A 57143-nucleotide genomic window follows, 5' to 3' on the forward strand; every position below is an offset into this window, starting at 1 on the left:
CGCGTCCGGCACGTGCCGCGGCCATCCGAGGCCCAACGCGATCGGTACGAGCATGCTCGGCGGCCCGCATTGGGCGACGGTGGAGCCGTCGACGAACTCGACCATCGAGTGGATCATCTGTTGCGGGTGCACGACGACGTCGATCCGATCCAGCGGGATGTCGAAGAGCAGGTGCGCCTCGATGACCTCCAGCCCCTTGTTGACCAGCGTCGCGGAGTTGGTCGTCACCATCCGGCCCATCGAGAAGTTCGGATGGGCCAGCGCCTGCTGCGGGGTGACATCGTGCAGCTCCTCGCGCGGTCGGCCGCGGAACGGGCCGCCGCTCGCCGTGACCAGCAGGCGGCGTACCTCGTCGTGGTCGCCGGCCTTGAGGCACTGGGCGATGGCGCTGTGCTCGCTGTCGACCGGCACGATCTGCCCTGGCGCAGCGAGCGCCGTCACGATCGGACCGCCGACGATCAGGGATTCCTTGTTGGCGAGGGCGAGTGTCGACCCGGCCCGCAGCGCCGCCAGGGTGGGGCGCAGCCCGATGGATCCGGTGATGCCGTTGAGGACGACGTCGGCGCCGCACGACGCGGCCTCCGTCGCCGCGTCCGGTCCGACGACGACCCGTGGCGCGTACGACGGTCTGCCCGCCGCACTCGCCGCGTCATCGATCGCACGGCGCAGATCCGCCTCGGTGCCGTCCGCGACGGCGACCAGCTCGACGCCGAGCTCGACCGCCTGCCGCGCGACCGTCGCGAGATCGCGCCCGCCCGCCGCGATCGCGACGACCTCGAACGACCCGCGGCGTTCGCGCACGATCTGGACGGCCTGGGTGCCGATCGACCCGGTCGAGCCGAGCAGGGCGATCGTGCGGGGACGGACGTCGTTGCTCACCGCGCCATTGTGCCGGGCGCCAGATCGGCGCGCTCAGCTCGCCTTCGCGATGCCCAGGTGCGCCGCGATCGCCCGAGCTAGTCCGAGATGGGCTCGGGACTCGCGATCCGGCGCAGGGCTCACCACGTAGGTGCCGGTGTCACCCCAGATGACGGACACGGTCGTCGTCTCCAGTCCGGGCGCGCGCTCGGTGACGTCGGCCCTGGCTATTGCGTGGCCCCAGGGAGCAGGCTCGGCCTGCAACCACTCACCGTCGACCACATGAATCCGTAGGGGAACCGCGTCGTCCGCGGGTGACAGGTCGGGTGCGAGCGCCGCGAGCATCAGTCGTTCCGCGCTGCCCGTGGGCAGCACGTCGAAGTCGTGCACCCCGTCGTTCGAGATGTCCTCGCAGACCGTGGTGGGGCCTGCGTCGTACACGTGGCGCAGCGTGCGAATGCCCTCGGCGCACACCTCGATCCGGTACGAACGCTCGGGATTCGCGCGCGCCTGCAGCAGGTGAACGAGCTCGTCGGGCATCAGCAGACCTTCGCCGGCCTCGACCGCGACGCCATGTGCGCACAGGGCCCGGTAGGCGACGTCGACGGCCACCGAGCGTTGGATGGCCTGCAGCCGATCCAGGTACGGCGTGTCCACCTCGTCAGAGGCACCGAACAGCTCCAACTCCTCATCGGTGAGCCGGAAGAGCGGTGCCGTCATGGGGTCACGACCGGGCGGCGCACGACCAGGAGTCGTCGCACCGGGCCGGTGCGCATGTGGCCGGGGTCCCAGAGGTCGTTTCGCGGCCCGGCACCGATCGGCCGCACCGGGCCCGTGCGCATGCGTCCGGGGTCGACGACACCCAGGTCGGGCACGCGCACGGGGCCGGTGCGCATCCGCCGCCCCGACGACTGAGGCGCGCGCTGCGGATCGACACCGTCCAGAGCGTGCGCGAATCGCGCCTGATGGCAACGGATGCGCGACCACATATCCTCGATCCGCGCCTCCAGACAAGACGCGACACCGACGGTCACAGTGCCGTCGAGAGAGGCACGTCGCGCTTCGAGGCGAGCGAGATCCGTCAACTCCCGGTCCAGGTGCTGTGCCGTCGCGATCGCCACCCGGGCCACCTCGCGAAGGCCGGTTGCGGTGGCCCGCAGCCCTCGGGCGTAGTCATCGACCGCGCCCATGTGCACCAACGCGGCACTCCCCGCCCACCGACCGTCGAGGCGGGCACTGGACCCGCAGGCCACCGAGGCGTCGTGCTCCAGGTCGTCCGCCGCCCGCAGCATCTGGCGTGCCGCGGCCCGGATCGCGACCGGGTCGGGTCGGCGGGTCATCGACCCGGCCGCATGCCGCGCTCGACGCGGGTCTCCTGTGCGGCGTACGCCGCCGCGGCGCGCCGCAGTGCGCGGATCAGCCCCGCGCGCTGCTCGTCCAGCCCGGCGAATACAGCTGTCGACCGCTGAATGAATCTCGCGGCAGCAGAGGGCGACTCAGCTCCCGACACCGCCTCAGCCAGAGCGAGGACAGTCCGCGCGGCGCCGTACTCCGCCGGGTGCGGGATCGCGCCGAGCGCCCGGGCGTCGTGCTCCAGGGCCTCCGGCGACACCCGCAGCCGACCCCGTCGGTCCATCGCCGTCTCCTTCCACCGCGTGCGACTGGTTGCACGTTACGAGGAGCCCGCCGGCTGCCGCAGGAGTTGTCCACAGGCCCGGCGGCTGGTCAGGCGGCCGCGCCGGACGCTGACGGCGTTCACCACCATTGACGGCGTTCGAACACCGTCAACGAACGCGAACACCGTCAGGACCGGAGGCCCACGGGATGCCCAGCGCGACCGCTAGAGCGCCAGGCCGACGTACTTGGTCTCGAGGTACTCCTCGATCCCCTCGAAGCCACCCTCACGGCCGTAACCGCTGGCCTTGACCCCGCCGAACGGCGCGGCCGGGTTGGAGATGATGCCCTGGTTGACGCCGACCATGCCGTACTCCAGACCCTCGCTCACCCGGATCGCCCGAGAGAGGTCGCGGGTGTAGAAGTACGACGCCAAGCCGTACTCGGTGGAGTTGGCGCGGTCGATCGCGTCCTGCTCGTCGGTGAACGTCTGGATGGCCGCAACCGGTCCGAAGATCTCCTCGCGGACGAGGTCGGCGTCGGCCGGTACGCCGGTCAGCACGGTCGGTGGGTAGAAGAACCCCTCGCCGTCGCCGGGCTCGCCGCCGCAGACGACCTTCGACCCGCGCTGCGCCGCGTCGCGCACCAGGGCCGCGACCTTGTCGACCGCCTTGGCGTTGATCAGCGGACCGACGGTGACCCCGTCGTCCATACCGTCGCCGACGACCATCGCACCCATCCGCTGCGCGAGCTTCTCGCCGAACTCCTGCGCGACGTCCTCGTGCACCAGGAACCGGTTGGCCGCCGTGCAGGCCTCACCGATGTTGCGCATCTTGGCGAGCATCGCCCCGTCCACGGCCGCGTCGACGTCGGCGTCCTGGAAGACGATGAACGGCGCGTTGCCGCCCAGCTCCATCGACAGCCGCAGCAGCTGGTCGGCGGACTGCTCGACCAGCTTGCGACCGACCGCCGTGGAGCCGGTGAAGGTCAGCTTGCGCGTACGCGGGTCACGGATGAGCGGCTCCATGACTCCGCCGGAGTCCGTGGTGGTGACGACGTTGAGTACCCCCGCGGGCAGCCCCACCTCCTCCAGCAGCTGCGCGAGCGCCAGCATCGTGAGCGGCGTCTCGGCGGCGGGCTTGACCACCATCGTGCAACCGGCCGCGATGGCCGGGCCGATCTTGCGGGTGCCCATCGCGAGCGGGAAGTTCCACGGCGTGATCATGAGCGTGGGACCGACGGGCGCCTTCATCGTCACCAGCCGGGTGGCGCCGTTCGGCGCCGTCGACCAGCGCCCGGAGATGCGCACGGCCTCCTCGGAGAACCAACGGAAGAACTCCGCGCCGTAGGTCACCTCGCCTCTGGACTCGGCCAGCGGCTTGCCCATCTCCAGCGTCATCAGCTCGGCGAAGTGGTCGGCGCGCTCGGTGATGAGCTCGAACGCCGACCGAAGGATCTCCCCGCGGTCGCGCGGCGGCGTACGCGCCCAGTCCGCCTGTGCCGCCGCGGCAGCCGCGAGCGCCGCGTCACCGTCGGCGGGTGACGCGTCCGCGACGGTGGCCAGCGTCTTGCCGGTCGCGGGGTTGTCGACTGTGAGGGTCTTGCCACCCTCGGCGTCGCGCCACATTCCTCCGATGAACAACTGCGTCCTGACCTGCTCGACCGCTCCGGTCATGTCATCTCCTCGTCGAACCTGTGCGTGATGAGCTGCTGATCAACAACGGTCAGCTGTTGATGTTCGCCATCACGTGCTTGATGCGCGTGTAGTCCTCGAACCCGTAGCGGCTGAGGTCCTTGCCGTACCCACTGTGCTTGAAGCCGCCGTGCGGCATCTCGGCGACCAGCGGGATGTGGGTGTTGATCCAGACGCAGCCGAAGTCCAGCGCCTTGCTGACCCGCAGCGCGCGACCGAGGTCACGCGTCCACACCGACGACGCGAGGCCGTACTCCACGCCGTTCGCCGCGCGGATCGCGGCCTGCTCGTCCTCGATGCGCTGCACCGAGATGACCGGGCCGAAGATCTCGTGCTGGCTCATCTCGTCCTCCTGGGTGAGCCCGGAGACGACGGTGGGCTCCAGGAAGTACCCGTCGCCGAGGCCGCTCATCCGGTGCCCGCCGGCCGCGATGTTCGCGTGGTCGGGCAGCCGGTCCAGCATCCCGGTGACGTGCGCCAACTGGTTGGCGTTGTTGACCGGGCCGAGAAGCGCGTCCTCGTCGTCCGGCAGGCCCACCTTCGCGTCGTTCTTCGCGTACGCCGCGAGCGCAGCGACGAAGTCGTCGTGGATCTTCGGGGAGACCAGCACCCGCGTCGCGGCGGTGCAGTCCTGGCCGGCGTTGAAGTAGCCGGCGGTGGCGATGCCCTCGACGGCGGCCTCGATGTCGGCGTCGTCGAAGACGATGACCGGCGCCTTGCCGCCCAGCTCGAGGTGCACCCGCTTGAGGTCGCGCGAGGCGGCCTCGGCGACCTGCATGCCGGCCCGCACCGACCCGGTGATGGCCACGAGCTGCGGCGTCGGGTGCTCCACGACCTTCGCACCGGTCTCGCGGTCACCGGTGATGACGTTGAACGTGCCCGCGGGCAGGAACGGCGCCGCCAGCTCGGCGAGCAGCAGAGTCGTCTCCGGGGTGGTGTCGCTGGGCTTCAGGACGATCGCGTTGCCGGCGGCGAGCGCCGGAGCGATCTTCCACATCGCCATCATCATCGGGTAGTTCCAGGGCGTCACCTGGCCGACCACGCCGATCGGCTCGCGGCGGATCCACGAGGTGTGCCCGGCGAGGTACTCCCCCGCCGACACGCCCTCCAGCACCCGAGCCGCACCGGCGAAGAAGCGCAGTTGATCCACCATCGGCGGCACCTCCTCCGATGCCGTCAGCGCGAAAGGCTTGCCGGTGTTCTGCGCCTCCAACTTCACGAAGTCGTCGGCCCGCGCCTCGATCGCGTCGGCGAACTTCAGCAGGGCCTGCTGACGTTCGCTCGGGGTCACCTGACCCCACTCGGAGAACCCCTTCTCGGCCGCCGCGTACGCCGCGTCGACGTCCGCCTGCACGGAGATCGGCGCCTGGGCGACGACCTGCGCGGTCACGGGGCTGATCAGGTCGAGGGTCTCCTCGCCCCGTCCGTCGACGTACTCGCCGCCGATGAAGTTGCGCAGTTGGCGCGGGGAATCGGTCATGGTGCTGCTCTCCTTGTGGCTGCGAATCATGGGCGTCGAAAGGTTCGTACTAGCACTCGATCACGTTCACCGCGAGGCCGCCGCGGGCGGTCTCCTTGTACTTCACGGACATGTCGCGGCCGGTCTCGCGCATGGTCTTGATCGCCTTATCCAGGCTGACCGTGTGGATTCCGGTGCCGTTGCGGGACAGGCGTGCCGCGTTGATCGCCTTCACGCTGGCGATCGCGTTGCGCTCGATGCAGGGGATCTGCACCAGCCCGCCGACCGGGTCGCAGGTGAGTCCGAGGTTGTGCTCGATGCCGATCTCGGCAGCGTTCTCCACCTGGGACGGCGAGCCGCCCATGACCTCGCACAGCGCGCCCGAGGCCATCGCGCAGGCCGAGCCGACCTCGCCCTGGCAGCCCACCTCGGCTCCGGAGATCGAGGCGCCCTCCTTGAAGAGGATGCCGATCGCGGCGGCGGTCAGCAGGAACCGGACCACGCCGTCGTCGTCCGCGCCGTCGACGTACGTCGTGTAGTAATGCAGCACCGCGGGGATGATCCCGGCCGCGCCGTTCGTCGGCGCGGTGACCACCCGGCCACCCGAGGCGTTCTCCTCGTTGACCGCCAGGGCCCACAGGTTGACCCAGTCCATGACCCGCAGCGGGTCGTCGCGCAGCTCACCGACCGTGAGCGCGGCGTACAGGTCGGGCGCGCGCCGGGGCACCTTCAGACCGCCCGGCAGGCAGCCACCGTGCCGTAGCCCGGCCTGGACGCACTCGCGCATGACCTCCCACAGGTGCAGCAGTCCGGCGCGTATCTCGCTCTCCGTGCGCCAGCTGAGTTCGTTGCGCAGCATCACGTCGCTGACGCTCATCCGCTCCAGCTCGCAGATCGCCAGCAGCTGTCCGCCGGTGGTGAAGGGGAACTCGACCCGGGTGTCGTCCAGCACCACCCGGTCGGCCCCGGTCGCCGCGCCGTCGACCACGAAGCCGCCGCCGACCGAGTAGTAGGTGCGCTCGAGCAGCAGAAGGTCGCCGTCGTACGCCTCGAAGGTCATCCCGTTGGGGTGGGCCGGCAACGACTTGCGCCGGTGCATCACCACGTCGTCGTCGGCATCGAAAGCGATCGGGCGCTCACCGCCGAGCGACAGCTCCCCCGCCGTGCGCACGGCCGCGACCTGGCCGTCGGCCGCGTCGGTGTCGACCGTCTCGGGCACTGCGCCCATCAGCCCGAGGATCACGGCCTTGTCCGAGCCGTGCCCGTGACCGGTCGCGCCGAGCGAGCCGAACAGCTGCGCGCGCACCCGGGTGACCCGGTCGAAGACGTCGCTGCGGCGCAGGCCCGCGACGAACGTGCCGGCAGCCCTCATCGGACCGACCGTGTGGGAGGAGGACGGGCCGATGCCGACGGAGTAGAGATCGAACGCACTCAGAGCCATCCCGCGCCACCTCCTGCATGTCGTGTCGAGCGGGATCCCGTCCGACCTCGCCCCGACCTTCGCAAAGTACCGCCCAGTACGCTATCTGGCAACGAAATCAGGGTCATAACCCTTGCTTACCTCCGAATTTCGTGCAAACCTACCGTCGTGAGCGATGCTATTCGTACATCGCCGATGATGCTCGACGACACGTCCAAGGCCATCATCGCGCGACTCCAGCAGGACGGTCGGGCGGCCTACTCCTCGATCGCCCGCGAGATCGGCCTGTCCGAGGCCGCCGTGCGCGGACGCGTGCAGCGGTTGCTGGACGCGGAGGTGCTGCAGATCGTCGCCGTCACCGATCCCGCCCAGGTGGGGTTCCGACGCCAGGCGATGATCGGGCTGCGCGTCACCGGCGACCTGGGCGACGTCGCCCAGCGCCTGGGCGAACTCCCGGAGATCGCGTACGTCGTGATGACCGCCGGCCGCTTCGATCTGCTGGTCGAGGTCGTCTGCGAGGACGACGAACACCTGCTGCGCCTCCTCACCGACACGATCCGCACCATGCCGGGCGTCACCGACACCGAGACGCTCGTCTACCTCAAATTGCACAAACAACGCTACGACTGGGGCACGAGATGACCACAACTGCGCAAGAGACCACCGCTCACGCCGCGTCCAGCACGGGCGCGGGCACCACGCCCGCCGGTACGCCGCGCTACGAGGCGGCCCGCGACCACCTCTGGGGGCACTTCACCCGCCAGTCGGTCTACGAGCCGACGTCCTCCGGTGGCCAGGGCGCCAACGTGCCCGTCATCGTCAAGGGCGACGGCGCGTACATCTGGGACGCCGAGGGCCGCAAGTACCTCGACGGGCTCGCCGGACTCTTCACCGTGCAGGTGGGCCACGGTCGCGAGGAGCTCGCGCAGGCCGCTGCGAAGCAGGCCAAGGAGCTGGCGTTCTTCCCGATCTGGTCCTACGCGCACCCCTCGGCGATCGACCTGGCCGAGCGGCTCGCGGCGTACGCTCCCGGCGACCTGAACCGGGTCTTCTTCACCACTGGCGGCGGCGAGGCCGTGGAGTCGGCGTGGAAGCTCGCCAAGCACTACTTCAAGCTGCAGGGCAAGCCCGGCAAGCACAAGGTCATCAGCCGCGCGATCGCCTACCACGGCACCCCGCAGGGCGCGCTGTCGATCACCGGCATCCCGGAGCTGAAGGAGATGTTCGAGCCGCTGGTACCCGGCGCGTTCCGGGTGCCGAACACCAACATCTACCGCGCGCACGACGACCTGCGCGACGACCCGAAGAAGTTCGGCCGGTGGGCTGCCGACCGGATCGGCGAGGCCATCGAGTTCGAGGGTCCCGACACCGTCGCGGCCGTCTTCCTCGAGCCGGTGCAGAACGCCGGCGGCTGCTTCCCGCCCCCGCCCGGGTACTTCGAGCGCGTCCGCGAGATCTGCGACGAGTACGACGTGCTGCTGGTCTCGGACGAGACGATCTGCGCGTTCGGCCGGATCGGCGAGATCTTCGCCTGCCGCGACTTCGACTACCAGCCCGACATCATCACCTGCGCCAAGGGCATGACGTCCGGTTACTCCCCCATCGGCGCGATGATCGCCAGCGAGAAGCTGTTCGAGCCCTACAAGCACGGCACGACGGCGTTCCCGCACGGCTACACCTTCGGTGGCCACCCGGTCTCGGCCGCGGTGGCGATGGCCAACCTCGACATCTTCGAGCGGGAGGGCCTGACCGACCACGTGCACCAGAACGCGCCGAAGTTCCGCGCGACGCTGGAGAAGCTGAAGGACCTGCCCATCGTCGGCGACGTGCGCGGTGAGGGCTTCTTCTACGGCATCGAGCTGGTGAAGGACAAGACGACCCGGGAGACGTTCAACGAGGACGAGTCCGAGCGGATGCTGCGCGGATTCCTCTCCAAGGCGCTCTTCGACGCCGGCCTCTACTGCCGCGCGGACGACCGCGGCGACCCCGTCGTACAGCTCTCGCCGCCACTGATCATCGGACCCACCGAGTTCGACGCGATCGAGGGCATGCTGCGCGACGTGCTGACCCGGGCCTGGGACATGCTCTAGATCTGACGCACGCCCGATCAGGGTCGTCGCGCGCTCCATGGGGCGCGCGACGACCCTCTTCGTTGTGCGGTGCTTGTCGGTGCGTGCCCCTAACGTTCTGGCATGTCCCGCGCGGTCACGCATCAGCAGGTCGCCCGGATGCGGCTGGCCGCGCAGTGCCTCGTCGGTCGCTCGCTGGCGACGCCCGAAGACGTCGTACGGCATCTGACGTGCACCCAGTCCCAGGACTGGCGCGCCTGCCGCGTCGCCCTCGCGGCGCGCACCACCGCGCGGTCAGTGCAGGCCGTCGACGCGGCGTACGACGCCGGACGCATCGTGCGCTCCTGGCCCGTCCGCGGCACGCTGCACACCGTCCTCGCCGCCGATCTGCGCTGGATGCTGGCGCTCACGGCCGATCGGATCCGCGCGCAGTACGCCACGCGTCTCGCCGGACTGGGCGTCGACGCTCCGCAACTGGTGGCCGTGCGCGAGCTGACGCGCGAGCTCCTGCGCGGCGGTGCGGCGCTGACCCGACGTGAGCTGCTGGATATGTGGACCGCCGCCGGCGTCGACGTCTCCGGCCAGCGGGGCGCTCACCTGGTGGTCGACCTGTTGGTCGACACGATCATCTGCCTGGGACCGATCCGCGACGGGGTCCAGCAGTTCGTGCTGTGCGACGAGTGGCTGCCCGCTGCACAGCCGCCACCCGATCCTGTCGCGACCTGGGCCAGGCGGCATCTGGTGTCGCACGGTCCGGCGGCTCGCGCGGACTTCCTGTGGTGGACCAAGCTGCTGGTGCGGGAGGTCGCGCCGGTGTGGGAGCAGATCGTCGACGGTCTCGACGAACTCACGCTGGACGGGGTCACCCTCTACGCGACGCCCGAGGTCGTCGAGGCCGGCATGTCCCGCGCGACCCTCACGCCGATCCTCACCGCGGCGTTCGACGAGATCCTGCTGGGGTACGCCGACCGCTCCGCGACCCTGCCACCCGCGTTCGCCGACCACATCGTGCCGGGAGGCAACGGGGTGTTCCGCCCCGTCGTGCTCGACGGCGGCCGCGCCGTGGGCACCTGGTCGGCGCCGAAGGATCCACGGGAGCCGCCGCGGGTCGAGCTGTTCGAGCACCCGCCGAGCAGACGGCTGTCGGCCGCCCGCCTCATGGTGCCTGCCCGCTGACGAGTCACCGGGTGGAGCTCGGCGGCGGGATCGATAGCCTTCGGTCCATGCCAACTCCCCGTGACCAACGCGAGCTCGACATCGTCCTCTTCGGCGCCACCGGCTTCGTGGGCAAGCTCACCGCCGAGCACCTGGCGGCGTACGCCCCGGCAGGTGTGCGTATCGGCCTCGCTGGGCGCAACACCGCCAAGCTCGAGGACGTCCGCACGTCCCTGGGCCCCTCGGCCTCGGACTGGCCTCTGATCAGCGCGGATTCGAGCGATGACGCCTCGCTGGCGGCGCTCGCGGAGCGGACTCGCGTGGTCATCACCACCGTCGGCCCTTACGCGAGGTACGGCCTGCCTCTGGTGAAAGCCTGCGCCGAGGCCGGCACGGACTACGTCGACCTGACCGGCGAGGTGCTCTTCGTCCGCGAGTCGATCGACCTTTACCACGCCGCCGCTGTCGCGTCCGGGGCGCGCATCGTGCACTCGTGCGGATTCGACTCGGTGCCCTCCGACCTCGCCGTGCTGACCCTGGCCGAGCGAGTCGCGGCGGACGCCGCGGGTGAGCTCACCGACACCACGCTCTTCGTCACGATGAAGGGCGGGGCCAGTGGCGGGACGCTGGACTCGATGAAGGGTCAGATCGACGAGGTGCGCTCCGACAAGGCCAAGCGTGCGGTCGCCGTCGACAAGTTCGCGCTCTCCCCCGACCGTTCGGCGGAGCCGCAGGGCGAATGGCGCGACAGCGTGTCCGTGCGCTACGCCCCCGAGGTGAAGGCGTGGACCGGGCCCTTCGTGATGTCGACCTTCAACACTCGGATCGTGCGGCGCAGCAACGCCCTTCGCGGTCACGACTACGGCAGCGCGTTCCGTTACCGCGAGGTGCAGAAGACCGGCGCGGGTCTCGCGGGACGCGCCACGGCATACGCGCTGGCCGGTGGACTCGCGGCCGCCTTCGGTGCGCTGAGCCTGTCGCCGTTGCGGCCGCTGGTCAACCGTGCGCTGCCCAAGGCGGGTGAGGGTCCGAGCGCCGAGGCGCGCGCCAAGGGCTTCTTCAAGGTCGACGCCCGCACGACCACCACCGACGGCAGGGCGTACCGCAGCGTCGTTGCGGCACAGGGCGATCCGGGTTATGCGGCCACCTGCGTGATGCTCGGCGAAGCCGCGCTCGCGCTGGCGACCCAGCGCGAGCAGTGCCCGCTTCCCGACGGCCTGACCGGTGGGGTGCTGACCCCGGCCACGGCGCTCGGCGACGTGTACGCCGCGCGGCTGCGCGACCGCGGCTTCACCGTGCAGGCCGAGCGCGTCTGACTCCAGGGGTCACGGACCGCGCAGCACCGGGGCCAGTGCGTCGAGCACCGCCGTGTCCTCGATCGTGCCGGGCACCTGCGGGTCGTCGCCGTCGGCGAGCTGGCGCATCGTGCGGCGCAGGATCTTGCCCGACCGGGTCTTCGGCAGCGCCGCCACGATGTCGACCCGCTGCAGACCGGCGATCGCGCCGACCTGCTCGCGGACCAGCTGGGTGAGTTCGGTACGGATGCGCTCCTGCTCCTCCTCGGACGGCTCGTCGGCGCCCTTCAGCACCACCAGTGCTCGCGGCACCTGACCCTTCAGCTCGTCGGCGACGCCGATGACCGCGCACTCGGCGACGGCCGGGTGACTCGCCACGACGGCCTCGAGGCCGCCGGTCGAGAGACGATGCCCTGCGACGTTGAGCACGTCGTCGGTGCGCCCCATCACCCAGACATACCCGTCGTCGTCGATGTACCCGCCGTCGCCGGTCAGGTAGTACCCGTCGTACGCCGACAGGTAGGACTCGACGTACCGGTCGTCGTCGCCCCACAGCGTCGCCAGGGTGCCGGGCGGCATCGGCAGCTTGATGCACAGCGCGCCCTCCTGGCCCGGTGCACACGGCTCGCCGTCGGCGTCGAGCACGCGGACGTCGTACCCCGGGCTCGGCATCGTCGCCGACCCGGGCTTGATCGGGAAGAGCTGCGTGCCGATCGGGTTCGCGCAGATCGGCCAGCCGGTCTCGGTCTGCCACCAGTTGTCGATGACCGGCACCTGCAGCCGGTCGGTCGCCCACTGCCAGGTGTCGGGGTCGGTGCGCTCCCCCGCGAGGAAGAGGGTGCGCAGACTCGACAGGTCGCGTCCGGCGATCAGTGCGCCCTCCGGGTCTTCCTTCTTGATGGCGCGGATGCCGGTCGGGGCGGTGAACAGCCCTGCGATCCGGTGCTGTTCGATCATCCGCCAGAACGTCGACGCATCGGGTGTGCCGACCGGCTTGCCCTCGAGCAGCACGGTCGTGCAGCCCGCGAGCAGCGGCGCGTAGACGATGTAGGAGTGGCCGACCACCCAGCCGACGTCGGACGCGGTGAACCACACGTCACCCGGCTGCATCCCGAAGATGTGCGTCATCGACCAGTGCAGCGCGACCGCGTGGCCACCGGTGTCGCGCACGATCCCCTTGGGTCGGCCGGTGGTGCCGGAGGTGTGCAGGATGTACAGCGGGTCCGACCCCAGCATCGGCACGCAGCCCGCGGCCCCGACACCGTCGGGGCGCATGGCCGTTCGCCAGTCGATGTCCCGCTCGCCCATCGGGGCCTCGGCCTGCGGGCGCTGGAGTACGACAACGCTCTCCGGCGGGTGCTGCGCACGCTCGATCGCCGCGTCGACCATCGGCTTGTACTCCACCACGCGGGTGCGCTCGACCCCGCACGAGGCGGTGATGAGCACCTTCGGGCGGGCATCGTCGATCCGCGCGGCGAGCTCGGCCGGGGCGAACCCGCCGAAGACCACCGCGTGCACCGCGCCGATCCGCGCGCAGGCCAGCATGCTGACGACTGCCTCGGGGATCATCGGCAGGTAGATGACGACGCGGTCGCCCTTCTGCACTCCCAGTGCCGTGAGCATCCCGGCGGCCCGCCCGACCAGGTCGAGCAGCTGCGCGTACGTGTAGGTGCGGCTGTCCTGCGTCACCGGGCTGTCCCATATCACCGCGGGCTGGTCGGCCCGCCCGGCGATCACGTGACGGTCGAGCGCGTTGAAGCAGGTGTTCATCCGGCCGTCGGGGAACCACCGGTACAACGGCGCGTGGGAGTCGTCCAGCACGGTCTTGGGGAAGTTGATCCAGTCGATGCCGCGCGCGGCATCAGCCCAGAACGCCTCCGGGTCCCGCATGCTCGCTTCGTATGCCGCCTCGTACGCGCCGCTGCTCATGCCCGTCATTCTCCACGCCGACTGCGCATGTCGGGTCCCGATTCACCCCGGATCGGGCACGCGACATGCGCAGTCGGCGGGTCGGTCGGTCAGTAACCGCCCTCGCAGATCAGGTGCAGGTTGGAACGCAGCGACGCCGGCACCGCGCAGCCCACCCCCGCCGTGCCGAGGGTGACGACGGTCCACCGGCCCTTGACGCGGTGCAGCGCGACGCTCGCGTCATCGGTGCGCTGGTCGATCGGGTGCACCACGGCCGAGGCCCACGAGGCATTCGTCGACGCGACCCGGATGGAGCGCACAGCGACGTCGGACGCCGGCACGTCCCCGAGCAACGGGCTGTGCTTGATGGCCGCGGTGATCGCGGCGTTCGTCGAGCTCGTCGAGCTCGTCGAGCTCGTCGACCGCGTCGTGATCCCCCGATGGGTCACGATGGCGGGCGACGTCCGGTGGCTGACGGCGTTGTTCAGGCTCGTCACGCTCTTCACCGAGTGCGCGGCCGGGGCCGCCTGGGCCACCGACACCGCCCCCGCCGCCGCGATCGCCACTGCTGCCGGAATCACACACACCGCACGCTTCATCTGCTGTCCTTCTCCTTGCTCTGCGACCGGTTGGTCGCTCCCCGAGTACGCCGGTGATGTCCACCGGCACTTGGGCAGACGTACGAGCACTCGATTCGGTTGTCTCGGGAGGCGGTTCGAGACCGAACCGTGATCCCGACCGGCAGGATGGCCTCGTGGGCACCGGGGAGATCACCAGCAGTCGGGCGTTGCGCAGCAGGATCGCCCGCGGAGAGTCGTTGAAGGGGCTGCGCCTGCAGGACATCGACCTGCGCGACGCGATGCCCGATCTGCTGACGATGTCGGACCTGACGGGTCTGGTCGTCCTCGGCGGCGTGGTTCCCGACGCGCTGATCGCGCACCTGCGCGCGGCGGGTGCGCTGGTCTTCCCGCCCGACCCGTCGTTGCCGGTGAATCCCTACCGCTCGCGGCTGTACGAGCCGCGCGAGCTCTACGCGGGGCTGGCGGCCCACGGGTACGTCGGCACTCCGGACCGTCGCGCGTACGACTGGCTGCTCGACCCGGCCACGACGCGCGACGCCTACGCGACGGTGATGCGGGCGATCCACGACGATTCGATCGGCGATGCCCTCGACGAACGGCTCGACGGCCACCACGTCGTAGGAGTGATGGGCGGGCACGACGAGCTGCGCAGCAGCCCGGCGTACGCCGACGCCGCGGGTCTCGGGCGCACGCTGGCCGAGGCGGGCTGCCTGGTGCTCACCGGTGGCGGTCCCGGCGCGATGGAGGCAGCGAGTCTCGGCGGCTGCGCGACCGACGCCGCCGGTCTGCGGGCTGCCCTGGTGGAGCTCGCGAGCGTCCCGTCGTACCGGCCGGACATCGGGCGCTGGGCGCGGACGGGTCTGGCGGTGCGCGACCGCTACACGGACGCGGAGCATCGGGCCCGGGTCATCGGCGTGCCCACCTGGTACTACGGCCACGAGCCGCCGCACGTCTTCTGCGCCGGCATCGCGAAGTTCTTCAGCAACGCACTGCGCGAGGACACCCTGCTCGCACGCTGCGACGCCGGGGTCGTGGTCCTGCCCGGCGCGGCAGGCACCGTGCAGGAGATCTTCCAGGCCGTCACCCGGATGTACTACGCGGCGTCGCTGGCTTCTCTGCCGCCGCTGGTGCTCGTCGGCGAGCGGCAGTGGACCCGCGATGTGCCGGTCTGGGACCTGCTCACGGCACTCGCCGCCGATCGCCCGATGGCGAGCGCCGTGCACCTGGTGGACTCGACCGAGGCCGCGGCAGACGTCATCCTCGGCGCTTGACCACCTGTCTCAGGCGGTGGAGGCCGCCAGTTGCCCGCAGGCCCCGTCGATGTCCGAGCCACGCGTGTCGCGCACCGTCGTCGGGATGCCACGCGCGCGCAGCCGCTCGACGAACTGCTGCTCGACGCCGTGCCGCGACGCGGTCCACTTCGAGCCGGGCGTCGGGTTGAGCGGGATCGGGTTGACGTGCACCCACCCGCTGCCGCGGGCGGCGAGCTTCTCCCCCAACAGGTCCGCGCGCCAGGCGTGGTCGTTGATGTCGCGGATGAGCGCGTACTCGATGGACACCCGCCGTCCGGTCTTCTCGTAATAGCGGTACGCCGCATCGAGCGCCTCGTCGACCGACCACCGGTTGTTGATCGGCACCAGCTCGTTGCGCAGCTCGTCGTCCGGGGCGTGCAAGGACAGCGCCAGCGTGACCGGGATGCCCTCCGCCGCGAGCTTGTCGATCGCGGGCACCAGCCCGACGGTGGACATGGTGATGTGGCGGGCGCTCATCCCGAGACCGGACGGCGGCGGCTCGACGAGCCGGCGGATGGCATCGATCGCGCGTCGGTAGTTCGCCAGGGCCTCCCCCATGCCCATGAACACCACGTTGGACACCCGCAGCGGCGACTCACGATCCTCGTCGACGCCGCCCGGCAACTGCCCGGCCCGCAGCATTCGGGCGCCCGCGACGACCTGCTCGACGATCTCGGCGGTCGACAGATTACGGGTCAGGCCCTCCTGACCGGTGGCGCAGAACGGGCAGTTCATCCCGCACCCGGCCTGGCTGGAGATGCACATGGTCACCCGACCGGGGTAGCGCATCAGCACCGACTCGACCAGCGCACCGTCGAAGAGGCGCCACACGCTCTTGATGGTCTGACCGTCGTCGGCCTCCAAAGTGCGCACCGGCGTCAGCAGCGGCGGCATCAGCTCCTGCACCAGGCTCGCCCGCTCCGCCTTCGGCAGATCGGTCATCTCGGCGGGGTCGTCCACGAAGTGTTCGAAGTAGTGGGTCGACAGTTGCGCCGCGCGGAAACCCTTGTGTCCCAGTGCCTCGACGGCCGCCTTCCGGCCGGCCGGGTCCAGGTCGGCCAGGTGCGTCGGCGGCTTGGAGCGCCGGGGCGCGGTGAAGGTCAGCTGCCCCGGCGTAGGACGGGGGGTCGGGGCGGGCAGGTCGACGGTGGGCATACGACCATCGTCCCAGGTGCGGGCCGAGCCGCGAAAACTCGCAGCGCTCGAAGGGTCAGGAGACGAACGGCGTGAGGATCGCCCAGACGACGGGCACGGTGATCAGCAGCGAGTCCAGCCGGTCCATCAGGCCGCCGTGACCCGGGATCAGGTTGCTCATGTCCTTGATGCCGAGATCGCGTTTGATCATCGACTCGCACAGGTCACCGACGGTCGCGGTCACGACCGCGAGTGCCCCGAGCAGCGCACCGATCCACCAACGACCGTCGAGCAGCAGGGCCACTGACAGCGCGCCGGCCAGGATGCAGCAGCCGACCGAGCCGGCGAAGCCCTCCCACGACTTCTTCGGCGAGACGCTCGGCGCCATCGGGTGCTTCCCGAAGACGACCCCGACCGCGTACCCGCCGACGTCGCTGGCGATGGTCACCAACACGAAGGTGACGATGCGCAGCGGGCCGTCGTGCTCGTGGAGCAGCAGCATCGCGAATCCGACGAGGGCCGGCACGTAGAGCACCACGAAGGTGCCACCCGCCGCGTCCGGGACCGCCGACTCCTCCTCGCCGAAGGACCGCCACACGACGACGACCAGCACGGCAAGGACCACGGACGACGCGAGCGCGACCGGACCCCACAGGTAGGCGATGACCGGTACGGCGGCCGCCGCGACCAGCGTCGGCACCGCCGGCGGGTAGATCCGACCGTGCTGCATGGCACGCAGCAACTCCCACACGCCGACGACCGAGGCGAGTGTCGCGAGAGCGACGAAGAACTCCTGTCGAACGAAGAGGGAGGCCAGCACGAGCACGCCGAGCAAGACGCCCACGCCGACCGCGGCGTACAGGTTGCGGCCCGCGCGAGGGGTGGGGTTCCCGCGGTCCGGGGTGGCGCCGACGGGGGCAGCCGGGGAGCGGCCCGCTCGCGCGTCCCGGCGGGTCAGCGGTCGAGGGGAGGGTGATTGATCGGGCATGGGAGGGGTCGGGCGGAACCGCTCAGACCGAGAGCAGCTCCGACTCCTTGCTCTTCATCAGCTCGTCGACCACGTCGACGTACTTCTTGGTGGTGCTCTCCAGCTCCTTCTCGGCGCGGGAGCCCTCGTCCTCGCCGACGTCGCCGTCCTTGACATGCTTGTCGATCTCTTCCTTCGCGCGACGGCGCACGTTGCGAATCGACACCTTGGCGTCCTCACCCTTGTTCCGGGCGAGCTTGATGTAGTCGCGGCGCCGTTCCTCGGTCAGCTGCGGCAGCTGGATCCGGATCAGGTTGCCGTCGTTGCCGGGGTTGACGCCCAGGTCGGACTCACGCAGCGCCTTCTCGATGGCGGCCATCGAGCCCTTGTCGAAGGGCTGGATCAGCACGGTGCGCGCTTCGGGCGTCTGGAACGACGCGAGCTGCTGCAGCGGCGTCGGCGCGCCGTAGTAGTCCACCAGGAGCTTGTTGAACATCCCCGCGTTGGCCCGACCGGTGCGGATACCGGAGAAGTCCTCCTTGGCGACCTCGACGGCCTTCTCCATCTTCTCCTCTGCCTCGAAGAGACTCTCGTCGATGCTGCCGTCCATGGTGGGGAACTCCTTCGTACCGCGCGATTGAGGGTGGGCGTCGTACCGGCGACAGGGTCAGGCCGGCGACACCAGCGTGCCGATCCTCTCACCCTGCAGTGCCTTGGCGATGTTGCCCTGACCCTCCATGCCGAAGACCACCATCGGCAGCTTGTTCTCGGCGCACAGTGCGAACGCCGTCTGGTCCAGGACCTTCAGGTCGCGCTCGACCGCTTCGGCGTAGGTGAGTTCGTCGATACGGGTGGCGGACGGGTCCAGCTTCGGGTCGGCTGTGTAGACCCCGTCGACCCCGCTCTTGGCCACCAGCACCACGTCGCAGCGGCTCTCCAGGGCCCGTTGCACCGCGACCGTGTCGGTGGAGAAGAACGGCATGCCCATCCCCGCGCCGAAGATCACGACGCGCCCCTTCTCCATGTGCCGGATCGCGCGCCGCGGGATGTAGGGCTCGGCGACCTGGCCCATGGCGATGGCCGTCTGCACCCGGGTGTCGACGTCCTCCTTCTCCAGGAAGTCCTGCAGCGCCAGGCAGTTCATCACGATGCCGAGCATGCCCATGTAGTCCGCGCGGACCCGGTCCATGCCCTTCTGCTGCAACTGGGCGCCGCGGAAGAAGTTGCCGCCGCCGATCACGATGGCGATCTGTACGCCGGACCGGGCCGCGACCGCGATCTGCTCGGCGATGTCCTTCACGACGTCGGGGTCGACCCCGACGGCTCCCCCGCCGAAAACCTCGCCCGACAGCTTGAGCAGGACCCGGGCCGGGCGGTCGATGGAGGGCTGGGTGGTCACGTGACTACTCCCGAGTGATCGGCGTTCAGGGGTCGGTAGATACTTCCACAGATTCTCGGCGGGCAGCCACGCCGACGTCCTGGGGCAGGGAGTGCGAGGTGCAGGAAAGTGACCGCATCGCCCACTCCCTATCCCGGCCGCGCACGGCGGTGCAGGTAAGTGACCGCAGCGCCGATTCCCTACCTCGGGACACAGAAACCGCGCGGTACACGAGGGCTGACCCCCGTGTACCGCGCGGATTCACGCGCCACGTGCTTCGTCAGACGCCGAACTTCCTCGGCGCCCTCCTCACACTCCGCTACGGGCGCACCTCGCTTCGCTCGGCACACCCTGCGCTACGTGCTTCGTCAGACGCCGACCTTGAACCGGACGAAGGCAGAGATCTGCACGCCCGCCTCGTCGGCGACCTTGGCGACGGTCTTCTTCGGCTCCTTGGCGAACGGCTGGTCGTGCAGCACGTTCTCCTTGAAGTACCCGTTGACCCGGCCCTCGACGATGCGCTGCAGGGCCTGCTCGGGCTTGCCCTCCTCGCGCGCCGTCGCCTCGGCGACCCGGCGCTCGTTGGCCACGGTCTCCTCGTCGACGTCGTCGCGGTGCAGGACCGTCGGGTTGAACGCCGCGACGTGCATTGCGACGTCCCGGGCGGTCTGCTCCGAGCCGCTCGCACCCACCAGCACACCGATCTGCGCAGGCAGGTCCGGGCTGGTCTTGTGCAGGTACGCGGCCACGACCGGCGCCTCGATGCGGGCGACGCGCTTGATCTCGATCTTCTCGCCGATGGCGGCGTTGGCGTCGTCCAGCAGCTCCTTGACGGTCTTGCCGTCGTCGCCGGACGCCACCAGCAGGCTGTCCGCGTCCGCGGCGCCCGAGGAGACCGCGACCTTCAGGACGACGGCCGCCAGGTCGCCGAACTTCGGGCTCTTGGCCACGAAGTCGGTCTCGCAGAGCAGCTCCACGAGCGTGCCGACGCCGTCACCGGCGGAGGCGGCGACGAGGCCGTTCTCCGTGGTGCGGCCCTCGCGCTTGGTGACACCCTTCTGGCCCTTGACCCGCAGGATGTCCGTGGCCTTGGCCTGATCGCCGTCGGCCTCGTCGAGCGCCTTCTTGACGTCGAGCATTCCGGCGCCGGTCGACTCGCGCAGCGCCTTGATGTCAGCGGCGGTGTAATTCGCCATAGCTATGCCTCGCTCCTTCGCGAAGAGACGTGAAAAGTGGGTACGACGCTCGTGGGCTCAGGCGCCCGCGGTGTCGTCGGCCGGTGCGTCGGTGGCCGGGGCCTCGGCAGCGGCCGGAGCCTCACCGGTGGTCTCGGCGGCAGCAGCCTCGGTGGCAGCCTCCACGCCCGCGGCGTCACCGGTGGTGACGTCGGCGTCGGCGGTCTCCACGGCGGCCTCGGCCGTCTGGGTCGGCCCGGCAGCGGTGTCCGTGTCGGCGGCAGCGGTCTGGGAGTTCAACAGCTCCTGCTCCCACTCGGCCATCGGCTCGGCCGGCTCGCCCTCGCCGGAACGACCCTGCGATCGGGTGATCAGACCGTCGGCGACGGCGTCGGCGACGACGCGGGTGAGCAGCGTGACCGAACGGATCGCGTCGTCGTTGCCCGGGATCTTGTAGTCGACCTCGTCCGGGTCGCAGTTGGTGTCCAGGATCGCGATGACCGGGATGTTCAGCTTCCGGGCCTCGGTGACGGCCAGGTGCTCCTTCTTGGTGTCCACGATCCAGACGGCCGAGGGGACCTTGGCCATGTCGCGGATACCGCCGAGGGTGCGCTCCAGCTTGACCTTCTCGCGGTTCATCACCAGAAGTTCCTTCTTGGTGCGACCGGAACCGGCGACGTCGTCGTAGTCGATCTCCTCGAGCTCCTTCAGCCGCGCGAGGCGCTTGCTGACGGTGCCGAAGTTGGTGAGCATGCCGCCCAGCCAGCGGTGGTTGACGTAGGGCATGCCCACGCGGGTCGCCTGCTCGGCGACCGACTCCTGCGCCTGCTTCTTGGTGCCGACGAACAGGATCGTGCCGCCGTGCGCCACGGTCTGCTTGACGAAGTCGTACGCCTCGTTGAGGTAGGTCAGCGACTGCTGCAGGTCGATGATGTAGATGCCGTTGCGCTCGGTCATGATGAAGCGCTTCATCTTCGGGTTCCAACGGCGGGTCTGGTGCCCGAAGTGGACGCCGCTCTCGAGGAGCTGGCGCATTGTGACGACGGCCATGCCGAAGTCCTTCCGTTAAGTGTTTCCAGTTGTCTTCCACCGGCACGGGTGCGCCGGTGAACCTGGTGTCCAGACGACCCGGACCGCTCGCCCAGCGAGTGCTGCGCGGTCGGACTGACGGGTGCGCCCCGGCATACACCTCCCGAGGAAGGCGCGGCGCCGGACGTGGACACGCGAATTCGACCCTCGCAACATCACCCGAGGTGATCTCGCCAAGGCCGTGGATCCAGTGTATGGCGCGCGCAGGCCATGGTGCGAATCGGCCCGCCTAGCATGGCCGTCATGACAGCTCCCCCGGTGCCCTCAGCGCCTCTCGCGCCCCTGGTGAGCCGGATGCGCGGCTTCGGCGAGACCGTCTTCGCCGAGATGACCCAGCGGGCGGCAGCTGCGGCAGCAGTGAACCTCGGCCAGGGGTTCCCCGATGCGGACGGGCCGCAGGAGGTGCTCGACGCCGCGAAGGACGCCATCGACTCCGGCCAGAACCAGTACCCGCCCGGCATCGGCGTGCCGGTGCTGCGGCAGGCGATCAGCGCCCACCAGCGCCGCTTCTACGACCTGGACGTCGACCCCGACACCGAGGTACTCGTCACCGCGGGCGCCACCGAGGCCATCGCCGCGACCATCCTCGCGCTCTGCGAACCGGGTGACGAGGTCGTCACCTTCGAGCCGTACTACGACTCCTACGCCGCCTCGATCGCTCTGGCCGGCGCCGTACGGCGTACGACGCCCCTCACCTTTCCCGACTTCGCGGTGGACGAGGACGCGTTGCGTGCGGCGTTCTCGCCGCGGACCCGCCTGGTGCTGCTCAACACCCCGCACAACCCCACCGGCAAGGTGTTCACCCGGGCCGAGCTGGAGCTGGCCGCGTCGTTGGCGCGCGAGCACGACGCGTTGGTGGTGACCGACGAGGTCTACGAGCACCTGGTCTACGACGGCGAGCACATCCCGGTCGCGACATTGCCGGGCATGGCGGCGCGCACCCTCACGATCGGGTCGGGAGGCAAGACCTTCGCCACGACCGGCTGGAAGGTGGGCTGGGTGCACGGACCGGCGCACCTGGTGCAGGCGGTGCGGACGGTCAAGCAGTTCCTGACGTTCGTGGCCAGCGGACCCTTCCAGCCCGCCATCGCCGTCGGTCTCGGACTGCCCGACGGCTTCTTCGTGGAGTTGACCGACACGATGAGGCGTCGCCGCGACCTGCTGGTCGACGGGCTGCGGCGGCTCGACGTGCCGGTCAGCGTGCCTGCCGGCGGCTATTTCGTGATCGCCGACCTCGCCCGCTTCGATCCCGACGCGCTGCGGCTGTGCCGGGCGATGCCGACCGGGGTGGGTGTCGCCGGAGTGCCGGTGAGCGCGTTCCACGACGATCCGGCAGAGGTGGCGTCCCTGGTGCGGCTCGCGTTCTGCAAGCAGGACGACGTCCTGGCCGAAGGGGTACGGCGACTGGCTCACCTGGCGGACTGAACGGGTCTACGTTCGAGCGATGAGCGAGCGCGTAGTCCGAACGGTGCTGTCCGGGATGTCCTACACCGAGTGCCCGCGCTGGCACGAGGGTCGGCTGTGGTTCGTGGACTTCTATCTGCACGAGGTGTATTCGGTCCTCGAGGACGGAACGGACCTGCGGGTCGAGGCGCGGGTGCCCGCCCAGCCCTCAGGGCTCGGGTGGCTGCCGGACGGCGATCTGCTGGTGGTGTCGATGAGGGACGCCAAGATCCTGCGCCGAACTGCCGACGGGTCGCTCGTCGAGCACGCCGACCTGGCACGTCACGTGACCGGGCTGCCCAACGACATGGTGGTCGACGGGCAGGGCCGCGCGTACGTCGGCAACTTCGGCTTCGACCTGATGTCCGGTGACGACATCGAGACGGCTCCTCTGCTGCGGGTCGACCCGGACGGTTCGGTGACGAAGGTCGCCGACGACCTGTGGTTCCCGAACGGCAGCGTGATCACCGACGACGGTGTGCTGCTGGTCGACGAGACCTTCGGCAACCGGGTGTCCGCGTTCGACATCGCCGCCGACGGGTCGCTCGGGCCGCGCCGGGACTGGGCGACGTTCGGCGCGTTGCCGACCGCACGGGACCTGGCGACCGCCGTACCGGAGGCCGTGGTCGCTCCTGACGGGTGCGGGCTGGATGCCGAGGGGTGCCTCTGGATCGCGGACGCGACCTACGGACGGGTCGTGCGAGTACGCGAGGGCGGCGAGATCGTCGACGAGGTGCGGCCGGGCACGGGGGTCTTCGCGTGCATGCTGGGCGGCTCCGAGGGCACCACCCTGTTCATGTCGTGCGCGCCCGACTTCGACGAGCACGCCCGCAGCGCGGCCCGCGAGGCGCAGATCATGGCCGTCACCGTGTCCGTGCCGCGGGACGGTCGACCGTAGGGCGGTTCGTCCACATCCCCCTGCGCTATCCACAGGGGACTCCCGCGTCGATGACCGGGCGGAGCGGCAGCGCGCAGGCTGCCGCCCATGGATCCGATGCTGCTGTTCGTGACGGTGTGGGCCGTGCTGCTGGGCCAGGGCGCGGCGCCCGCCCCGACCTCCGGTTATGTCTGGCCGCTCGATCCGAGGCCGAGCGTGGTGCGCGGGTACGACGCGCCACCGCAGCCCTGGGCGGCCGGCCACCGCGGGGTGGATCTGCTGGGCCGCACCGGGCAGCCGGTGCTCGCCGCGGCCGCCGGTGTGGTCCTCTTTCGCGGGGTGGTCGCGGGGCGCGGGGTGATCACGGTGGCGCACCCGAACGGGTGGCACACGACGTACGAACCGGTCGCCGCGGCGCTGGCAGCCGGCACACCGGTCCGCGCCGGTCAGCAGATCGCCACCCTCACTCCCGTGCAGAGCCACTGCGCGCCGCGGGTCTGCCTGCACTGGGGTCTTGTGGTGGCGCCGGGCGTCTACCGCGATCCGCTGACCGTGTTCGAGCCCCGGGTGCCGATCCTGATCCCGCTCGGATCGTGAGGACCGCGTCTGCGGGAGAGCACCGGCGCCCTGCCGTACGGCGGGGCGCCGTGCTCTCAGTGCTCCCGGTGCCGTCAGTGGTTCGCCTGGAACCAGGGCTGGGCCCACCCGACGTACGTCTCGCCCCACTTGCTCTGGATCTCGGCGATGGTGGTCTTGGTGTAGGTGCCGTTGCCGTGGATGTCGTTCGAGGCGAAGGTCCCGCCCCCGAGGGAGATCATCACGTGTCCGAAGCTGCTGGTGTGGAAGAACGCGAGCCCGCCGGCCGGGACCGAGGTGTCGCCGCTGTGCTTGTACTTGGACGGGATGGCCGCCCAGTGCGAGTTGGCGGACTGGGAGCCGCTGGCACCGAAGCCGTAGGCGAGTGCCACGACGTGGTCGCACCGGTGCGCGTAGTCCGAACTGGTCCGGCCCAGGTGGTTCCTGGCCCAGGTCACGGCGGCGGCGCACGAGCGCGGGTCGTTGGTCCCCTTCGTCGAGCAGCCCGCGGTGGGCGGCGGGGTCGAGGTCGTGCCGCATTCCGGCGCGACCCGGCCGTCGCTGCCGGTCTTGACGTAGGTGTCGGAGACGTAGCCCTTGCCGACCTTGTCCCACAGAGTGCTGGTGCCGTACATGCCGGTGACCTTCGAGCCATGGGTCTGGCACGAGATCGTCACCTTCGCGCCGTTGGCGTAGCTGCCGGTGCTGCGCGCCGAGGTCGACGCCGACGCACGCGCCGTCAGTGGTGATCCGTGCGTGTGGACGGTGCCGGCGTGACCCGTGGCGAAGGCCGGCCCGCCGAGGGCCAGCAGGCCGGCGGCACCGATGCCCACGACTGCTCCGGCGCGGGTGGCGTACTTCGTGATGGTGGTGCTCATGATCGTTCTCCCTTGTGACAGTTCGGATTTCGGGGTTGGTTCGGGGATGTGACGCAGCAAGACGCGTTCAGGTTTCACACAGGTCGCACGACGTACGGCATGAGGTCCGAGCCGGGTGCGCTCAGTGCGGCCTCGCGGACGCTGTGGCTGTCGCGGGGGACGTCGGCCTCGAGGATGCGGTTCTTGCCGAGGTAGATCGCGACGTGGTGCGTGCTCGAGCCGCTGCCCCAGAAGACGAGATCGCCCCGCTGCATCTGGGAGCGCCTCACCCGGTGGGCATGCGCGTACTGCGCCGTGGTGTTGGAGCCGACGTCCACCCCCGCGCCCTTCCAGAACGCGTAGAGGGTGAAGCCGGAGCAGTCGAAACCGAACCGGTCGGAGTCGTGGTAGCCGCTCGGCGAGGTGCCGACTCCGTACGCCGGTCCGCCCTTGCCGCCCGCGCCCCAGGAGTAGGTCAGACCCTTTCCGGTCTGTGACCTGGCAGCCGCGATGACCCGATCGACCTTCTGGGCGTGGGTGCCTCCCTGCGGCCCGCGCGGGCCGTCGATCCGGCCGTACTGCTTGGCGCTCAGGGATCCGTCGTCCTCGGCGCACTTGGTCATCCCGGACACGTAGCCGTCGGTGCCGGTGGTGAGGTACTTGTCGGGCACCCACAGCTTGTCGGTCGTCTTGTCCCAGAGCGTTCCCGTGTGCGCCGCCTGACAGGTGACCGGCACCTGGTGGCCGGCCTTGTACTTGTCGACGACGGCGCCCTTCGCGGTCGAGCTGTCCCCGATGTGCTGGCGCCCGTTGAGGGTCACCTTCGCCGGGAAGGACCGGGTGGCGGCCTCGGCACTCATTCCGTGACCGACGGCGGTGACCCCGATCGCGGCGGTCAGGCCTGCCGTCGTAAGGATCCGAAGCGGTGTGCTGGTGCGGACGGACATGCGATGCCTCCTTGGACGCTGCGCCGGATGCGCGGCATGGCAACGAAGTTCGCAGGCAAGACGTGGTGTTCGACACCCGTGGACGGAACCTGACGACACCTGACACCGTCTTACGGACACGTGCTGCCGTTACATTGCGGCGGGAGCAACCGTTCGGGGACGGTTGGACGACGCGACGACCGAGGAGCACCACCGTGCCGACCAACGACCGTCAGCAGACGGTGCAACGATTCGCCGACGAGCTGTCCGCCCTCCGCAAATCCGCCGGCAACCCGTCCTTCCGCAAGATGGCCGAGACGTCCGGGTGCATCTCGCACACCACGCTGCACGAGGCCGCCTCGGGCAACCGTTTCCCGTCGTGGGACACCACCAAGCAGTTCGTCCTGGCGTGCGGCGCCGACCCGGCGCAGTGGGAGGAACGGTGGCACGCGGCGGCTCGTCATGTCGACCTGTCGACGGAGCGCACCACACCGGCCGCTCCCCCCGCGGCCGCCGAGCCCGTCGCCGCGTCCGCGGCGACCCAACCGACGCCCGACCGACCCCGCCATCGCTGGTGGGAGCCGACCTGGGTGCCGGTGGCGATCGTGTTGGTGGCGGCCGTAGCCGTCGCCGGCCTCGTCCTCGCCTTGAGCAGGCGCTCGTCCCCCGCGAACGCGTCCGGTACGTCGGCCACGGCCGCCCCGCAGGTTCCCACCGGGCAGACCAACCCCGGCCAGTCGGGCGGCAGCCCGACCGGGTGCGTGGTCTCGAAGGCGCCCGCGTCGGCGATGCCGCCGGTCACCCCCGGCGACTCCTCCACGTTCGGTGCGGACGTCTCCTACCCGGACTGCGCGACAGTGCAGGTGGGGCAGACGTTCACCAAGCAGTGGCGTCTGGACAACGTCGGCACGGCCACCTGGACCGGTCGCTCGCTCTCGCGGGTGGGAGCGCCCCAGGGCGCCGCGGACTGTCGGACGCGCAAGCGCGCCATGGTGCCGACCACCGGACCCGGACACTCCGCCGTCGTCTCCATCTCGGTGACCGCGCCCTCGACGGCTCGGACCTGTTACGTGAAGTTCGAGATGCTCGACGCGCAGGGGCGTCGCACCTTCCCCGGCAACCGTCCCGTCTACTTCTACGTCTACGTCGTCAACTGACCCTCAAGCCCGCGGGTGGGCCTGGGTGTACGACGCCCGCAACCGCTCCACCGAGACGTGGGTGTAGATCTGGGTGGTCGACAGGCTCGCGTGGCCCAGCAGTTCCTGCACCATGCGCAGGTCCGCGCCGCCTTCGAGCAGGTGCGTGGCGGCACTGTGGCGCAGGCCGTGCGGCCCGAGCGCCGGGGCATCGGGCAGCTCGCGCACCAGTGCGGTGAGGCTGGTGCGCACCGTGCGGGGATCGACCCGGCCCCCTCTACGGCCGAGGAACAGCGCGGGCCCGGATGCCGGGGTCGCCAGCGTGGCGCGGTGGGAGATCCACCGATGGATGGCGTCCGCCGCCGGCACGCCGAAGGGCACCGTGCGCTCTTTGTCCCCCTTGCCGATCACCCGGACCAGTCCGGTCGCCAGGTCGAGGTCGTCGAGATCGAGCCCGACGAGCTCGCCCACCCGGATGCCGCTGGCGTAGAGCAGTTCGAGCATGGCGTGATCGCGCACCCGCACCGGGTCGCTGTCGTCGGCCGCCGTACCGGCCAGGGTCAGGAGCGCATCCGCCTCCTGACGCCGCAGGACCGCGGGCAGGTGCCGGCCGCGGGTGGGTGAGACCAGGCGAAGTGCCGGATCGACCTCGATGCGCCCGGTGTGCCGCGCCCAACGGAAGAAGCCCCGCGCCGCGGCGGCGCGGCGAGCGATGCTGGTGCGGGCCGCACCCGCCCGGTCCTGCTCGGCGAGCCAGGACCGCAGGTCGGCCAGTCCGATGTCGGCGAGCGCGACCACGCCCGCGCCGGAGAGGAAGTCCGCGAGACCGTGCAGGTCGGTCAGATAGGCCCGCACGGTGTGCTCGGAGCGGCCCTTCTCGAAGCGCAGGTGGCGCTCGAACACCGGCAGGCAGCCCAGCAGTTCGCTGGGTGCCGCGTCCGGTGCTTCGCTCGCCACCCCGCCACGCTAGCCCGGGCGAGCGTGCACCGAGGCGTGGCTGGCCGACGCTGACGGTGTTCGCATCCGTTGACGGCGTTCGAACACCGTCAACCGTCGCGAACGCCGTCAGGGTCACCCGGCACGACGCCACCCGTCCGGCGAACGTGCCGCAAGTCCACGCATCTCCAGCGCACCGAGCCCACCGAGCACGTCCCCCACGGACAACCCGGCCGATCGGGTGAGCTGGTCGACGGTGGAGGACCGACGCACCGGCAGCGCCTCCAGGACCCGGCGGTGCACCTCGGGCAGGTCGTCACCGGGCGCCGGCGCCCCCTCGACGCGGGGCGCGAGATCGGTGCCGAGATCGCCGAACAGCTCCGCGCACTCGGCCGCATCCGTCACCAGGGAGGCGATCCCCTGTCGGATCAGTTCGTTCGTGCCGACACTGGCCGTCGAGGTGACCGGCCCCGGCACTGCGGCGACCACCCGGTGCAGCCGCTCCGCGTTGCGGGCCGTGTTGAGCGATCCGGAACGGATGCCCGCCTCGACCACGACGGTGCCCGGTGTCATCGCCGCGATCAGCCGGTTTCGGGCGAGGAAGCGGTGCCGCTGGGGTGACGCGCCCGGCGGGCACTCGGACAGCACGGCGCCGGTGCGTGCGATCTCCTCGAGAAGGTCGTGGTTGCCGGCCGGGTAGAGCCGGTCCACGCCACCGGCCATCGCCGCGATCGTCACGCCGTCTCCCGCCAGCGCCCCGCGGTGGGCTGCCGTGTCGATGCCGTACGCGCCACCGGACACGACGGTGAATCGGCGTACCGCCAGGTCGTGCGCGAGCTCGCCCGCGACGGACTCGCCGTACGCCGTCGCCAGCCGCGCGCCGACCACCGAGACGCTGCGCTCGAGGACCCGTGCGAGATCCGCCGGGCCCCGCACCCACAGGCACATCGGCGGCATCTCCAGGTCGTCCAGACCGCAGGGCCAGGTGGGGTCACCGGACACGAGCACCCGGATGCCGAGCCGTTCGGCGGCGTGCAACACCCGGTCGAGGTCCAGATCAGCGACCCGCGCGGCGAACCGGTCGTAGAGCCCGCCCACATTGCTGGCGATCGCCTCCCAGGCACCGGCCGGTCCCCTCTCCTGGACCAGCGTGCAGATCGTCGGGTCCATCGGCTCTCCGACCTTGGACAAGGCGACCCGCGCCGCTCGATCGTCGGCCTGCGTCCTCACGCTGCCGCCTGACTGGTGCGCAACGCGAGTGCCCGCAGCAGATGCTCCGGGCCGGGCGCGTCCAGCTCCTGCAGGTCGGCCAGGGTCCATCCCACGCGCAGACACCGGTCGTATCCGCGCATGGTGAGCGTGCCCGTCTCCAGAGCACGATCGAGCACCATGGTGGTCTCGCGCGGCAGCCGCCAGCGGCCGCGCAACGCCGGGCCCGGTGCCGTCCCGTTGATCTGCCATCCGCACCCGTGCCAGCGCCGCGCCTGCCGCTCGCGCGCCTGCACCACCCGCGCGGCCACCGCGGCGCTCGGCTCGCCACCGGGCCCGGCGAGGCTCGCGCGGGTCACCGGAGCGACCTGCAGGTGCACGTCGACCCGGTCCATCAGCGGACCCGAGAGTTTGTTGAGGTAGCCCCGCCGCATCAGCACCGAGCAGCTGCACCCGCCACCCTTGCCGTAGTTCTTTCCGCACGGGCACGGGTTGGCGGCCAGCACCAGCTGGAAGCGTGCCGGGTAGGTCGCGACCCGGTCCGCCCGGGCGATGGTCACCCGCCCCGCCTCGAGGGGCTGGCGCAGCGCGTCGAGCACATCGCGCCGGAACTCCGGCGATTCGTCGAGGAAGAGCACCCCGCGGTGGGCCCGGCTCACCGCGCCGGGCCGGATTGGACCGCTGCCGCCGCCGATCACCGCGGCCATCGAGGCACCGTGATGGGGCGCGACGAACGGCGCCCGATCGATGAGCACCTCGGCGCCGAGCGCACCCAGCACCGAGTGGATGGCGGTGACCTCCAGCGCGTCCGCACGCTCCAGCGGCGGCAGGATGCCGGGCAGCCGCTCGGCGATCATCGTCTTGCCCGCGCCGGGTGGTCCGATCATCGCCATGTGGTGTCCACCGGCGGCCGCGACCTCCAGGGCGTGCCGTGCCTCCTCCTGACCGGACACGTCCCGCAGATCGGGCAGCTCCCGTGCGGCCGCGGTCGCCGGCGGGTCGATCGGCAGGTCGGGCAGCGGGCGTCGTTTCCTGACCAGGTCGTAGCGGACGACGAGCTCCGGGAGGGTGCGCATCGGTGTGATGAGAACTCCTGGGACGAGCGCGGCCTCCGCGGCGTTCGCGGCGGGTACGACGACGTGGGTGACCCCCGCCGCCACGGCGGCGAGCACCGCCGGCAGGACGCCGTACACCGGGCGGATCGACCCGTCGAGGGCGAGCTCCCCGAGATGCACGATGTCGCGCACCACCTCGGTGGCGACGACACCGGCCGCGGCGAGCGCGGCGACGGCGATGGCCAGATCGAACCCGGACCCGTGCTTGGGCAGCGCGGCGGGTGACAGGTTCACGGTGATCCGACCCGAAGGCAGCTCCAGCTCACTGTTGCCGCACGCCGCGCGGATCCGCTCCGGCGACTGCCGGCACGCGGCGTCCGGCATGCCGGTGACCGTGAACGCCGGCAGCCCCTGCGAGGCGTTCGCCTCGACGTCGACCACCGTCCCCTCGATCCCCCGCAGCGTGACGCTGCGGGTGCGCCCGAGACTCACCAGACGTCCCGGACGTGCTCGATCACCGGTGCGCTGTGCGGACGCACGAGGATGCCGACGACGTCGATCCTCACGCGCGCCACACCCACGGGATGCTCGCGCAACCAGGCGTGTGCCAGGTGTCGCAGGCGCGCAGCCTTGAGTCGGGTGACCGCCTCGACCGGTGACCCGAACGTCGTGGTGCGGCGGGTCTTCACCTCGACGATGACGAGGGTGTCGTGCGCCTCGTCGAAGGCGATCACGTCCAGCTCACCCTCACGGCACCGCCAGTTGCGCTCGACCACCACCATGCCCTGCGATCGCAGATAGTCCACGGCGTAGTCCTCGCCCGCGCGTCCGAGCGCGTGACGCGGATCCACCCGCGGCCCCGGTCCTGAACTCTTCATCCGGCATCACCTCCGCCCCCGACCCTGGCGCGGGAGGACCGTCCCGGCTGCGGCTGCGCAGCCGCCTGTGGACGGGGGCCCAGTCACACGGGGGATGTGGATGAGCGCGGACCCCGGGGCGAACGCCGTTGCGCGGTTACCGCCGGCCGGGACTCGACCGAACTGCGTCACCGTCGCTCCGCTCAGTCGGGCAGCTCCATCTCGGTCATCGCTTTCCGGCGAGATGAACCTGCCCCGACCTCGCTCCGCTCAGTCGGGCAACTCCATCTCGGTCATCGCGTTCTGGCGAGATGGACCTGCCCCGACCTCGCTCCGCTCAGTCGGGCAGCTCCATCTCACGGGCCGGCAGCTCTTCCACGTTCACGTCCTTGAAGGTGATGACGCGGACCTGTTTGACGAACCGCGCGGGGCGGTAGACGTCCCAGACCCACGCGTCGCTCATCCGCACGTCGAAGAAGACCTCGGCACCCTCGCCGCGGACCAGGACGTCGACCTCGTTGCACAGGTAGAACCGGCGCTCGGTCTCGACGACATGGCTGAACAAGCCCACCACGTCGCGGTACTCCCGGTAGAGCGCGAGCTCCTGCTCGGTCTCGTACTTCTCCAGGTCCTCCGCGCTCACGCCCACTCCTTCATCGCGTCCGATGCACTCTGCTCGAACGTATCGGCGGCGTCGGCAGGTGCGCCGACGATTGCGCCGTCGGCGCAGTCGCCGACCCCGCCGAACGGCCGCCAGCTGCGCCGGTGCAGCTCGCACGGTCCGTGCTTCTCGATCGCCGCCAGGTGATCGGGCGCTGAATACCCTTTGTTGCCGGCCCAGTTGAACTGCGGATAGGCCTCGTGGAAGTCGCGCAGCATCGCGTCCCGCTCCACCTTGGCGAGCACACTGGCCGCCGCCACCGAGGAGCACTTCATGTCGGCCTTGATCATCGTGGTGACCGGCGGGATCGGCCGGTCGAGGCCGGGTGCCCGAAGCTGCCCGGCGACCGCGACGTCCGGCCCGAACCCCGCCACCTGCTCCACCGACAGCAGCACGGGTGAGACCTCGCGGTCGGACAGCCAGTCGTAGTTGCCGTCCAGGATCACCAGGTCGGGCTCCACCTCGAGCATCGCCAGGGCCCGGCGACCGGCGAGACGCAGAGCGGCCATGATCCCGATCCGGTCGATCTCGGCGGCACTGGCATGGCCGACGGCGTACGCGACCGCCCACCTGCGCAGCCGGGGCACCAGCCGTTCCCGCGCGGCGGGGGTGAGCAGCTTGGAATCGCGGACCCCCTGCGGCGCGGTAGGACTGTGCTCGTCGATCACGACGGCGCCCACGGAGACCGGCCCGGCGAGCGCGCCGCGGCCGACTTCGTCCATCCCGCACAGCAACCGGTGGCCCTCGCGCTGCAGCGCGCGTTCGACGCGCAGGCTCGGTCGAGCGGGCGTCATGACGTCACGGTCTCGGCTTGGGCACGTCGGCGAAGACCGAGCCGTACGTCGGCAGGCCGCCGATCCGACTGATCGGCCAGGCGATCGCGACGACCTGTCCGGTGATGTCGCTCATCGGCACGGTCCCGTCGACCCCCTTGCCGTCGATGTTGTGCACCCGCGAGTCGGCCGAATCGGCCCGGTTGTCGCCGAGCACCCACACCTTGCCGGCCGGCACGGTGATGTCGAACCGGGCCTCGGGTCCGTCGTCGGACTTCTCACCCGGCGGCAGGTAGCGCTCGGTGATCGCGTGCCCGTTGATGGTGAGCTGGTCGTTGGCGTTGCAGCAGACCACGCGGTCGCCCGGCAGCCCGATCACCCGTTTGACCAGGTGGTCCGGCCCGCCGGGGAGCACTCCCACACCGATCAGGCCGTCCTTGACGATCCGCTTGAACAAGGTGGGGCTGGACTCGTTCGGCCCCCAGGTGGCCGGCTTGGAGAAGACCACCACGTCGCCGCGGTGCAGCTGCGAGTGCTGCGGGGTGAACTTGCTGACCAGGATCCGGTCGCCGGTGATGAGCGTGTTCTCCATCGACGGCGACGGAATCGAGAACGGCTGCACCAGGAAGGTCTTGACCAGGAAGGACAGACCGAGCGCGATGACCACGACGATGGCCAGCTCTCGCAGGAACACCCACCGGTGGCGAGCCCGCGGCTGCCCTTCAGCGGCGGGTACCTCGCCGGGTGCGGGCCGGCGGTCGTCCGGGGTGTCCGACTCGGCGTTGCGCTCGGGTCCGTCGGAGGAAGCGCCCTGTGCGGGGCGGTGGCGAGAGTTGTCAGTCATACGTCCGTCAAGGGGAAGGAACCTTCGCGAAGGTCGCGGAGTAGTTGCTGAGCCAGGTTATGCGGTCCAGGGGCCACACCACTGCATCGGCCCGCCCGGTGACGTCTTTGATCGGCACCGAACCGGTTGCGCCCGAGCCGTCGTCGTGGAAACGCGAGTCCCCCGAATTGCCCCGGTTGTCGCCCATCACCCAGATCCGGCCCGCCGGGACGGTGATGTCGAACCGCGGGATGCTCGGTTTGGTGCCCGCCGCCAGGTACGGCTCGGTGATCGAGGCGCCGTTGATGGTGATCCGACCGGCGCTGTCGCAGCACTTCACGTGGTCACCGGGCATCCCGATCACCCGTTTGATCAGGTGGTTGTCGCCCGCGGGGTAGAGACCCACGAAGGACAGCAGCTTCTGCACCGGTCCGGGATTGGGCGTCGTCCCCTCGTCTCCGAGCCAGTCGTCGGGGTCCTGGAAGACCACGACGTCCCCACGGTGCAGGTCGAACGGACCCGGGGTGAGCTTGCTGACGACGACACGGTCACCGGGCACCAACCCCGGCTCCATCGACTCCGACGGGATCCAGAACGGTTGCAACAGGAAGGTCTTGATCAGGAAGGAGAGCAGCATCGCGATGACTATGACCACCACGACCTCGCGGGCGGCCACCAGCCAGCGCGGCGTACGGCGTCCGGGTGCAGATGCCGTCGCGGGCTCCGGTGCCGCTGGGGATGGAGCGTCCGGAGTCCCGGGAGACGGTGACGGGTGCGGCGTATGCAACCGCAGGCCGATCGTGGGCTCGTCCGCGGGGTCGACGGGTGTCGCCGGGGTTGCCTTCGGGAGCGGGCCGACCACCTGCTGCGGGCGGGTGGCGCCGGCCGGAAGCCTCCAGGCGTGCGCGCCGGGGCGCAGCCAGCGTCGCGGTCCGTGTCCTCTGCCCCCCGGATCGGATGTCACCACGCGAGTGTGCCCCACGAAGATGGGACCCGACGGTGCAGGGACGCCTTCGCCACGTCGGACGACGACGAGGGTGGACGCGACGACGGCGCGAACCCCGGAGGGATCGCGCCGTCGTCGGTGCGTGCGGAGTCGATGACTCGGTCGGTTCAGGCCTTGGCGGTCTTGGCCGAAGGAACGTCGCGCTTCTCCTTGATCTTCGCGGCCTTGCCGCGCAGATCGCGCAGGTAGTACAGCTTCGCGCGGCGCACGTCACCGCGGGAGGCGACCTCGATGTGGTCGATGACCGGGGTGTGCAGCGGGAACTTGCGCTCCACGCCGACGCCGAAGCTCACCTTGCGGACCGTGAAGGTCTCACCGATGCCACCACCGTGGCGGCCGATGACGACACCCTGGAAGATCTGCACGCGGGAGCGGGTGCCCTCGACGACCTTCACGTGCACCTTGACGTTGTCACCGGCCCGGAAGTCGGGGATGTCGGTCTTCAGGCTGGGGGCGTCGATCGCGTCGAACTGATGCATGACGAGCTACTTCCTCGTGGCGCCACAGGTCGCCACCGTTGATGAACGGGGAGTGCGTCGGGCTGCTCGGGCCACATGCCCCGAGGTTCTCGGGCCACGTCCCCCTGTGGCGGGGGTCCGTTGTGCGTGCTCGACGCAACCACACAGTCTGCCAGACCGGGCGCCAGGCCTGAAATCGAGCTCGGATGCAGACGTCGCAGGTCAATCGCGCGGCTTGCGCAGCCGCACCGTATGCCCGAACGGCCCCTTCCCCGCACGCCGGTAGCCCGCCCTGCGGTACATCCGCAGCGGGCCCAGGCTGCGTTCACCGGTGAAGAGGCTGTACGCCGTCGCACCCTCCGGCGCCCGCGCCTCGATCTGCTCCAGCAACCACCCGCCGAGACCCCTCCCGCGCAGGTCGGGAGCAACCATCACGCGCTCGATCTCCCAGGCGTCCTCGTCCAGTCGCCCGCGGGCGGAGGCGATGAGCCGGCCGTGGGACCGCACGACGTACGTGGAGGTGGTGTGCAGCGACTCGGCCAGCGACGCGTAGGTCTCGTGCTGGGCGGGGATCTGCAGGGTGTCGTTCTCGATGCCGGTCGTGAGCCAGCAGGCGTGCGTCAGGGTGAGCAGCTCGCCCACGTCACCGGGGCCGGCCGGCACCAAGGCGAGGTCGTCCGGAGCCGCCGCGGCGGAGGCGTGCAGCAGGTCGGGCCGACGCCGCGCGGTGCGCTCGAGCTGCTGGTCGTGGCGCCAGCGGGCGATCGCGGCGTGGTCGCCGGACAGCAGCACCTCGGGCACCGCCCGGTCCCGCCACTGCGCCGGTTTGGTGTAGACGGGGTATTCGAGCAGGCCGTCCTCGTGGGATTCCTCCTCGAGGGAGGCGGCGTTGCCGATGACACCCGGCAGCAGCCGCGCGACGGCCTCGATGACGGCGAGCGCGGCGACCTCGCCCCCGTTCAGGACGTAGTCGCCCAGCGAGATGACCCGCACGTCCATCCGTTCGGCCGCGTGCTCGTAGACCCGCTCGTCGATGCCCTCGTAGCGGCCGCAGGCGAAGATCAGCCGCTCCCGGCTCGCCAGCTCACGGGCGGTGCGCTGGGTCAGCGGCTCGCCGCCGGGCCCCGGCACTATCACCAACGGCCGCGGGTCGCCTTCCCCCACAAGGGAGTCCAACGCCTCGGCCCATGGTTCGGCCTTCATCACCATGCCCGCGCCACCGCCGTACGGCGTGTCGTCGACCGTGCGGTGCCGATCGTGGGTGAAGTCGCGCAGGTCGTGCACGCGGATGTCGAGCAGGCCGTCGCGCCGCGCCTTGCCGATCAGCGACAGGTCCAGCGGGGCGAGGTAGTCGGTGAAGATCGAGACGACGTCGATGCGCACCGGTCAGCTCCTCCCGAGGTCGAGCAGGCCGGGTGGGGGGTCGATCTCGATCCGCCCGGCATCGATGTCGACGACAGGCACGATCTGCTCGACGAACGGCACGTACGCGGTGCCGCCGCCCTCCAGCGAGATCTCCAGCAGGTCCTGCGCCGGTCGCTGCAGCAACGCGACCACGACACCCACGAGGGCGCCGTCGACGTCGTACACCTGCAGGTCGATCAGGTCGTCCTCATACCAACCGTCGTCGTCCTCCTCGTCCGGCGCCGCCACCAGGCGGGTGTCGCGCAGCCCCTCGGCGCCGGTGCGGTCATGCACCTGCTCGAAGCCGAGGATCCACGTCGTGCCCTGCATGCGCGCCGACCGCACCGTCAACTCGCCGATCGACGGTTCGGTGCGGAAGCGCGCACCCGGTGTGAACCGCTCCTGCGGCCGGTCGGTGTGCAACTGGACCGTCACCTCGCCCCTCAGCCCGTTCGCGCGCCCGATGCGCGCCACCATCACCTCGTCCATGGCGGGAAGTCTCCCAGCTACCGCTCGTCGTCGCGTCGGGCGCGTCCGCCGCGATCGACCCGAAGGAGTCTGCTACGTGGTTGGATCGGCGCACGATCAGCCATCCGGCAGCCGTCACACCTTTCGGAGGAAGCATGAGTTACGACCAGTCCGCACCCCCGCCCCCGCCCGGCGACTACGGCCAGGGCGGCGGCTTCCAGCAGGGAGGCGGCCCCGGTGACGGCGGGTACGGCGGCGCCCCGCCGCAGCAGAGCACCAAAGCAGTGGTGGCTCTCGTGCTCAGCATCCTCGGTGTCTGCTGCTTCGTCTTCCCGATCGTCGGGATCATCCTCGGCGTGCAGAGCAAGAAGGAGATCGAGAACTCCGGAGGCCGTCAGAAGGGTGCGGGCCTCGCGCAGGCCGCGATCATCGTCGGTGCCATCCTCCTGGTCCTGGCCGTGATCGGTGACGCGATCTACTTCTCGCGTCGCTGAACGTCAGGTCTCGAAGAACGGCGGGCACCCGGAAGTTCCAGGTGCCCGCCGTTCGTCGTACGCGGACTCGGTCATGGAGCGAGGGCTGCGCCCCAGGGTGTGTTGCGCGCGACCATGAAGACGACCGCGAGGGTGGAGAGCACGTAGGTGAACGTGGTGGCGTGCTGCCGGGCGAAGGGCACCCCGACTACCCCGCGCCAGCGGTCGCGTAGGGCCGTGAGCCACCATCCGACGACGACGGGCATCAGGAGCACCACGAAGACATTGCTGGAGAGTGCGGCCCGCAGGTTGCCGTTGGTGAGGTCGTTGACGGCTCGCAACCCACCGCAACCCGGGCAGTAGATCCCGGTGAGTGCATAGAGCGGGCACATCCCCCACGAACCGTGCTGGTGCGGATCCCGGAAGTGCAGCGCCACGGTGGCCGCGCCCACCAGCAGCCCGCCGACGGCGAGCGGGCGCACCCGGCGCCACAGCGACGTGGGCCCGGCGGCCTCCGCGCCGGGCGTCGCCGACGGATGCACTGGCGCGGCACCGAGCTGGGTCATGCTCGTCAGTGTCTCAAACGGTGGGGACGGCCGGTGCCGGTTCGGGCTCGGCATCTCGGCGTACGTCGGGCATCACGACGCTCAGCGCGGACAGCACCGCGGCGAGCGCCAGCGGGACGATCAGCGCGCGGGCGATGCCGAACGTGTGCACCAGGCCCCCGATGACCCCCGGACCGAGCAGACCCGCGGCGTACCCCATCGAGACCACGATGGACAGCCCGCGTCCACCGGCGAGGTTGCCCGCGGACCCGTAGATCTGCGGGGCGACCAGCCCCATCCCCAGTCCGACCACGGCCCACCCGAGCAGCAGGAGCCACAACGGTGAGGCGATCACGGCGATCAGGTATCCCGCTGCGGCGACGGCCGCACCGAAGCGGACGACGGCGCGCCGACCGATCAGGTGCACTGCCGCGTCGCCGAAGAGCCGGATGGTGACCATCGTCGCCGAGACCGCGACCACGCCGAGTGCGGCTGTCGAATCAGACACGGTGGCAATGGATTTCACGTCGTACGCCGACCAGTCCATGGCTGTGCCCTCGGCCACGGCGAAGCAGATGGCCATGACCCCGAGGAGCCATGCGGCACGCGGGATCGCGGAGCGTGCGCCGTGCTCGTCGGCGTGCCCGACGATCTGCGACTGCGCGGAGAGTCGTTCCTGGAAGACCAGGCTCACGAGCAGCGCGACACCCACCACCGACATCGCGGCGAGCACCAGTCGGCCACCGGACAGGTTCCCGCGGCCGAGCAGGAGCACGAGCAAGGACACCGCGAGCGTGCCGACCGAGAAGAACGCGTGCAGCCGACTCATCACGGGTCGCGCGCGGTGCTGCTCGACCTGGACCGCCAGGGCGTTCATCGACACATCGAGGGCACCGTTGCCGAATCCGAGCAGGACTCCGGCCACGCAGGCCGTCCACACCGATCGGGCCCACGGGAGCAGCAGCAGACCGAGGCCCATCGCGAGAGTGCCTGCCTGCATGGGCCGCAGGGCACCGTGCGCGTCGGAGAAGCGGCCACCGACGTTGATGCCCACGATCGCGGAGAAGCCCAACACCATCAGCAGGACACCGACACCCAGAGCATCGGTGTGCAGCTGCTCGCGAAGCGCGGGCGTCAGTGCGCCGACCGCGCCGTACCCGAACCCGTTGGCCACGAACGCGACGAGCACCCCCGCCAGTGCGGAGGAACTCCCGAGCGCGGGGCGGCGGGATGCGGCGGTCGTCATCAGTGGAGTCCTTCGAGGTGGGGGGAAAACGACGACGCCAGGTGCCCGGGATGTCCCGGGCCACCTGGCGTCGCTGGAGTGCTCTTTCAGCCGGTCAGCGCACCTGGTCGGTGTCGACGATGTCGACGCGCACGTTGCGGCCGCTCGCGAGAGCGCCCACGACGGTGCGCAACGCGGACGCGGTGCGACCGGAGCGTCCGATCACCCGGCCGAGATCGTCGGGGTGCACGCGCACCTCGAGCATCTCGCCGCGGCGGCCGTCCTTGTGCTGGACGACGACGTCGTCATCGTGATCGACGATGCCCTTGACCAGGTGCTCCAACGCCTCTTCGAGCAAGGTGCTCAGCTCTCCGAGGGCGCTGCGGAGTCGTCCGCGGCCTTGGTGTCCGCCTTGTCGGCGGCCGGCGCGTCGTCGGCAGGAGCCGCGGCGGCCTTCTTACGGGTGGTGGTCGCGCTGCCCTTGCCCGCGTCGTCCGACGCGTTCTGGGCGGCGGCCAGTGCGGCCTCGTACGCGGCCTTCTTGTCGCGCGGGGCTTCCTTGACGCGCAGCGTGCCCTCGGCACCCGGCTCGCCCTTGAACTTCTGCCAGTCACCGGTCACGCCGAGCAGCGCACGGACCTGTTCGGTGGGCTGCGCTCCGACGCCGAGCCAGTACTGCGCGCGCTCGGAGTCGATCTCGATCAGGCTGGGGTCTTCCTTGGGGTGGTACTTCCCGATCTCCTCGATCGCCCGGCCATCGCGCTTGGTGCGCGAGTCCATGACGACGACGCGGTACTGGGGGGTGCGAATCTTGCCGAGTCGCTTCAAACGAATCTTGACGGCCACGGTGGTGGTGTCTCCTGTATCTCATTGGTGAGCGCGGCGAGACCGGGTGGGGAACACACGGGGAGCCGATGCTCGGGGTAGGCGCGCGGGCACAGGGAGGGCCGGCCGCACGCGGGTACGCCGATCAGTCTGCCAGAACGCCGCGCACGGCCGAAATCGTCGAGGGTGCCGGGTAGAGCCCCGCGGCCCGCGCCCTGCTGCGCGCGAGCCCGAAGAGCATCCGCGCGGTCGGCAGCGGCACCTGTGCCAGCTCCCCCAGCTCGATCACCGCGCCGAGCAGCGCATCGAGCTCCACCGGCCGCCCCGCGTCGAGGTCCTGCAGCATCGACGTACGGAAGGCCCCGAGCCGCCGGGTGATCCGGTGCCGGTCGGCAGGGTCCTGGTCCATCGGCACTCCGAGCGCCCCGCCGAGCGTCTTGGCCTCGAGCATCACCGCGTCGACCAGCTCCATCACCAGCTCGTCGTCGAGGATCGTGTCCATCGTGCCGGTGGTGAGCAGGCTGACCGGGTTCATGGTCATGTTGCCCCACAGCTTCCACCAGACGTCCCGCTGGATCTGCTCGGACGTGGACGCCGCGAGACCACCCCTGCCAAGCACCGCCGCCACGCCCTGCGTCACCTCGTCGGCACCGCCCGCGGGATCGCCCAGCACCACACCGTCACCGGTCTCCCACCGGACGACTCCCGGCGCCGGCGTGCTGGCACCGAGGTGGACGACCGAGCCGATGACCCTCTCGCTCGGCAGTGCTCGAGCGAGCGCTCCCCCGGCGTCCACGGCGCGCAGCGTACGGCCGGAGGCGGGGCCGCCGAACCCGCCGGCCAGGAACCACCACGGGAGCCCGTTCATCGCGGTGACCACCCGGGTGCGGTCGCCGAGCATGGCGGTCACGGTCGGGACGACGGACGGCAGCGAGGGCGCCTTGACCGCGAGCACGAGCACGTCCTGCGGGCCGAGCGCGGCGGGGTCGGCGCTCACCGGCAGGGGGTAGCGCTCGGTGGCCCCGCCGTGCTCGAGCACCAGACCGTCACGGGCGAGCGCGGCCAGGGTGACACCCCGCGCGAGCAGGCAGACCTGCGCTCCGCCACGAGCGAACGCCGCCGCGAGGGTGCCGCCGATCGCGCCGGCACCGACCACACACACCCTCACGGGCGCGCCGCGGTCATGGGTCGCGGCTGTCGCATCCGGGCACGCTATTGCATGCGCCTAATGGTCCCTCCGGTCACGCCGGGGCGTGTCGGTCCAGGAAGCGATAGACCTCGGTGTCGTCGACCCCAGGAAACACACCCGGCGGCATCGCCGCGAGCAGGTGGGAGTGCGCTCGCGCGCTCGGCCACGCGTTGCCGCTCCACCGGTCCGCGAGGTCGGCGGGCGGCAGGTTGCAGCAGGTGGGGTCCGGGCAGCGCGACGTGGCCCGGTGGGTCGTCTCGCGCCCGCGCATCCACTTCACGTCCTGGTAGCGCACGCCGACGTTGACCGAGAAAGCCCCCGCCGGCGTCCGATCGATGGCCGCGGTGCACCAGTAGGTGCCGGACCGAGTGTCGGTGTAGGCGCAGAACGCCTGCGACAGGTCGGGCTGCTCGAACACCCGGCGCGCGGTCCACGCCCGGCAGACCCGCTGGCCCTCGATCGCGCCCGTGGCATCGCTGGGGAAGATCACCCCGTCGTTCTCGTAGGCCTTGTAGATGACGCCGTCCTGCCCGATCCGCATGAAATGCACCGGGATTCCGAGGTGGCGGGTGGCGAGGTTGGTGAAGCGGTGGGCCGCGGTCTCGTACGAGACCGCGAACGCGTCGCGCAGATCCTCGATCGCGATGTCCTTGGCATCCATGGCCTGGCGCAGCAGTTGGACCGCACCCTCCTGGGGCATGAGCACGGACGCCGCGAAGTAGTTGATCTCCACCCGCTGGGTGAGGAACTCCGCATAATCGACCGGCACGTCGTGGCCGAGTACCAGGTGACCCAATGCCTGCAGCGCGAGGGAGCGCGAATCGTGCTGTCCGGCCTCGGGTTGGGGCAGATAGATGCGCTTGTGCTGCAGGTCGGTCACCGTGCGGGTGGAGCCGGGCAGGTCACCGGTGTGCACCAGGGAGAAGCCCAGGTGGGCGGCCATCCGGTCCACGGAGACCCGGCCCACCGGCCCACCGGTGTAATTGATGGCGCTCAGCAGCTGCGCCGCCTCGTCCTCGATCTCGCCGAAGTAGTTGTCGGCCGCGCGCATCCGCTCCCGCAGTCCGAGGTTGGCGCGGCGCGCGTGCTCGGGGGTGGCCGCGCGCTCCGCCGACGAGGCGGCGATCGCCTCGTGCAGACCCACCAGGGCTTCCAGCGCCTCGGTCGGCAGCCGCGGACCGATCTTCACCCGCGGCAACCCGAGCGCGTCGTACCCCTCACCGCGCTGGGCGCGTTCGAGGCGGATCTCCAAGGCGGCACGCCGGGAGGGTGGGGCCGTCGTCAACAACTCCGACAGCTGGGTGCCCAGTGCCTGCGCGAGCGCGTTGAGCACAGACAGCCGGGGCTCGCGCTTGCCGTTCTCGATGAGCGACAACGCCGACGCCGACATCCCGATCTCCGCGGCGACGTCGCCGAGGGTGCGCCCGCTCTCCTGGCGCACGTGCCGCAGCCGCCGTCCGACGGTGAGCGGATCGGGGACGTCGGTAGCCCCGACCGCGGCACTCGGTGCGGGGTGCGGTGAGGTCAACCGACCCGCAGGAGCATCCGCGACGCCGTCGACGTCGGGCGGGATGGCACCGGTGGTGGTCATCTGAACAGACTTGCGTTTCTTGACGCCCGCGCGGGGGGCGTTCCGGTGGTCAAGACCTGGCATTGCCGCACCATAGCGCAATTTGTCAGGATTTTGACATGAAATTTCTTCGTACTTGCCGGTTTAATCCCCCAGGATCGACACCAACGCCGTACCCGATGCGGCCCCCTGAGCACCCCGAAAGGACTGCCCGGAGCCATGACCTCCACCATTCCCGACAATGAGATCAACCAGGCCCCCAGCACCGCCGCCGCCGACCGCAAGGCCGAGGCTGCGACCGCTCTGCAGCAGGAGTGGGACGCCAACCCCCGCTGGACCGGCGTCGCCCGTGACTACACGGCCGCCGACGTCGTGAAGCTGCAGGGCTCGGTGCAGGAGGAGTTCACCCTCGCCCGCCGCGGCTCGGAGCAGCTGTGGGAGAAGCTGCACACCGAGGACTACGTGAACGCGCTCGGCGCGCTCACCGGAAATCAGGCCGTCCAGCAGGTCAAGGCCGGCCTCAAGGCCATCTACCTGTCCGGGTGGCAGGTCGCCGGCGACGCCAACGCGGCCGGCCAGACCTACCCCGACCAGTCGCTCTACCCGGCCAACTCCGTGCCGCAGGTGGTGCGCCGCATCAACAACGCGCTGCTGCGCTCGGACCAGATCGAGTACGCCGAGGGCATCAAGACCGTCGACGAGTGGATCGTGCCCATCGTCGCCGACGCCGAGGCCGGCTTCGGTGGCCCGCTGAACGCTTTCGAGCTGATGAAGTCGATGATCGCCTCCGGCGCCGCCGGTGTGCACTGGGAGGACCAGCTGGCCTCGGAGAAGAAGTGCGGCCACCTCGGTGGCAAGGTGCTCATCCCGACCCAGCAGCACGTCCGCACCCTGAACGCCGCGCGCCTCGCCGCCGACGTCAGCAACGTGCCGTCGATCGTGATCGCCCGCACCGACGCCGAGGCCGCGACGCTGCTCACCACCGACGTGGACGAGCGCGACCAGCCGTTCATCACCGGTGAGCGCACCGCCGAGGGCTTCTACAAGGTCACCAACGGCATCGAGCCGTGCATCGCGCGCGGTCTGGCCTACGCCGAGTACGCCGACCTGCTCTGGATGGAGACCGGCACCCCGGACCTGGAGCACGCCAAGAAGTTCGCCGAGGGCATCAAGTCCAAGTTCCCCGACCAGATGCTGGCCTACAACTGCAGCCCGTCGTTCAACTGGAAGAAGCACCTGGACGACGAGACGATCGCCAAGTTCCAGCGTGAGCTCGGCGCGATGGGCTTCAAGTTCCAGTTCATCACCCTGGCCGGCTTCCACGCTCTCAACTACTCGATGTTCGACCTGGCCCACGGCTACGCGCGCGAGCAGATGAAGGCGTACGTCGAGCTGCAGGAGAAGGAGTTCGCCTCCGAGGCCCGCGGCTACACCGCGACCAAGCACCAGCGCGAGGTCGGCACCGGCTACTTCGACGCGGTGTCCACCGCGCTCAACCCCGACAGCTCCACCACGGCGCTGAAGGACAGCACGGAGAACTCCCAGTTCCACTAAGTCACCCCACGAAGTTCTCCCGCTAGACCACTCAGGGCCCCCACGGCCACCTGGCTCCGGCCGTGGGGGCCCTGAGTCTCCCCCTCCATCCCCGAAATCTCAGCATTCGCAGCAGGGAAGGTCAGATCATGCGCGACACCTACGGCTCACCGAAGATCCGCGGCGCTTTCGGCGATCGTTACGACGAGATCCTCACCCAGGACGCCTTGGCGTTCGTCTCCGCGCTCGACGGGGAGTTCGCCGGCCGTCGCGCCGAGCTGCTCGCGCGCCGTCGGGAGCGCGCCCGCGCGATCAACGCCGGTGAGGACCTGGAGTTCCAGGCAGACAGTGCGCCGGTGCGCGCCGACGGTAGCTGGCAGGTCGCAGCACCGGGTCCCGGGCTGGAGGACCGCCGCTGCGAACTGATCGCTCCCGTCTACCGCAACACCGCCATGCACGCGCTGGAGTCCGGGGCCGCCGTCTGGGTCGCCGACCTCGAGGACGCGATGGCGCCGAGCTGGACCAACCTCATCGAGGGCCAGGTCACCTTGTTCGACGCGGCGCGCGGTGAGCTGAGCCTGCGCCGCGAGGACGGCCAGGTGCGCCGCCAGCCCGAGCACACGCCGACCATCGTGCTGCGTCCGCGCGGGTGGCACCTGTGCGAGAAGCACATCAGCATCGACGGCCGTCCCGTCTCCGCGACCCTGGTCGACTTCGGCCTGTACTTCTTCCACAACGCCAAAGCCCTCATCGAGCGCGGCGCCGGCCCGTACTTCTACCTGCCCAAGATCGAGTCGCACGAAGAGGCGCGGCTCTGGAACGACGTGTTCCGCTTCGCCCAGGACACCCTCGACATCCCGCAGGGCACCATCCGGGCCACCGTCCTGATCGAGACCCTCACAGCGGCGTTCGAGATGGACGAGATCCTCTACGAACTGCGCGATCACTGCGCGGGTCTGGCGGACGGCCGCTGGGACTACCTCTTCAGCTACGTGCGCACCTTCGCCCACCGCGGCGCCGAGTTCGTGCTGCCCGACCGCGACCACATCACGATGGCCACGCCGTTCCTGCGCGCGTACGTCGAGTTGCTGGTCTCCACCTGTCACCGGCGTGGTGCGTTCGCCATCGCCGGACCGGCCGCGGTCAACCCGACCCGCCAGGACGAGGACGCGCGGGTGCGCGCGCTCGCCCAGGTGCGTTCGGAGAAGGAGCGCGAGGCAGCCGAGGGCTTCGACGGATCCTGGGTGGCGCACCCCGCGCTGGTCGAGGTCTGCCGGTCGGCGTACGCCGCGGTGCTCGGCACCAAGCACGACCAGCGCGACATCCAGCGACCGAGCCGCACCACCGCGCGCGACCTGGTCTCGCTCGTCGGGATCCAGCAGACGATCAGCCTGCAGGGCGTGCGCACCAACGTCTCGGTGGCGCTGCAGTACCTCGCGTCGTGGATCGGCGGCCGTGGCGCCGTCGCGATCGACAACCTGATGGAGGACGCGGCGACCGTCGAGATGGCGCGAGTGCAGCTGTGGCAGTGGCTGTTCCACAACTCTCAGCTCGCCGAAGGACCGCAGGTGACTCGTGAGCTGCTGGACCGCGTGGTCGAGGAGGAGATCGCGACCCTCACCCGTGGGCAGGACGAGGAGACCGTAGCCCGCTACGACGGTGCCCGCGAGATCCTCGAGCGGGTGGCGCTGCAGGAACACCTGCCGGGCTTCTTCACCAACTACGGGTACGTGCGGTTCCTGACCGAGACGACGCTGCGCATGCAGCCCGGCGTGGACGAGTCGGAGCTGCACCAGTCCGAGCGGGTGCACGCTCCCGCCTGAGCGGTCCTCCCCGCGCCGAGTGGCGTACCTATGTTTCGAGTGGCGCACCTGCTGGTGCGCCACTCGAAACATTTCTATGCCACTCGGCGGGGTGGGGACTACGGGATGACGACGTCGGTCAGGGTGACCGGGTTGTGAGCGGTGTAGTCGAGCTCGCCCGCCTGGGTGGTGCCCGCCGGCGTGATCGTGTCGAGCACCTTCGGCACCGATGCCGGGTCCGCGCTGCACGCCGGCGAGGTGGACGCCGTGGCGCACACCCCGAACGCGTACGGCTGCGGTGTCGCGGCGAACGCGCGCGTCTGGTCGGTCCCGTGGGTGCCGTCCTGGCCGGTCAGTGCGACCGTGAATCCCCAGCCGGCGTCCGGTGTCCCGCCGAGCGCCGTCTTGTCCACCGTGAAGGTGATGTAGCGCGAGACGGAGTTCGCCGAGGTGGTCAGCGCACCCGCCGAGGTGCCGTTCGGCCCGACGAACTTGCTGCCGGAGAAGCCCTGCACCTCGATCAGTCGACTCCACTTGGCCGCGTCGGCGATCTGGTAGTTCATGCCGGGGTACGACGGGTTCGTCACCGCGACGGCTGCCGTGGGGTTGTGCACGTAGACGTCGACCAGCTGGGCCCCGTTGGGTTGCCCGAAGGTGGCGGTCAGGTCACGCGTCTGCACACGGAAGGTGACGGTGGATCCGGTGTCGTAGACCTCGAAACGAGTCAGGTCGAACGCGCCGGGGTGGAAGTCCGAAGCAGTCGGGTAGGCGTAGTTGCCCGGCCCGTTGTCGTCCCCGGTCGGGTCCGTCACGGAGTAGAGCAGGGTGCCGTCGACGACGTCGCTCACCACGCGGCGTACGACCTGGGCCGTGCCGCCGCTCACCGCCGTGCTGCTCACCGCGATGACGTCGGTGCCACCGCGGACGGGGACGGCCACCGAGAACGTGCCCCACGCGCCGACGTGCACGGTGCGGACGATCGTCGCGTTGGAGGCGTCCGCGGCCGACACCGAGATGTCGACGGTCGCACCGGGCGCCGCCCGCCCGCTCACCGTGACGGTCTTGCCCACGGCCGAGCCGTCGGCCGGAGCCGTCACCGTGAGCGGAGTCGTCTGCTGGTGGTGGGTGACGTAGCGGTCGACGGTGATGCTCGGCTGCTCCAGGCTCCTGCCCGCCGCCAGGTCCGCGGTCAGGCGCACCTGCGCACCGGCGCCCCAGGTCAGCGGCGACGCCGACCCGTCGGGTTTGCCGTTCACGAAGCCGATGGACGCGGTCGCGGGGTTGCTGCCGTACGGCGATGCCGCGAGTGACGGGTAGTCCCAGACCTGTTCGGGCACCAGGCCCGGGCCTGAGTTCATCGCGTTGATGGTCGAGAGCAGCTTCAGGGCGCCGGACCGGTCACCGGTGGCGAGCTCCTGCTGGGCGCGTTCGGCGCCGAGCACCGGCCACGGGTGACCCGTGCCGATGTTGCCGTTGGTCCAGGGCGCGCCGGCGACCGTGCAGCTGCTGGAGGACGGGACAGCACAGTCGCCGTACCCGTCGCCGTTGTACCGCAGCCATCCCGGACCGGACGCGGTGTCCTTGCGCAGCACCTTGTCCGCGACGGTGAGGCTGTTCGCGACGGTGGCGTCGTTCGCCGGGAGCATGCCGAGCCGGACGTACTCCAGGAAGCCCAGGTCCATCACGCTGCGCTGGTCCAGGGTCGGGCCGCCGTTGCCCACGTTGTAGCTGATGGCGGCGTTCGGGTCACCCGTCTTGGACAGTCGGATGAAGTACGGCGACGACGAGAGTGCCCCCGTCGTGGTCACGCCCCACTTCTTGATGCTGCGCTGCCAGGAGTCGGCGGTCGCGAGCCAGATCCGGGCACGGGTCGCGTCTCCCTGGGTGCGGGCGATGGACGCCGCGGCGACCAGGCCCGCGATCTCGGCGGCGATGGTCGAGGGCGAGTAACCGGTCTGCTCCTCCCACCGCTCGACGCCGTAGCTCGGGCCGTTGGCCACCAGGTAGTCGGCCTCGGCGCGCACATGCGGGTAGAGCGTCTTGTCCCCCGCGAGGCCGGACTGCCACGCCATCAGCAGCGGGTAGGCGGTCTCGTCCGGCTGGGTGTTGAACGAGTCGGGCGCCTTCACTCCGTTGAGCAGCGAGTTGCGCGGTTGCGACCCGTCGGGCAGCTGGCTCTTGGTGAGCAGGAAGCGCGCGGTGTCCTGCGCAGTGGCACGGTCGCCGTCGACGAGCAGCGCTGTGAACGCCTCGTAGAGGTCGCGCGGGAAGACTTCCCAGTAGCTGGTGGTGAACAGGTTGTTCGGGTCGTTGGCGGGAGTCGACTGCCCCCACGGCTTGTCGATGCCGGCCACGATCGCGCCCGGGAAGGTCTTGTCCTCGGACGCCTTCACCACGTTGGCCGACTGGTAGTAGTCGCGCACGGCAGTCGGATTGCTGTGCCACCCGCCGCGCAACCGGTCCACCCTGCGCAGGCCGCGGTCGTACGCCGTCCAGCCCGCCGTGTAGCTCGCGGCGGTGCTCGCGAACGACGTGTGCGCGGACGTCGACGCGGTGGACACCGCGGACGCCTGGGTGGTGCCGAAGCCGAGCGCCAGGGTGAACGACCCGTGCGCGTCGGGAGCGACCTGGGCGGTCTGCTCGACGTTGCCGTCGGCTGCCGAGGCGTAGGTCGGGCTGAGCGTGTGGGTGGCGTCCAGCTGGGTCAGCCCGTCGCTCCCCGCGCCGACGAAACCGCTGCTCACCTGGGTGAACGCCCGGTCGCCCGTCAGGGCGAGGAAGGACGGCACGGCGTAGGACCGGCCGGTCGCCTGGCTCGTCGTGCTGGTGTCGTAGCTGACCGGCACCGGGTGCCCGCTGGAGGTGTCGGTCACCGCGGTGTCCGCGCCGGCGTTGGAGGCGCCGCCACCGCCGTTGCCGCCGGCGTTCGCATCGAGCCGGACGTAGATCTTGTAGGCCGCGGCAGCCGCGGTGAGCGGCTGGTACTGGGTGTGTGTCACGACCGAATCGCGTGCGGGGTCAGTGACATACGTCGTCACCAGCCGATACTTGCCGCTCTTCGCCGTCGAGGTGACGGTGCATGCCATCCCGCTCGCGTCGGAGCGCACGGTGTAGGTGGTGTCACGGGTCTGCAGGTCCGTGAAGGAGCTCCCGTCGCTCACGATGTACTGCATCGTCTTCACATTGGTGGCGTCGACGGTGGGCGCGAAGACGTCGGACAGCACGCCGTTCGCGACGGTGTACCAGACCTTCGAGGTCCGGTTGCGGGCCGTGCCCACGCAGTCCTTGCGGGACTGGGCCTGGTAGCTCGCGGCGCCCGGACCGTCGGATGCCGCGCCCGGGGTCGCGGCACGTGCCGGCGCACCGACGTAGGCGGTGCCGAACGCAAGGGCGGCCGAGGTGAGTCCGACGGCAGCGCGGCGGACGATCCGGGACCGGGAGGGCGGCGAGGACAAAGAGGACATGGCTGGCTCCATGTGGTTCGTGGTGTGATCTGGATCACGTACGACGCCCAAGGTAGACCCTGACGGCGACAGCGCGCGGCAAGACGCGTCAGGCGAAAGCGGCGCGCACGCGCAGGGCCAGCCGGATCACGTCGCCCGGCTGAAGAGGCGCTGACGCGTCGACCGGGGCCGGAGCGTCGGTCCCGTCGTCGTCGAACCGTCCGTCATCGCTCATCCGGGGCACGATCGCCGGGTCGAACCCGGCGCGCTCCAGCCCTTCGTGCACGGACGCCGCGGCCTCGGGCGACCAGGCGCCCTCGACGACGCCGCCGACCGGCGACGCGGCAAGCAGCCCCCAGATGGCCTCGTCCGGCACCAAGCCGCGCGGGAAGAGCGGCAGGCCGAGCTCGGCGGCGACGGCGGCCGCCAGCCTCGCGGGCTCCGCTGGACCGGCCCCGCGAATCCCGTCGACCAGCAACGCCATCCGGGCGGGACGATGCGCGGCGTACGGCGTCGCCGGCCACTCTCCCCGGTGCACGGCGTACGCGTCGTGGTCGCGCCACTGCGCGGGTTCGTCGCCGGACTCCAGCAGCAGCATGGAGCGGACGTGCCCCTCGCGTCGGAAGCCGAGCGACCGAAGCACCCCGGCCGAGCGGGTGTTGCCGGGGCGCACGTTGGCCTCGACACGGTGCAGGTTCATCCCCCGGCCCTCACCGGCGAAGGCCAGATCCACCACCAGGCGCAGCCCCTCGGCGAACAGGCCGCGCCCGGCGTACGGGTCGTAGGCGTCGTACCCCATGGTGCCGTTCTGGAACCGACCGCGAACGACGTTGCTGACGTTAACCTTTCCGACGATGTCGTGCTCGTCCGTCGGTTCGGTCGCATGGATCAGGAAGGTGCGGTGCTCGGTGCTCTGGCGTCCGAGGTGCCACTCCAGGTCGACGGCGGAGACCGGGTTCCACGCCCCGATGCGGTCCCACGATCCGCGCACGGCGCGCTGGTAACCGGCGAGGTCGTCGTGCACGACGGTGCGGACCCAGACCCGGTCGCCCCGTGCGAGCAGGGAACGCGGTGGGCGGGCTCGATTCACAGCACCGCTCTTCCCCGCAGAACGACCTTCTCGGGCGTACCGAGCACTCGTACGTCGGATCGCGGATCGTCCTGATAGACCACGAAGTCCGCGCTCTCGCCCTCTTCGAGACCAGGACGGCCGAGCCACGCGCGCGCACCCCACGTGGCGGCGTTCAGGGCCTCCAGCGGGGTCATCCCCACCTGGACGAGCTCGGCCACCTCGCGCGCCACCAGTCCGTGCGGCAGCTGCCCTCCGGCGTCGGTGCCCACGTAGATGGAGATACCCGCCTCGTGCGCCGCCGCGATCGTGGCGTGCCGACGCGCGTAGAGGTCGCGCATGTGGGTGCCGTACGCCGGGAACTTGGCCTCTCCGGCCTCGGCGAACTTCGGGAAGTTCTCGATGTTGATGAGGGTGGGCACGATCGCGATGCCCTGCCTGGCGAACAGGTCGATGCTGTCCTGCTGCAACCCGGACGCGTGCTCGATGCAGTCGGTCCCGGCCGCCGCGAAGTCGAGCAGGGACTCCTCGCCGAAGCAGTGCGCGGTCACCCGCGCGCCCTCCTCATGGGCAGCGGCGATGGCGGCGGCGAGCGCCTCGCGTGGCCAACACGGTGCGAGGTCACCACGATCCCGGTCGATCCAGTCGCCGACGAGCTTTACCCATCCGTCGCCACGGCGAGCTTCCTGACGCACGTAGGCGACCAGGTCCTCCGGCTCGATCTCGTGCGCGAAGTTGCGGATGTATCGCTTGGTGCGGGCGATGTGCCGACCCGCCCGGATGATCCGCGGCAGATCCTCGCGCTCGTCCATCCAGTGCGTGTCGACCGGGGATCCCGCGTCGCGCAACAGCAGCGCCCCCGCCGTACGCTCCGCGACCGCGTGCTCCTCGGCCCGCTCGGGATCCACCCCGCCCTGCGCCTCCAGCCCGACGTGACAGTGCGCGTCGACCAGGCCGGGCAGCACGAATCCGTCCACGCTCTGCACATCGTCGGAACGAGTCGGGCGGGTGAAGGTGACCGTGCCGTCGACGACCCACATCTCCTCCCGCACTTCGTGCGGGCCGGTGAGCACGGCGCCACGGACGTGCAGGATCGGGGCGGTCTGCGTCATGGACCCGACCCTAGTTCGCCGGCGCGTCGTGTCCCACGACCACCGCGACCGCTATCGGCCGTGACGCACGCCACGAGCCGGTCCGGCGCGCCCGGCCTTACGAGAGCCGTTGTCCCCCTAAGCTTCCCGAGCATGGGAGACGTCTACGTTCGGCGCCGACTCGTGGTGGGGGGTGGAGCGGCTGCGCTGGCGGGACTGGTCACGTGGCATCCCTTCAAACACGGTGGCGACCTGAACGCCGCTGCGCCCGGTTCGAGGAGCACGCAGCCGATGTCCTCCCGCAGCGGCGGACGGGTCGACGCGAGCATCCTCGCCCGCGCGATGGATGCCGCCCTCGGGACCCGCGCCGCCGACGTCAGCGCAGCCGCCTACGACCGGAGTACCGGCGCGACCTTCAGCTACCACCCGACGCTCACCAACATCTGCGCAAGCATCGTGAAGGTGCTGATCCTCGCCAGCGTCGCGCACACCCGACGCGTCGCGGGAGGGTCGTTGACCGCGACTGATCGCGATCTGGCCGAGGACATGATCACCGAGAGCGACAACAACGCGGCGACCGAGCTCTACCGCCGCGGCGGAGGCGCGCCGGCGGCGCAACGGGTCGCGAACGCTTTGGGAATGAAGAACACTCGCCCGAACGTCCGGTGGGGCCTCACGACCACCACAGCGACCGACCAGGTGCTGCTGGTCCGGGCACTGGCCTACGGGCACCCGTTCCTGCAGGCGGCGGACCGGGCATACATCTTCGACCTGATGGGACGGGTCGACCCCGGCCAGAGTTTCGGGATCGGCACCCTTCCCCAGGGCGTGAAGGGTGTGAAGGTGCAGGTCAAGAACGGCTGGCTGCCCTACAACCCCGGCCTGTGGCACGACAACTCGATCGGCCACGTGCAGGGCCCCGGCCGCGACTACGCCGCGGCGATCCTCTCGACCCGCAACGCCAGTGACGCAGCGGGCCGAGCGTTGATCACGAAGGCCGCTGCGGTGCTCTACACCCACCTCGGCCACTGAGCTGTCCGTTCAGCAGGTCGGTACGCCGGGGATCCGGGCGTCGTTCGCGCCACCGCTCACGTGGGTGGCGTTGACCCACACGTTCGCGTTGCCCGAGTCGTCGTCGGTCTTCAGCCACCAGCCGTTGCGGTAACCGTCGTAATGCACCTCGGAGCCCTTCGCCTGGCAGAAGAAGTAGTTACGACCGGTGTGCAGCACACCGACCTTCCTCCCTCCCGACGGCTTCGTGTACGACGACGCCTGCGCCCACACGTTCTTGTAGACCTTCGTCGGGCGGTGCTTCTTCGGCGGCGCCGGCGGCGTGGACGGGGGCGGGGTCCTGCCGCTCCAGATCGCGTCGACCAGCACCTTGGCCGGAGAACTCTCGCCGGTGTACGCCGAGGGGTACGCCGAGATCTGCACCCGTTGCGCCACCTTCGCGGCGTCGGTGTGTCTCCAACCGCCGTGCGGGTAGTCCGCCAGCATGTGCCGCAGGAAGGTGCGCGTGGCGTGCTCCGGCGTGCGGCACTGCGCCACGCTCCCCCAGCCCTGCGACGGTCGCTGCTGGAAGAGTCCGACACTGTCGTCGGCGCCGCCCTTGTGGTTGTGCAGCGTGCTCTCGGCGATCGCGGTCATCAGTGCGATGTACGCCGCTCGCCGGGGCAGCCCGATCGACTTCGTGCCCGCGACGATGGCCCGGGCGCAGGCGATCTGCTGGGCGTCGACCGAGTCGCCGAGGCGCGCGCCGTGGAAGTGGCCCGACACCTTCCGTGCGAGGTCCGCGTCGCCCGCGTGCCGCGTGCAGATCTGGGCGCTCGCTGAGGCCGCTGCGGGGTGGTGGCCGACAGCGACCGCACCCGTCGCCATCCCGGTCACCGCAACGCCGGACACGCCCAACGCCACCACCGACCGTGTCACCATTCTGGAATTCTTCATGATCATCTTCCCTTTCGGAAATGCATGAGGGTTCGAAGGGCTCAGCAGGTGCGGACGCCGGGGATCCGGGCGTCGTTCGCACCACCGCTCACGTGTGTGGCATTGATCCAGACATTCGCGTTGCCCGAGTCGTCGTCGGTCTTCAGCCACCAGTTGTTGCGGTAGCCGTCGAAATGCACTTCGGAGCCCTTGGCCTGGCAGAAGAAGTAATTGCGACCGGTGTGCAGCACACCGACCTTCCGGCCATCGGATGCCCGGGTGTAGGACGGCGCCTGCGCCCAGACGTTCTTGTAGACCTTCTTCGGGTGGTGCTTCGCCGGCGGCGTCGGAGTGGACGGCGGCGTGCTGCCCGTGCCGGCGTACCGGTAGATGCCGGTGACGGGCTCGCTCTCGGTGGACAGCCGCTGGGTCGTCAGACCGGCCACGTCGCCCTCGGCCTGCACGACCTTGCCAGCCCCGATGTAGATCACGGTGTGGCCGGGGTACACCACGACGTCACCGGGCTGCGTGGCGCGGGAGATCTTCTTCCATCCGTGCTGCCGCAACGCTTTTCCCTCCACACCGGTGTACGCGCCCGCACCGATGTCACGGCCGGTGCCCTGGTAGACGGCCCACCGCACAAGTCCGGAGCAGTCGAATCCGACCTTGTGGGTGTCGTCGTAGTACTCGCCACCCTCGTTGTAGACCGAGCCGGTGGACTTGCCCGGCTTCGTGTGGTGACCGCCGTTCCACGAGTACTTCGTGCCCTTCTTCAGCTCGGCGCACGCCGTGTCGACGATGGCGGTCTGGATCTTGTCGGCCGATCCGTAGACGTGGCAGACGGAGCCGTTACGGGTCGAGGCATGGGCGGCTCCGGAGCCGAATGCCACGACTCCGCCGACCGCGATGCCGCTGCTCAGCGCGAGCGCGGTGGTGCCGTGAATCATCTTCTTGGTGACGGTGCTCATTGCTCTTCCTTTTCAAGAACGAGGGCGGCTCTTCCGTCCTTCGATGTCGCCCCGGCATTCCGCTCGGATTCGCTGCGCGCAATCACGCGACGGAAATGTGTGGAGCAATGCTCTGACGGGACCGGGGGGCGAGGAGTTCCCTATCGAGCGAAGAAATCGAATAAGTCACGCTGCGCGCAGCCGAGCGGCGTGCGGGCGTGCGGCATCACGTGCTGTTGTCCATCGTGACCATCGACGCCGTACCTGACAACGGGTACTACCTGGGGAAGGTCGCTCAGGGGCAGCACGGGGAGTCGACCGCCTTCGCGGCGCGCTGGCCGACGAGGCGACCTTCCGCGGATCACTCGGCACCGCCGACGCGCGGCCCACACCGACGGGTCAACTGGATGCGGATCGAGGGCGGCCGCATCGCGAAGATCCGCGTCACATTCGACCCGCGCCCGATCCTCGCAGGCGCTGAGGGCGACAGCTGACGCGAATCGGGAGGCTGCTCAGTCCTTCTGGCCGAGGAACTTCTCGAAGCCCTTCGGCAGCTTCACGTCCTCGGCGGGCTCCTCGGCTCCCGCGCCGAACGCGTTGCCGAAGGACCGCTCGCGGGCGTCCGAAGCCTTGGCCAGTGCGGCCTGCTCCTGCTGCGCACGCTTGGCCGGGTTGCCGCTCTTGCCCTTCTTCTTGACCTGCTGCTTGCCGCGCTTCGCCCCGCCGCCGCCCGGCATCCCGCCCATGCCGGGCATCCCCGGCATACCCCCGCCGCGGCGCATCTGGCGCATCATCTTCTGCGCCTGCGTGAAGCGCTCCAGCAATTGGTTGACCTCGGACACCGTCGTGCCGGAACCGCCGGCGATCCGGGACCGACGCGAGCCGTTGATCGCCTTGGGGTGGGTGCGCTCGAACTTGGTCATCGACTGCACCATCGCCTCGACGCGGACGAACTCCCGCTCGTCGAGGCTGTTCAACTGGTCGCGCATGCCCGACATGCCGGGCATCATCCCCATGAGCGCCTTGATGTTGCCCATCTTCTTGATGGCGTTCATCTGCTCGAGGAAGTCTTCGAAGGTGAAGTCCTCCTCGTCCATGAACTTGCGGGCCATCTCGGCGGACTGCCGCTGGTCGAACGCGCGCTCGGCCTGCTCGATGAGGGTGAGGACGTCGCCCATGTCGAGGATGCGCGAGGCCATCCGGTCGGGGTGGAAGACCTCGATGTCCTTCACACCCTCGCCCGTGGAGGAGTACATGATCGGGCGACCGGTGACCGAGGCCACCGACAGCGCCGCGCCACCGCGGGCGTCGCCGTCGAGCTTGGACAGCACGACACCGGTGAAGTCGACGCCCTGCTGGAACGCCAGCGCCGTCTCGATCGCGGCCTGACCGATCATCGCGTCGATGACGAAGAGGACCTCGTCGGGCTGGATCGCCTCGCGGATGTCGGCCGCCTGCTTCATCAACGCCTCGTCGACCGCGAGGCGGCCGGCGGTGTCGACGATGACCACGTCGTACTGACGCACCCTCGCCTGCCCGACTCCGGCCTGCGCGACCCACACCGGGTCGCCGTACGACGCCGTGCCCTCGGCGCCCTGGGCGGCCCCGCCCTCGTTGCCGCGTTCGGGTGCGAAGCAGGGCACCCCGGCTCGTTCCGCCACGACCTCGAGCTGGGTGACGGCGTTGGGGCGCTGCAGGTCGGCCGCGACGAGCACCGGGAAGTGGCCCTCGTCGCGCAGCCGGCGCGCGAGCTTGCCCGCGAACGTCGTCTTACCGGAGCCCTGCAGTCCGGCGAGCATGATCACGGTCGGCGGTCGCTTCGCGAGCGTCAACGGGCGGGTCTGACCGCCGAGGATCTCCACGAGTTCCTCGTTGACGATCTTCACGACCTGCTGGCCGGGGTTCAGCGCCCTGCTGACCTCGGCGCCGAGCGCACGCTCGCGCACCCGCGAGGTGAAGTGGCGCACCACCGTCGTCGCGACGTCCGCATCGAGCAGCGCCATCCGGATGTCCCGGATCGTCGCGTTGATGTCGGATTCGCTGAGCCGCCCCTTGCCCTTGATGTTCTTGAAGGTGGCCGTCAACCGGTCCGAGAGAGTGTTGAACACGCCCTACAGTTTATGGGCCGCTCGGGGTGCGCCCGGCATCACCCGCGTCAGTACGTCGTGCCGTTCGAATAGAAGGTGACGTCGCTCGGTCCCTGGAAGGTCGGGGTGACCGGTGCACCGACCCCGTCGACCACGTGGTCGATCGTCCCGGCCTTGTTGAGCGAGATGGTGACCATGTCGTGCATCGCCACCCCGGCCGTGTTCGGCACCTCGAAACCGTTCGCCGCGTGCAGCGACGGGTTCACGTTGGTGTAGATGTAACTGCCCAGACCGTAGGCCGCGTGGGTGCGTACCGAGTTCGCGACCTTGTAGCCCGGGTAGCCGGGCTCGCCGTTCTGGCTCCACGCGGCCTGGTTCGGCGCGTCGTAGGGGAGCTCGTTCTGGAAGAAGATGGTTTCGCCGCGTTCGCCGTTCCAGAGGACGTTGTACTTCTGGTAGTGCTCGGCGAACAGTCCGGTGGCGGTGACATCGTCGCCGTTCACGACCACGCCGTTGTCGGCGGTGTTCACCGTCCAGCCCACGTCACCCGGGTTCTGGCCGTGGTCCGCGCGCCAGGACCAGATGTCGTCGAGGATCGTGTGATCGCTGTTGACGACGAGGCCGTCGACGACCCGCCCCACGTGGGCGCCTCCGACCCTGAAGAAGACGTCCTGCAACGCGGTCGGGTCGGCCGCGCTCGACGCGTGCGGGTTGCCGTGACCGCGACCGGCGTGGTCGGTGCCGACCCGCAGCAACGCGGAAGACCGCTTCGCGCCGGCGTCGAAGATGATGCCGGCGACGTCGATGCCCGGCACGTCGGCCGTCGTCATGCCGATGTTGCCCGCGTCCGGCTCGATGGTCGCCAG

General features: G+C 70.2%; 55 protein-coding genes (2 of these 55 cut by a window edge). 14 read left to right on the plus strand and 41 right to left on the minus strand.

The window, feature by feature from the left end; genetic code table 11:
- The 7 genes from dxr to J4030_RS13265 form a co-directional block, all read right to left on the minus strand.
- Positions 1-879 carry the 5' portion of a 1-deoxy-D-xylulose-5-phosphate reductoisomerase gene (gene dxr, locus J4030_RS13235; protein ID WP_208049701.1) on the minus strand. Its footprint begins 315 nt before the window's first position, so only the first 879 of its 1194 coding nucleotides appear in the window; its start codon is at positions 877-879; its stop codon lies beyond the left edge, outside the window.
- A gap of 33 nt (positions 880-912) precedes the next feature.
- Positions 913-1578, minus strand: a complete 666-nt coding sequence (locus J4030_RS13240) for a hypothetical protein (RefSeq protein WP_208049702.1) — start codon at positions 1576-1578, stop codon at positions 913-915.
- Positions 1575-2198, minus strand: a complete 624-nt coding sequence (locus tag J4030_RS13245; protein WP_208049703.1) for a WXG100 family type VII secretion target — start codon at positions 2196-2198, stop codon at positions 1575-1577. The genes J4030_RS13240 and J4030_RS13245 overlap by 4 nt, the downstream gene beginning before the upstream one ends.
- A complete protein-coding gene (locus J4030_RS13250; protein WP_208049704.1) occupies positions 2195-2494 on the minus strand; it encodes a hypothetical protein in 300 nt (99 codons plus the stop codon). The genes J4030_RS13245 and J4030_RS13250 overlap by 4 nt, the downstream gene beginning before the upstream one ends.
- 204 nt (positions 2495-2698) lie before the next feature.
- Positions 2699-4147 (minus strand): NAD-dependent succinate-semialdehyde dehydrogenase, encoded by a 1449-nt coding sequence (locus J4030_RS13255; protein WP_208049705.1) that lies wholly within the window; start codon positions 4145-4147, stop codon positions 2699-2701.
- Positions 4148-4196: 49 nt separating this feature from the next.
- Complete coding sequence (locus J4030_RS13260; protein WP_208049706.1) at positions 4197-5645, minus strand: gamma-aminobutyraldehyde dehydrogenase; 1449 nt, start codon at positions 5643-5645, stop codon at positions 4197-4199.
- Between the two features lie 49 nt (positions 5646-5694).
- A complete protein-coding gene (locus J4030_RS13265) occupies positions 5695-7065 on the minus strand; it encodes an L-serine ammonia-lyase (RefSeq protein WP_208049707.1) in 1371 nt (456 codons plus the stop codon).
- A gap of 174 nt (positions 7066-7239) precedes the next feature.
- On the opposite strand from J4030_RS13265, the gene J4030_RS13270 reads away from it, so the two are divergent.
- The 4 genes from J4030_RS13270 to J4030_RS13285 all read left to right on the plus strand — a co-directional run bounded on the left by J4030_RS13270 (position 7240) and on the right by J4030_RS13285 (position 11584).
- The gene (locus J4030_RS13270; protein ID WP_208049821.1) at positions 7240-7686 is read left to right on the plus strand and encodes an Lrp/AsnC family transcriptional regulator; all 447 of its coding nucleotides are present in this window, start codon (positions 7240-7242) and stop codon (positions 7684-7686) included.
- On the plus strand, positions 7683-9134 hold the full coding sequence (locus J4030_RS13275) for an aspartate aminotransferase family protein (protein WP_208049708.1): 1452 nt from the start codon (positions 7683-7685) through the stop codon (positions 9132-9134). The genes J4030_RS13270 and J4030_RS13275 overlap by 4 nt, the downstream gene beginning before the upstream one ends.
- Before the next feature lie 102 nt (positions 9135-9236).
- Entirely contained in the window at positions 9237-10289 is a 1053-nt protein-coding gene (locus J4030_RS13280; protein ID WP_208049709.1) for a winged helix DNA-binding domain-containing protein, read from the plus strand.
- 47 nt (positions 10290-10336) lie between these two features.
- Positions 10337-11584, plus strand: coding sequence for a trans-acting enoyl reductase family protein (locus tag J4030_RS13285; protein ID WP_208049710.1), 1248 nt, complete (start codon positions 10337-10339; stop codon positions 11582-11584).
- 9 nt (positions 11585-11593) lie between these two features.
- Here the strand turns inward: J4030_RS13285 and J4030_RS13290 are convergent, their stop codons facing one another.
- Entirely contained in the window at positions 11594-13492 is a 1899-nt protein-coding gene (locus J4030_RS13290; protein ID WP_208049711.1) for an acetate--CoA ligase, read from the minus strand.
- A gap of 89 nt (positions 13493-13581) precedes the next feature.
- Positions 13582-14070, minus strand: a complete 489-nt coding sequence (locus J4030_RS13295) for a hypothetical protein (protein ID WP_208049712.1) — start codon at positions 14068-14070, stop codon at positions 13582-13584.
- 155 nt (positions 14071-14225) lie between these two features.
- Between J4030_RS13295 and J4030_RS13300 the strand changes: the two genes are divergently transcribed.
- Positions 14226-15323 (plus strand): LOG family protein, encoded by a 1098-nt coding sequence (locus tag J4030_RS13300; protein WP_307864693.1) that lies wholly within the window; start codon positions 14226-14228, stop codon positions 15321-15323.
- Between the two features lie 9 nt (positions 15324-15332).
- Here J4030_RS13300 and rlmN read toward each other — a convergent pair whose 3' ends face one another.
- The 6 genes from rlmN to rpsB all read right to left on the minus strand — a co-directional run bounded on the left by rlmN (position 15333) and on the right by rpsB (position 21048).
- The gene (gene rlmN / locus J4030_RS13305; RefSeq protein ID WP_208049714.1) at positions 15333-16499 is read right to left on the minus strand and encodes a 23S rRNA (adenine(2503)-C(2))-methyltransferase RlmN; all 1167 of its coding nucleotides are present in this window, start codon (positions 16497-16499) and stop codon (positions 15333-15335) included.
- Positions 16500-16554: 55 nt separating this feature from the next.
- Positions 16555-17466: a phosphatidate cytidylyltransferase gene (locus J4030_RS13310; protein ID WP_208049715.1), complete on the minus strand. Its 912-nt coding sequence runs from the start codon at positions 17464-17466 to the stop codon at positions 16555-16557.
- A 22-nt stretch (positions 17467-17488) separates the two neighbouring features.
- Positions 17489-18055, minus strand: a complete 567-nt coding sequence (frr, locus tag J4030_RS13315) for a ribosome recycling factor (protein ID WP_208049716.1) — start codon at positions 18053-18055, stop codon at positions 17489-17491.
- Between the two features lie 57 nt (positions 18056-18112).
- A complete protein-coding gene (gene pyrH / locus J4030_RS13320) occupies positions 18113-18844 on the minus strand; it encodes a UMP kinase (protein WP_307864694.1) in 732 nt (243 codons plus the stop codon).
- 347 nt (positions 18845-19191) lie between these two features.
- Positions 19192-20019, minus strand: a complete 828-nt coding sequence (tsf, locus tag J4030_RS13325) for a translation elongation factor Ts (protein WP_208049717.1) — start codon at positions 20017-20019, stop codon at positions 19192-19194.
- Between the two features lie 57 nt (positions 20020-20076).
- Positions 20077-21048, minus strand: a complete 972-nt coding sequence (gene rpsB, locus J4030_RS13330; protein WP_208049718.1) for a 30S ribosomal protein S2 — start codon at positions 21046-21048, stop codon at positions 20077-20079.
- Positions 21049-21330: 282 nt separating this feature from the next.
- On the opposite strand from rpsB, the gene J4030_RS13335 reads away from it, so the two are divergent.
- The 3 genes from J4030_RS13335 (at position 21331) to J4030_RS13345 (ending at position 24004) form a co-directional block, all read left to right on the plus strand.
- The gene (locus J4030_RS13335) at positions 21331-22512 is read left to right on the plus strand and encodes a pyridoxal phosphate-dependent aminotransferase (RefSeq protein WP_208049719.1); all 1182 of its coding nucleotides are present in this window, start codon (positions 21331-21333) and stop codon (positions 22510-22512) included.
- Between the two features lie 19 nt (positions 22513-22531).
- A complete protein-coding gene (locus J4030_RS13340) occupies positions 22532-23428 on the plus strand; it encodes an SMP-30/gluconolactonase/LRE family protein (protein ID WP_208049720.1) in 897 nt (298 codons plus the stop codon).
- Between the two features lie 87 nt (positions 23429-23515).
- Positions 23516-24004, plus strand: a complete 489-nt coding sequence (locus tag J4030_RS13345; RefSeq protein ID WP_208049721.1) for a M23 family metallopeptidase — start codon at positions 23516-23518, stop codon at positions 24002-24004.
- A gap of 74 nt (positions 24005-24078) precedes the next feature.
- Here the strand turns inward: J4030_RS13345 and J4030_RS13350 are convergent, their stop codons facing one another.
- The gene (locus J4030_RS13350) at positions 24079-24861 is read right to left on the minus strand and encodes a hypothetical protein (protein ID WP_208049722.1); all 783 of its coding nucleotides are present in this window, start codon (positions 24859-24861) and stop codon (positions 24079-24081) included.
- Positions 24862-24935: 74 nt separating this feature from the next.
- Positions 24936-25787 (minus strand): C40 family peptidase, encoded by an 852-nt coding sequence (locus tag J4030_RS13355; RefSeq protein ID WP_208049723.1) that lies wholly within the window; start codon positions 25785-25787, stop codon positions 24936-24938.
- 194 nt (positions 25788-25981) lie between these two features.
- Between J4030_RS13355 and J4030_RS18555 the strand changes: the two genes are divergently transcribed.
- Positions 25982-26923 (plus strand): NBR1-Ig-like domain-containing protein, encoded by a 942-nt coding sequence (locus tag J4030_RS18555; RefSeq protein WP_208049724.1) that lies wholly within the window; start codon positions 25982-25984, stop codon positions 26921-26923.
- A 3-nt stretch (positions 26924-26926) separates the two neighbouring features.
- On the opposite strand, the gene J4030_RS13365 is transcribed toward J4030_RS18555, so the two are convergent.
- The 11 genes from J4030_RS13365 to rimM all read right to left on the minus strand — a co-directional run bounded on the left by J4030_RS13365 (position 26927) and on the right by rimM (position 36573).
- Positions 26927-27859 carry a tyrosine recombinase XerC gene (locus tag J4030_RS13365; RefSeq protein WP_208049725.1) on the minus strand — a complete coding sequence of 311 codons (933 nt, stop codon included), beginning with the start codon at positions 27857-27859 and terminating at the stop codon, positions 26927-26929.
- A 114-nt stretch (positions 27860-27973) separates the two neighbouring features.
- Positions 27974-29068 carry a DNA-processing protein DprA gene (gene dprA / locus J4030_RS13370; RefSeq protein WP_208049726.1) on the minus strand — a complete coding sequence of 365 codons (1095 nt, stop codon included), beginning with the start codon at positions 29066-29068 and terminating at the stop codon, positions 27974-27976.
- Complete coding sequence (locus J4030_RS13375; RefSeq protein WP_208049727.1) at positions 29065-30594, minus strand: YifB family Mg chelatase-like AAA ATPase; 1530 nt, start codon at positions 30592-30594, stop codon at positions 29065-29067. The genes dprA and J4030_RS13375 overlap by 4 nt, the downstream gene beginning before the upstream one ends.
- Entirely contained in the window at positions 30591-30980 is a 390-nt protein-coding gene (locus tag J4030_RS13380; RefSeq protein ID WP_208049728.1) for a YraN family protein, read from the minus strand. Before J4030_RS13380 ends, J4030_RS13375 begins: the two co-directional genes overlap by 4 nt.
- Positions 30981-31296: 316 nt before the next feature.
- Complete coding sequence (locus J4030_RS13385; RefSeq protein WP_179479794.1) at positions 31297-31602, minus strand: DUF2469 domain-containing protein; 306 nt, start codon at positions 31600-31602, stop codon at positions 31297-31299.
- On the minus strand, positions 31599-32414 hold the full coding sequence (locus tag J4030_RS13390) for a ribonuclease HII (RefSeq protein WP_208049729.1): 816 nt from the start codon (positions 32412-32414) through the stop codon (positions 31599-31601). The genes J4030_RS13385 and J4030_RS13390 overlap by 4 nt, the downstream gene beginning before the upstream one ends.
- 4 nt (positions 32415-32418) lie before the next feature.
- Positions 32419-33237 carry a signal peptidase I gene (lepB, locus tag J4030_RS13395; RefSeq protein WP_208049730.1) on the minus strand — a complete coding sequence of 273 codons (819 nt, stop codon included), beginning with the start codon at positions 33235-33237 and terminating at the stop codon, positions 32419-32421.
- A gap of 7 nt (positions 33238-33244) precedes the next feature.
- Complete coding sequence (gene lepB / locus J4030_RS13400) at positions 33245-34180, minus strand: signal peptidase I (protein ID WP_307864695.1); 936 nt, start codon at positions 34178-34180, stop codon at positions 33245-33247.
- Between the two features lie 149 nt (positions 34181-34329).
- Positions 34330-34701: a 50S ribosomal protein L19 gene (rplS, locus tag J4030_RS13405; protein ID WP_208049731.1), complete on the minus strand. Its 372-nt coding sequence runs from the start codon at positions 34699-34701 to the stop codon at positions 34330-34332.
- A gap of 201 nt (positions 34702-34902) precedes the next feature.
- Positions 34903-36063, minus strand: coding sequence for a tRNA (guanosine(37)-N1)-methyltransferase TrmD (trmD, locus tag J4030_RS13410; RefSeq protein WP_208049732.1), 1161 nt, complete (start codon positions 36061-36063; stop codon positions 34903-34905).
- Between the two features lie 3 nt (positions 36064-36066).
- Positions 36067-36573 carry a ribosome maturation factor RimM gene (gene rimM / locus J4030_RS13415; protein WP_208049733.1) on the minus strand — a complete coding sequence of 169 codons (507 nt, stop codon included), beginning with the start codon at positions 36571-36573 and terminating at the stop codon, positions 36067-36069.
- A 134-nt stretch (positions 36574-36707) separates the two neighbouring features.
- On the opposite strand from rimM, the gene J4030_RS13420 reads away from it, so the two are divergent.
- Positions 36708-37046, plus strand: a complete 339-nt coding sequence (locus J4030_RS13420; protein WP_208049734.1) for a DUF4190 domain-containing protein — start codon at positions 36708-36710, stop codon at positions 37044-37046.
- Positions 37047-37117: 71 nt separating this feature from the next.
- Here J4030_RS13420 and J4030_RS18045 read toward each other — a convergent pair whose 3' ends face one another.
- The 6 genes from J4030_RS18045 to J4030_RS13450 form a co-directional block, all read right to left on the minus strand.
- Positions 37118-37591 (minus strand): DUF2752 domain-containing protein, encoded by a 474-nt coding sequence (locus J4030_RS18045; RefSeq protein ID WP_243763322.1) that lies wholly within the window; start codon positions 37589-37591, stop codon positions 37118-37120.
- A gap of 13 nt (positions 37592-37604) precedes the next feature.
- Positions 37605-38816, minus strand: coding sequence for an MFS transporter (locus tag J4030_RS13430; RefSeq protein ID WP_208049735.1), 1212 nt, complete (start codon positions 38814-38816; stop codon positions 37605-37607).
- A gap of 94 nt (positions 38817-38910) precedes the next feature.
- Positions 38911-39153, minus strand: coding sequence for an RNA-binding protein (locus J4030_RS13435; protein WP_208049736.1), 243 nt, complete (start codon positions 39151-39153; stop codon positions 38911-38913).
- Positions 39154-39158: 5 nt separating this feature from the next.
- Complete coding sequence (gene rpsP / locus J4030_RS13440) at positions 39159-39641, minus strand: 30S ribosomal protein S16 (protein WP_208049737.1); 483 nt, start codon at positions 39639-39641, stop codon at positions 39159-39161.
- A gap of 124 nt (positions 39642-39765) precedes the next feature.
- Positions 39766-40776, minus strand: a complete 1011-nt coding sequence (locus J4030_RS13445) for a 2-dehydropantoate 2-reductase (protein WP_208049738.1) — start codon at positions 40774-40776, stop codon at positions 39766-39768.
- A gap of 85 nt (positions 40777-40861) precedes the next feature.
- On the minus strand, positions 40862-42400 hold the full coding sequence (locus J4030_RS13450; RefSeq protein WP_208049739.1) for a helix-turn-helix domain-containing protein: 1539 nt from the start codon (positions 42398-42400) through the stop codon (positions 40862-40864).
- A 198-nt stretch (positions 42401-42598) separates the two neighbouring features.
- Between J4030_RS13450 and aceA the strand changes: the two genes are divergently transcribed.
- Together aceA and aceB are read left to right on the plus strand one after the other, a co-directional pair.
- A complete protein-coding gene (gene aceA / locus J4030_RS13455; protein WP_208049740.1) occupies positions 42599-43933 on the plus strand; it encodes an isocitrate lyase in 1335 nt (444 codons plus the stop codon).
- Positions 43934-44061: 128 nt separating this feature from the next.
- The gene (aceB, locus tag J4030_RS13460; RefSeq protein WP_208049741.1) at positions 44062-45735 is read left to right on the plus strand and encodes a malate synthase A; all 1674 of its coding nucleotides are present in this window, start codon (positions 44062-44064) and stop codon (positions 45733-45735) included.
- 98 nt (positions 45736-45833) lie between these two features.
- On the opposite strand, the gene J4030_RS13465 is transcribed toward aceB, so the two are convergent.
- From J4030_RS13465 to J4030_RS13475, 3 genes are all read right to left on the minus strand, one after another.
- A complete protein-coding gene (locus tag J4030_RS13465) occupies positions 45834-49178 on the minus strand; it encodes a glucodextranase DOMON-like domain-containing protein (protein ID WP_208049742.1) in 3345 nt (1114 codons plus the stop codon).
- An 88-nt stretch (positions 49179-49266) separates the two neighbouring features.
- Positions 49267-50247 carry a GNAT family N-acetyltransferase gene (locus J4030_RS13470; protein ID WP_208049743.1) on the minus strand — a complete coding sequence of 327 codons (981 nt, stop codon included), beginning with the start codon at positions 50245-50247 and terminating at the stop codon, positions 49267-49269.
- Positions 50244-51338: an amidohydrolase family protein gene (locus J4030_RS13475; RefSeq protein WP_208049744.1), complete on the minus strand. Its 1095-nt coding sequence runs from the start codon at positions 51336-51338 to the stop codon at positions 50244-50246. The genes J4030_RS13470 and J4030_RS13475 overlap by 4 nt, the downstream gene beginning before the upstream one ends.
- A 132-nt stretch (positions 51339-51470) precedes the next feature.
- Between J4030_RS13475 and J4030_RS13480 the strand changes: the two genes are divergently transcribed.
- Positions 51471-52349, plus strand: a complete 879-nt coding sequence (locus tag J4030_RS13480; RefSeq protein ID WP_208049745.1) for a serine hydrolase — start codon at positions 51471-51473, stop codon at positions 52347-52349.
- Positions 52350-52358: 9 nt separating this feature from the next.
- Here the strand turns inward: J4030_RS13480 and J4030_RS13485 are convergent, their stop codons facing one another.
- Entirely contained in the window at positions 52359-53264 is a 906-nt protein-coding gene (locus J4030_RS13485) for a hypothetical protein (protein WP_208049746.1), read from the minus strand.
- A 41-nt stretch (positions 53265-53305) separates the two neighbouring features.
- Positions 53306-54211 (minus strand): NlpC/P60 family protein, encoded by a 906-nt coding sequence (locus J4030_RS13490; RefSeq protein WP_208049747.1) that lies wholly within the window; start codon positions 54209-54211, stop codon positions 53306-53308.
- Between the two features lie 197 nt (positions 54212-54408).
- On the opposite strand from J4030_RS13490, the gene J4030_RS13495 reads away from it, so the two are divergent.
- Positions 54409-54684, plus strand: coding sequence for a hypothetical protein (locus J4030_RS13495; protein ID WP_208049748.1), 276 nt, complete (start codon positions 54409-54411; stop codon positions 54682-54684).
- An 18-nt stretch (positions 54685-54702) separates the two neighbouring features.
- Here the strand turns inward: J4030_RS13495 and ffh are convergent, their stop codons facing one another.
- Positions 54703-56298 carry a signal recognition particle protein gene (ffh, locus tag J4030_RS13500; protein WP_208049749.1) on the minus strand — a complete coding sequence of 532 codons (1596 nt, stop codon included), beginning with the start codon at positions 56296-56298 and terminating at the stop codon, positions 54703-54705.
- A gap of 47 nt (positions 56299-56345) precedes the next feature.
- Positions 56346-57143: the end of an adenylyl cyclase gene (locus tag J4030_RS13505; RefSeq protein ID WP_208049750.1), read on the minus strand. Its footprint extends 1095 nt past the window's final position; the window shows 798 of its 1893 coding nt (coding positions 1096-1893); its start codon lies off the right edge, out of view; its stop codon occupies positions 56346-56348.

The organism is Allobranchiibius sp. CTAmp26, assembly GCF_017565405.1.
Lineage (GTDB): Bacteria > Actinomycetota > Actinomycetes > Actinomycetales > Dermatophilaceae > Allobranchiibius.

What these genes read in the sequence shown, in the direction of transcription:
- J4030_RS13240 (WP_208049702.1), bottom strand. Translation starts at nt 1,578, where the DNA reads ATGACGGCACCGCTCTTCCGGCTCACCGATGAGGAGTTGGAGCTGTTC.
- J4030_RS13245 (WP_208049703.1), bottom strand. Translation starts at nt 2,198, where the DNA reads ATGACCCGCCGACCCGACCCGGTCGCGATCCGGGCCGCGGCACGCCAG.
- J4030_RS13250 (WP_208049704.1), bottom strand. Translation starts at nt 2,494, where the DNA reads ATGGACCGACGGGGTCGGCTGCGGGTGTCGCCGGAGGCCCTGGAGCAC.
- J4030_RS13255 (WP_208049705.1), bottom strand. Translation starts at nt 4,147, where the DNA reads ATGACCGGAGCGGTCGAGCAGGTCAGGACGCAGTTGTTCATCGGAGGA.
- J4030_RS13260 (WP_208049706.1), bottom strand. Translation starts at nt 5,645, where the DNA reads ATGACCGATTCCCCGCGCCAACTGCGCAACTTCATCGGCGGCGAGTAC.
- J4030_RS13265 (WP_208049707.1), bottom strand. Translation starts at nt 7,065, where the DNA reads ATGGCTCTGAGTGCGTTCGATCTCTACTCCGTCGGCATCGGCCCGTCC.
- J4030_RS13270 (WP_208049821.1), top strand. Translation starts at nt 7,240, where the DNA reads ATGATGCTCGACGACACGTCCAAGGCCATCATCGCGCGACTCCAGCAG.
- J4030_RS13275 (WP_208049708.1), top strand. Translation starts at nt 7,683, where the DNA reads ATGACCACAACTGCGCAAGAGACCACCGCTCACGCCGCGTCCAGCACG.
- J4030_RS13280 (WP_208049709.1), top strand. Translation starts at nt 9,237, where the DNA reads ATGTCCCGCGCGGTCACGCATCAGCAGGTCGCCCGGATGCGGCTGGCC.
- J4030_RS13285 (WP_208049710.1), top strand. Translation starts at nt 10,337, where the DNA reads ATGCCAACTCCCCGTGACCAACGCGAGCTCGACATCGTCCTCTTCGGC.
- J4030_RS13290 (WP_208049711.1), bottom strand. Translation starts at nt 13,492, where the DNA reads ATGAGCAGCGGCGCGTACGAGGCGGCATACGAAGCGAGCATGCGGGAC.
- J4030_RS13295 (WP_208049712.1), bottom strand. Translation starts at nt 14,070, where the DNA reads ATGAAGCGTGCGGTGTGTGTGATTCCGGCAGCAGTGGCGATCGCGGCG.
- rlmN (WP_208049714.1), bottom strand. Translation starts at nt 16,499, where the DNA reads ATGCCCACCGTCGACCTGCCCGCCCCGACCCCCCGTCCTACGCCGGGG.
- J4030_RS13310 (WP_208049715.1), bottom strand. Translation starts at nt 17,466, where the DNA reads ATGCCCGATCAATCACCCTCCCCTCGACCGCTGACCCGCCGGGACGCG.
- frr (WP_208049716.1), bottom strand. Translation starts at nt 18,055, where the DNA reads ATGGACGGCAGCATCGACGAGAGTCTCTTCGAGGCAGAGGAGAAGATG.
- tsf (WP_208049717.1), bottom strand. Translation starts at nt 20,019, where the DNA reads ATGGCGAATTACACCGCCGCTGACATCAAGGCGCTGCGCGAGTCGACC.
- rpsB (WP_208049718.1), bottom strand. Translation starts at nt 21,048, where the DNA reads ATGGCCGTCGTCACAATGCGCCAGCTCCTCGAGAGCGGCGTCCACTTC.
- J4030_RS13335 (WP_208049719.1), top strand. Translation starts at nt 21,331, where the DNA reads ATGACAGCTCCCCCGGTGCCCTCAGCGCCTCTCGCGCCCCTGGTGAGC.
- J4030_RS13340 (WP_208049720.1), top strand. Translation starts at nt 22,532, where the DNA reads ATGAGCGAGCGCGTAGTCCGAACGGTGCTGTCCGGGATGTCCTACACC.
- J4030_RS13345 (WP_208049721.1), top strand. Translation starts at nt 23,516, where the DNA reads ATGGATCCGATGCTGCTGTTCGTGACGGTGTGGGCCGTGCTGCTGGGC.
- J4030_RS13350 (WP_208049722.1), bottom strand. Translation starts at nt 24,861, where the DNA reads ATGAGCACCACCATCACGAAGTACGCCACCCGCGCCGGAGCAGTCGTG.
- J4030_RS13355 (WP_208049723.1), bottom strand. Translation starts at nt 25,787, where the DNA reads ATGTCCGTCCGCACCAGCACACCGCTTCGGATCCTTACGACGGCAGGC.
- J4030_RS13380 (WP_208049728.1), bottom strand. Translation starts at nt 30,980, where the DNA reads ATGAAGAGTTCAGGACCGGGGCCGCGGGTGGATCCGCGTCACGCGCTC.
- J4030_RS13390 (WP_208049729.1), bottom strand. Translation starts at nt 32,414, where the DNA reads ATGACGCCCGCTCGACCGAGCCTGCGCGTCGAACGCGCGCTGCAGCGC.
- lepB (WP_208049730.1), bottom strand. Translation starts at nt 33,237, where the DNA reads ATGACTGACAACTCTCGCCACCGCCCCGCACAGGGCGCTTCCTCCGAC.
- rplS (WP_208049731.1), bottom strand. Translation starts at nt 34,701, where the DNA reads ATGCATCAGTTCGACGCGATCGACGCCCCCAGCCTGAAGACCGACATC.
- rimM (WP_208049733.1), bottom strand. Translation starts at nt 36,573, where the DNA reads ATGGACGAGGTGATGGTGGCGCGCATCGGGCGCGCGAACGGGCTGAGG.
- J4030_RS13420 (WP_208049734.1), top strand. Translation starts at nt 36,708, where the DNA reads ATGAGTTACGACCAGTCCGCACCCCCGCCCCCGCCCGGCGACTACGGC.
- J4030_RS18045 (WP_243763322.1), bottom strand. Translation starts at nt 37,591, where the DNA reads ATGACCCAGCTCGGTGCCGCGCCAGTGCATCCGTCGGCGACGCCCGGC.
- J4030_RS13430 (WP_208049735.1), bottom strand. Translation starts at nt 38,816, where the DNA reads ATGACGACCGCCGCATCCCGCCGCCCCGCGCTCGGGAGTTCCTCCGCA.
- J4030_RS13450 (WP_208049739.1), bottom strand. Translation starts at nt 42,400, where the DNA reads ATGACCACCACCGGTGCCATCCCGCCCGACGTCGACGGCGTCGCGGAT.
- aceA (WP_208049740.1), top strand. Translation starts at nt 42,599, where the DNA reads ATGACCTCCACCATTCCCGACAATGAGATCAACCAGGCCCCCAGCACC.
- aceB (WP_208049741.1), top strand. Translation starts at nt 44,062, where the DNA reads ATGCGCGACACCTACGGCTCACCGAAGATCCGCGGCGCTTTCGGCGAT.
- J4030_RS13465 (WP_208049742.1), bottom strand. Translation starts at nt 49,178, where the DNA reads ATGTCCTCTTTGTCCTCGCCGCCCTCCCGGTCCCGGATCGTCCGCCGC.
- J4030_RS13475 (WP_208049744.1), bottom strand. Translation starts at nt 51,338, where the DNA reads ATGACGCAGACCGCCCCGATCCTGCACGTCCGTGGCGCCGTGCTCACC.
- J4030_RS13480 (WP_208049745.1), top strand. Translation starts at nt 51,471, where the DNA reads ATGGGAGACGTCTACGTTCGGCGCCGACTCGTGGTGGGGGGTGGAGCG.
- J4030_RS13485 (WP_208049746.1), bottom strand. Translation starts at nt 53,264, where the DNA reads ATGAAGAATTCCAGAATGGTGACACGGTCGGTGGTGGCGTTGGGCGTG.
- J4030_RS13490 (WP_208049747.1), bottom strand. Translation starts at nt 54,211, where the DNA reads ATGAGCACCGTCACCAAGAAGATGATTCACGGCACCACCGCGCTCGCG.